General features: G+C 49.5%; 43 protein-coding genes (1 of these 43 running past the window's edge). 22 read left to right on the top strand and 21 right to left on the bottom strand.

Annotated elements, in window-relative coordinates; all coding sequences use genetic code 11:
- Nucleotides 1-550, top strand: partial view of a DUF2778 domain-containing protein gene (locus HQL65_05850; protein ID MBF0135744.1) — the 3' portion only. Its footprint begins 539 nt before the window's first position; only the last 550 of its 1,089 coding nucleotides appear in the window; the start codon falls outside the window, past its left edge; its stop codon occupies nucleotides 548-550.
- Between the two features lie 1,966 nt (nucleotides 551-2,516).
- Nucleotides 2,517-3,686, top strand: a complete 1,170-nt coding sequence (locus tag HQL65_05845; protein ID MBF0135743.1) for a hypothetical protein — start codon at nucleotides 2,517-2,519, stop codon at nucleotides 3,684-3,686.
- Between the two features lie 33 nt (nucleotides 3,687-3,719).
- On the opposite strand, the gene HQL65_05840 is transcribed toward HQL65_05845, so the two are convergent.
- Nucleotides 3,720-4,517, bottom strand: coding sequence for an alpha/beta fold hydrolase (locus HQL65_05840; protein MBF0135742.1), 798 nt, complete (start codon nucleotides 4,515-4,517; stop codon nucleotides 3,720-3,722).
- 69 nt (nucleotides 4,518-4,586) lie between these two features.
- Nucleotides 4,587-5,618, bottom strand: coding sequence for a DMT family transporter (locus tag HQL65_05835; protein MBF0135741.1), 1,032 nt, complete (start codon nucleotides 5,616-5,618; stop codon nucleotides 4,587-4,589).
- Between the two features lie 52 nt (nucleotides 5,619-5,670).
- Here HQL65_05835 and HQL65_05830 point away from each other — a divergent pair, with 52 nt between their 5' ends.
- Nucleotides 5,671-6,012 (top strand): FHA domain-containing protein, encoded by a 342-nt coding sequence (locus tag HQL65_05830; protein MBF0135740.1) that lies wholly within the window; start codon nucleotides 5,671-5,673, stop codon nucleotides 6,010-6,012.
- A 12-nt stretch (nucleotides 6,013-6,024) separates the two neighbouring features.
- Here the strand turns inward: HQL65_05830 and HQL65_05825 are convergent, their stop codons facing one another.
- Entirely contained in the window at nucleotides 6,025-8,259 is a 2,235-nt protein-coding gene (locus HQL65_05825; protein MBF0135739.1) for an SLC26A/SulP transporter family protein, read from the bottom strand.
- Nucleotides 8,260-8,634: 375 nt separating this feature from the next.
- Between HQL65_05825 and HQL65_05820 the strand changes: the two genes are divergently transcribed.
- From HQL65_05820 to HQL65_05800, 5 genes are all read left to right on the top strand, one after another.
- A complete protein-coding gene (locus tag HQL65_05820; GenBank protein ID MBF0135738.1) occupies nucleotides 8,635-9,567 on the top strand; it encodes an ABC transporter permease in 933 nt (310 codons plus the stop codon).
- Between the two features lie 5 nt (nucleotides 9,568-9,572).
- On the top strand, nucleotides 9,573-10,979 hold the full coding sequence (locus HQL65_05815) for an ABC transporter permease (protein ID MBF0135737.1): 1,407 nt from the start codon (nucleotides 9,573-9,575) through the stop codon (nucleotides 10,977-10,979).
- Nucleotides 10,976-11,977 (top strand): ABC transporter ATP-binding protein, encoded by a 1,002-nt coding sequence (locus HQL65_05810; GenBank protein MBF0135736.1) that lies wholly within the window; start codon nucleotides 10,976-10,978, stop codon nucleotides 11,975-11,977. The genes HQL65_05815 and HQL65_05810 overlap by 4 nt, the downstream gene beginning before the upstream one ends.
- Before the next feature lie 245 nt (nucleotides 11,978-12,222).
- Nucleotides 12,223-13,173, top strand: coding sequence for an ABC transporter ATP-binding protein (locus HQL65_05805; protein MBF0135735.1), 951 nt, complete (start codon nucleotides 12,223-12,225; stop codon nucleotides 13,171-13,173).
- A gap of 36 nt (nucleotides 13,174-13,209) precedes the next feature.
- Entirely contained in the window at nucleotides 13,210-14,118 is a 909-nt protein-coding gene (locus HQL65_05800; GenBank protein ID MBF0135734.1) for a radical SAM protein, read from the top strand.
- 391 nt (nucleotides 14,119-14,509) lie between these two features.
- Here the strand turns inward: HQL65_05800 and HQL65_05795 are convergent, their stop codons facing one another.
- Nucleotides 14,510-15,418 (bottom strand): hypothetical protein, encoded by a 909-nt coding sequence (locus HQL65_05795; protein MBF0135733.1) that lies wholly within the window; start codon nucleotides 15,416-15,418, stop codon nucleotides 14,510-14,512.
- Between the two features lie 649 nt (nucleotides 15,419-16,067).
- Between HQL65_05795 and HQL65_05790 the strand changes: the two genes are divergently transcribed.
- Both HQL65_05790 and HQL65_05785 read left to right on the top strand, forming a co-directional pair.
- Nucleotides 16,068-17,249 (top strand): hypothetical protein, encoded by a 1,182-nt coding sequence (locus tag HQL65_05790; protein ID MBF0135732.1) that lies wholly within the window; start codon nucleotides 16,068-16,070, stop codon nucleotides 17,247-17,249.
- A gap of 101 nt (nucleotides 17,250-17,350) precedes the next feature.
- Complete coding sequence (locus tag HQL65_05785; GenBank protein MBF0135731.1) at nucleotides 17,351-19,507, top strand: SEL1-like repeat protein; 2,157 nt, start codon at nucleotides 17,351-17,353, stop codon at nucleotides 19,505-19,507.
- 86 nt (nucleotides 19,508-19,593) lie between these two features.
- On the opposite strand, the gene HQL65_05780 is transcribed toward HQL65_05785, so the two are convergent.
- The 5 genes from HQL65_05780 to pstC form a co-directional block, all read right to left on the bottom strand.
- Entirely contained in the window at nucleotides 19,594-20,634 is a 1,041-nt protein-coding gene (locus tag HQL65_05780) for a PstS family phosphate ABC transporter substrate-binding protein (protein ID MBF0135730.1), read from the bottom strand.
- Nucleotides 20,635-20,754: 120 nt separating this feature from the next.
- Nucleotides 20,755-21,543: a phosphate signaling complex protein PhoU gene (gene phoU, locus HQL65_05775; GenBank protein ID MBF0135729.1), complete on the bottom strand. Its 789-nt coding sequence runs from the start codon at nucleotides 21,541-21,543 to the stop codon at nucleotides 20,755-20,757.
- Nucleotides 21,544-21,547: 4 nt separating this feature from the next.
- Complete coding sequence (locus tag HQL65_05770) at nucleotides 21,548-22,348, bottom strand: phosphate ABC transporter ATP-binding protein (protein ID MBF0135728.1); 801 nt, start codon at nucleotides 22,346-22,348, stop codon at nucleotides 21,548-21,550.
- An 18-nt stretch (nucleotides 22,349-22,366) separates the two neighbouring features.
- A complete protein-coding gene (gene pstA / locus HQL65_05765; GenBank protein ID MBF0135727.1) occupies nucleotides 22,367-23,644 on the bottom strand; it encodes a phosphate ABC transporter permease PstA in 1,278 nt (425 codons plus the stop codon).
- Between the two features lie 2 nt (nucleotides 23,645-23,646).
- Nucleotides 23,647-25,026 (bottom strand): phosphate ABC transporter permease subunit PstC, encoded by a 1,380-nt coding sequence (gene pstC, locus HQL65_05760; GenBank protein MBF0135726.1) that lies wholly within the window; start codon nucleotides 25,024-25,026, stop codon nucleotides 23,647-23,649.
- A 494-nt stretch (nucleotides 25,027-25,520) separates the two neighbouring features.
- Here pstC and HQL65_05755 point away from each other — a divergent pair, with 494 nt between their 5' ends.
- Nucleotides 25,521-27,062 carry a sigma 54-interacting transcriptional regulator gene (locus HQL65_05755; protein ID MBF0135725.1) on the top strand — a complete coding sequence of 514 codons (1,542 nt, stop codon included), beginning with the start codon at nucleotides 25,521-25,523 and terminating at the stop codon, nucleotides 27,060-27,062.
- A 78-nt stretch (nucleotides 27,063-27,140) separates the two neighbouring features.
- Here the strand turns inward: HQL65_05755 and HQL65_05750 are convergent, their stop codons facing one another.
- The 3 genes from HQL65_05750 to HQL65_05740 form a co-directional block, all read right to left on the bottom strand.
- Nucleotides 27,141-27,965, bottom strand: a complete 825-nt coding sequence (locus tag HQL65_05750; GenBank protein MBF0135724.1) for a cyclic nucleotide-binding domain-containing protein — start codon at nucleotides 27,963-27,965, stop codon at nucleotides 27,141-27,143.
- A 152-nt stretch (nucleotides 27,966-28,117) separates the two neighbouring features.
- Nucleotides 28,118-29,752 carry an acetolactate synthase large subunit gene (locus tag HQL65_05745; protein MBF0135723.1) on the bottom strand — a complete coding sequence of 545 codons (1,635 nt, stop codon included), beginning with the start codon at nucleotides 29,750-29,752 and terminating at the stop codon, nucleotides 28,118-28,120.
- A gap of 145 nt (nucleotides 29,753-29,897) precedes the next feature.
- The gene (locus HQL65_05740) at nucleotides 29,898-30,347 is read right to left on the bottom strand and encodes a hypothetical protein (protein MBF0135722.1); all 450 of its coding nucleotides are present in this window, start codon (nucleotides 30,345-30,347) and stop codon (nucleotides 29,898-29,900) included.
- Between the two features lie 714 nt (nucleotides 30,348-31,061).
- On the opposite strand from HQL65_05740, the gene HQL65_05735 reads away from it, so the two are divergent.
- Nucleotides 31,062-33,029, top strand: a complete 1,968-nt coding sequence (locus tag HQL65_05735; GenBank protein MBF0135721.1) for an NAD-binding protein — start codon at nucleotides 31,062-31,064, stop codon at nucleotides 33,027-33,029.
- A gap of 511 nt (nucleotides 33,030-33,540) precedes the next feature.
- Here the strand turns inward: HQL65_05735 and HQL65_05730 are convergent.
- A complete protein-coding gene (locus HQL65_05730) occupies nucleotides 33,541-39,333 on the bottom strand; it encodes a DUF4062 domain-containing protein (GenBank protein ID MBF0135720.1) in 5,793 nt (1,930 codons plus the stop codon).
- A 360-nt stretch (nucleotides 39,334-39,693) separates the two neighbouring features.
- On the opposite strand from HQL65_05730, the gene HQL65_05725 reads away from it, so the two are divergent.
- The 6 genes from HQL65_05725 to HQL65_05700 all read left to right on the top strand — a co-directional run bounded on the left by HQL65_05725 (nucleotide 39,694) and on the right by HQL65_05700 (nucleotide 44,696).
- Nucleotides 39,694-41,604 carry a tetratricopeptide repeat protein gene (locus tag HQL65_05725; GenBank protein MBF0135719.1) on the top strand — a complete coding sequence of 637 codons (1,911 nt, stop codon included), beginning with the start codon at nucleotides 39,694-39,696 and terminating at the stop codon, nucleotides 41,602-41,604.
- Between the two features lie 426 nt (nucleotides 41,605-42,030).
- Entirely contained in the window at nucleotides 42,031-42,594 is a 564-nt protein-coding gene (locus HQL65_05720; GenBank protein ID MBF0135718.1) for a hypothetical protein, read from the top strand.
- A gap of 103 nt (nucleotides 42,595-42,697) precedes the next feature.
- Nucleotides 42,698-43,345, top strand: a complete 648-nt coding sequence (locus tag HQL65_05715; GenBank protein MBF0135717.1) for a hypothetical protein — start codon at nucleotides 42,698-42,700, stop codon at nucleotides 43,343-43,345.
- Nucleotides 43,346-43,588: 243 nt separating this feature from the next.
- Nucleotides 43,589-43,918 carry a type II toxin-antitoxin system RelE/ParE family toxin gene (locus HQL65_05710; GenBank protein MBF0135716.1) on the top strand — a complete coding sequence of 110 codons (330 nt, stop codon included), beginning with the start codon at nucleotides 43,589-43,591 and terminating at the stop codon, nucleotides 43,916-43,918.
- Nucleotides 43,919-43,955: 37 nt separating this feature from the next.
- Nucleotides 43,956-44,225 (top strand): helix-turn-helix transcriptional regulator, encoded by a 270-nt coding sequence (locus tag HQL65_05705; GenBank protein ID MBF0135715.1) that lies wholly within the window; start codon nucleotides 43,956-43,958, stop codon nucleotides 44,223-44,225.
- Nucleotides 44,226-44,345: 120 nt separating this feature from the next.
- Nucleotides 44,346-44,696: a HigA family addiction module antidote protein gene (locus HQL65_05700; protein ID MBF0135714.1), complete on the top strand. Its 351-nt coding sequence runs from the start codon at nucleotides 44,346-44,348 to the stop codon at nucleotides 44,694-44,696.
- 81 nt (nucleotides 44,697-44,777) lie between these two features.
- Here the strand turns inward: HQL65_05700 and HQL65_05695 are convergent, their stop codons facing one another.
- From HQL65_05695 to HQL65_05685, 3 genes are all read right to left on the bottom strand, one after another.
- The gene (locus tag HQL65_05695; GenBank protein ID MBF0135713.1) at nucleotides 44,778-46,295 is read right to left on the bottom strand and encodes a hypothetical protein; all 1,518 of its coding nucleotides are present in this window, start codon (nucleotides 46,293-46,295) and stop codon (nucleotides 44,778-44,780) included.
- Nucleotides 46,296-46,369: 74 nt separating this feature from the next.
- Complete coding sequence (locus HQL65_05690; protein MBF0135712.1) at nucleotides 46,370-46,762, bottom strand: type II toxin-antitoxin system VapC family toxin; 393 nt, start codon at nucleotides 46,760-46,762, stop codon at nucleotides 46,370-46,372.
- Nucleotides 46,762-47,007 (bottom strand): type II toxin-antitoxin system prevent-host-death family antitoxin, encoded by a 246-nt coding sequence (locus tag HQL65_05685; protein MBF0135711.1) that lies wholly within the window; start codon nucleotides 47,005-47,007, stop codon nucleotides 46,762-46,764. The genes HQL65_05690 and HQL65_05685 overlap by 1 nt, the downstream gene beginning before the upstream one ends.
- Before the next feature lie 123 nt (nucleotides 47,008-47,130).
- Between HQL65_05685 and HQL65_05680 the strand changes: the two genes are divergently transcribed.
- Complete coding sequence (locus HQL65_05680) at nucleotides 47,131-49,398, top strand: M1 family peptidase (protein MBF0135710.1); 2,268 nt, start codon at nucleotides 47,131-47,133, stop codon at nucleotides 49,396-49,398.
- A 210-nt stretch (nucleotides 49,399-49,608) separates the two neighbouring features.
- Here HQL65_05680 and HQL65_05675 read toward each other — a convergent pair whose 3' ends face one another.
- From HQL65_05675 to rfbA, 4 genes are all read right to left on the bottom strand, one after another.
- Complete coding sequence (locus HQL65_05675; GenBank protein ID MBF0135709.1) at nucleotides 49,609-50,481, bottom strand: chemotaxis protein CheR; 873 nt, start codon at nucleotides 50,479-50,481, stop codon at nucleotides 49,609-49,611.
- A 25-nt stretch (nucleotides 50,482-50,506) separates the two neighbouring features.
- Nucleotides 50,507-50,935, bottom strand: coding sequence for a DUF420 domain-containing protein (locus HQL65_05670; GenBank protein ID MBF0135708.1), 429 nt, complete (start codon nucleotides 50,933-50,935; stop codon nucleotides 50,507-50,509).
- Nucleotides 50,936-50,947: 12 nt separating this feature from the next.
- Nucleotides 50,948-51,901 (bottom strand): flippase-like domain-containing protein, encoded by a 954-nt coding sequence (locus tag HQL65_05665; GenBank protein MBF0135707.1) that lies wholly within the window; start codon nucleotides 51,899-51,901, stop codon nucleotides 50,948-50,950.
- 72 nt (nucleotides 51,902-51,973) lie between these two features.
- A complete protein-coding gene (gene rfbA, locus HQL65_05660; protein ID MBF0135706.1) occupies nucleotides 51,974-52,870 on the bottom strand; it encodes a glucose-1-phosphate thymidylyltransferase RfbA in 897 nt (298 codons plus the stop codon).
- 127 nt (nucleotides 52,871-52,997) lie between these two features.
- Between rfbA and HQL65_05655 the strand changes: the two genes are divergently transcribed.
- The 3 genes from HQL65_05655 (at nucleotide 52,998) to HQL65_05645 (ending at nucleotide 56,754) form a co-directional block, all read left to right on the top strand.
- On the top strand, nucleotides 52,998-54,284 hold the full coding sequence (locus HQL65_05655) for a M48 family metallopeptidase (protein ID MBF0135705.1): 1,287 nt from the start codon (nucleotides 52,998-53,000) through the stop codon (nucleotides 54,282-54,284).
- Nucleotides 54,277-56,013: an EAL domain-containing protein gene (locus tag HQL65_05650; protein MBF0135704.1), complete on the top strand. Its 1,737-nt coding sequence runs from the start codon at nucleotides 54,277-54,279 to the stop codon at nucleotides 56,011-56,013. The genes HQL65_05655 and HQL65_05650 overlap by 8 nt, the downstream gene beginning before the upstream one ends.
- Nucleotides 56,014-56,130: 117 nt before the next feature.
- On the top strand, nucleotides 56,131-56,754 hold the full coding sequence (locus HQL65_05645) for a 3'-5' exonuclease domain-containing protein 2 (GenBank protein ID MBF0135703.1): 624 nt from the start codon (nucleotides 56,131-56,133) through the stop codon (nucleotides 56,752-56,754).
- Nucleotides 56,755-56,797: 43 nt separating this feature from the next.
- Here HQL65_05645 and HQL65_05640 read toward each other — a convergent pair whose 3' ends face one another.
- Nucleotides 56,798-57,496, bottom strand: coding sequence for a hypothetical protein (locus HQL65_05640; GenBank protein MBF0135702.1), 699 nt, complete (start codon nucleotides 57,494-57,496; stop codon nucleotides 56,798-56,800).
- Nucleotides 57,497-57,671 lie beyond the last annotated feature (175 nt).

Below are 57,671 nucleotides of genomic sequence, written 5' to 3'. Positions count from 1 at the left end.
TCCAGCCTGGATGTCAAATGCTTCTGGGTCGATCCAACCGACTTATGTGGTGGATGATGGAGATCGGATCTTGGAACATACTATTGTTCCACCTGAGCCAGGTCTCAGGAGTTTTATGACGTATAACGGAAATGAACTTGCTCATTGGGAAGATGGTAAGAAAGTCAAGTCCTGGAAAGGAGTTTCAGGGGCAGGAGAGTTTCAAAATCCGATGTATCAGAATCAACCGGGGGCTGGACCAATTCCAGAGGGTAAATGGAATGTTAATCAGGAGAATTATCAATCGTATGACGATCTTTCATTAACCCAGAAAGCTTTGTCATTGATCGATAAAGGGACTTGGCCGGGAGGTACCGGACCCTGGGGTCGTCGTCGTGTTTGGTTGAAACCTGCACCAGGTGTGGAAACCTATAATCGTTCGGGATTTACGATTCATGGGGGAAGCACTCCAGGGTCAGCCGGTTGTATCGATCTGACGGACCAAATGGATGACTTTGCTGATTGGTTCAAAAAGCACGGTCAAGATGTTCCTTTGTTTGTCAGGTACTGAATGTAAACCGAAGATCACGTAGGATTTTATAAGTCTCTTGAATAAATTCTTTTTCAGAAGATATTCAAGAGACTTTTTTGAAAGATAATGATATGTTATATGAAATGTTTATATCGATAAGCAATATTAAATTATTAAAATATTTCTCAAGATCTGTTTTAGTGATGCTTGACTTTCTTTTGATATGGTTTGTTTTATTATTCTCAATAGATTTTACCTATAAATTTGGATTTGGTCATTATTATTTAAAATTTGATCTTTGTGTTTATAATAATTATCCTTGTGTATTTATGGTGGTTTCGACATTGTTTTTTATCGGTATCACGCTGTTTGGTTGTCTAAAAAGACAAATTTTAATTAGAATTCCTTGTATAATATGTGGATTTACTATTTATTTAATTATTTACTACTATTTTATTAGGCCAATAGCTGAGTTATTAAGTAAAATTCATTAGATTTTCTAGCTATTAAATATTAATAATCGTTTGTAGTTTCTGATTTATGAAGGGTGGACTCCTGGTTCGGTAGGATGTATTGATCTGATAGGAGAGATGGATGACTTTGCCGACTGGTTCAAAAAGCACGGTCAAGATGTTCCTTTGTTCGTCAGGTACTGAATGTAAATCGAAGATCATGTAGACTTCACAAGTCTCTTGGATAAATTCATTATTGGAAGATGTTCAAGAGACTTGTTTGATAGATGGTTAAAGTTTGTGAAGGATATTTTATCATGAAGGTTAATTATGGATATTATTCTTTAAAATTAATGAAATTATTAAAATCAGTGGCTTGGTATATATTGATTATTACGGATCGAATTTCATTGCTGGTTATTATTTTGATATTTTTAATATTTATTTATAGTGTCTATATAGCATATTTAAGGCCTGATATATTAAATGCAACCGAAGGAAAATATGATTTTTGCAGTAATAAACATTATATTTGTCAGTTTTATTCTACAGTAAATGCAATAATTTCAGGTGCGGTGATATATACATGTATATCAAGGAAGATAAAATATCGGCATCTATGTGTGATTTGTGGTGTTATATTATTTTTTATCATTGTACATTACGTGGTGTCGCCGATGTCTTATTATATTGGTGAGATGTCATTTTAAGATGTTATTGGTATGCTTTTAACAGGGTGAATATTCATTATCTTTATTGGTTTACGACGCATTAAGGGTGGACTCCCGGTTCAGCAGGGTGCATTGATCTAACAGACAAAATGGACGACTTTGTTGATTAATTTAAGAAGCATGGTTAGGATTTTGCTTTGTATGTCAAGTATAACATGGATAGAAAGTAATAAATTTAAGAATGTAGGCCTCTTGGATTGGTCCATGTTTTATATGAAAGGCATGGCATGATGTGTAAGCCGAATAAATTTAATGGTGCAAAATTATTAAAATATTTTATAATTTTTTTAGATATTTTTGCGATGTGTTTGATAGTATTGTTAGAAATATATCTCATGTATTATTATTTTGGAGATGATATCAGCAGAGGTAAATTTGATATTTGTAAAAGTTCAAATTTTAGTTGCCAATTTATTTCAGTATCATCTTTATTTTTCGGTGCTTATGTATTATTTTATTGTATGAAAAGGCGGATTTTTATGAGAGTTATATGTAATTTTTGCGGGTTTATAATTATATGCTTGATGTATGTTTTTGTGTTTATTCCTGTAGCATATTTTGTAAATACAGGCATCGTTAGGGTGTTATGATATTATGCAAAGTTAGAATAAACATATTTGATTATTATTTTTGCCAATATAGTGTTTTTTTTCGAAGATTTTATAGTCAATTGGATCAGAGTCTTGAGCAACTCTGGAAAAATGGATGACTTTACCGACTGGTTCAAGAAGCATGGAAAGGATATCCCTTTGTATGTCAAGTACTGAAAAAGGATATCCGGGAAAGATTGAATCGCGAACGCAAGAACAGGAGTGAGTAGGTATGACCAATCATCAGGCATGCAAATTGATCGGGATGGTTGCCCTGGGATCTTGTCTGTCTTTGTCAGCAGGGTGTGCCACAATCTCCCCAGGAATGCGGTTAATTGGACAAAACATGTGGGAGATCACAGCCGTCGTCCCGGCTCGGCTGCCAAATGAAAAATTGAATATCGAATTCGTTTCCATGGCCAATCAGGAATGCCTGAATTATACAATTATTTCAAAACATGTTTCTGAAATAAACAGCGCGGTGGATTTTGGTGATCGCAAAGCAAAAAAACAGACGGGTCGCATCCAATGCATGTACGGAAAAGGATTGTTCAAACCCGCCAATGGAAAAATCAAGGAAGAAGTGTCAGCCAGCAGCAGAATAAATGGAAAAGGGATTTACGAGTTTGAAAATGGGAATGTTTATGAAGGGGAAATCGTTGACGGCAGATTGCATGGCAAGGGAATTTTTAAATTTATCAATAAAGATGTCTACGAAGGGGATTTTATTGACGATACGATGGCAGGGAAAGGAATCTACAAGTTTGCCAATAAAGATGTCTATGAAGGAGATTTTGTAGACAATCAAATGACAGGCAAAGGGATCTACAAATTTTCCAATGGAAATATTTATGCGGGAGATGTGGTTAAAGGTAAACTGACGGGCATTGGGGTCTTCAAATTTGTCAACGGAAGAACCTATGAAGGATATTTTGTCGATGGACAGGTGACGACCGTCACCGGTCCCAAAAATCTTGAACTCTGGAAAGCCGTCGGGGCCTTGGCAGAATTTGTGGTGGAAACCGGTAAACAGGTTAAAACTCAGAAGGAACTGAGCCGGACCAGGCAACTTGAAGAAGAAGAAGCCAGGAAGAAGGAACGGAAAAAAAAGCGTCCAAAGTGGGTTGTGGGTACACCACAACGGGCTCCGGACGGAACCTGGGTCGGAGGGACACCGCAGCAAGCTCCAGATGGAACTTGGATCGGGGAGGGTAAACCAGAACTGGCTCCAGATGGAACCTGGGTTGGAGGAAAACCGGTACAGGCTCCAGATGGTACCTGGACAGGAAGTGGAAAGCCCAGGACAACTCCTGACGGAAGGGAAATCAAGGAACATCCGACAAGAACTCCTCCCGATATTCGGGATTTGGATGATGAAATAAAACTTCCGCAAATGAAATAAACCAGGCGACAAACATGGGAGAGTGGAGAAAAGCTACTTTTCCAATTTTTCCAGCCAGCCATGAATGGCATTGGCGGCGTGTTGCCAGCGGGGTTCCAGCATGATGGCGTGGGCGGTATCGGGCAGAATGACGGCTTGCGTTCCGTACCATGCGGCACTCAGATGCACTTCGGAGACGGGAACGAACCGGTCATTGGCCGCGCCTATGACCAGGACATGGGGCAGTGAATTGGGCAGGGGAGCAAAAGGCCGCCAACCCATGAGTTCCATCCCCACCACCCAGGATTCGTTGCCCGCTTCCTGGACGAAGTGACGAAAATCCTGATCCGGAAAGCCGGGGGAAAAAAGCCCCTCACGCACGGTGCGTTGGTGAACCCGACGCGCTCCGGCAAACATCAACACGGCCAGTTCCCACCACAAGGCCGGATTTTCAAAAAACATGCGCCACACCGCCGGGGTCAACCCATAAGGGGGAACCGAAGCCATCAAAACCATCCCGGCGGCCTTGCCCCCGGAGCGGCGCATGTATTCCTGAACCACGGCCCCCCCCAGCGAGTGTCCCACCAGTATGGTCGGTCCGTCCAATTCCCGCAGGGCGGTTTCAATGTCACTGGCATAATCCGCCAGGCAATACCAGCCAATCCGCTCCGCCCCGGGACTGCGGCCATGACCCCGCAGGCTGAGGGCATGGGCGGCATATCCCCAATCCGCAAAACAGGGCAGAAAATGCGGCGACCAAACCCATGCCCCCACACACATGCCATGCACAAAAAGCAGGTTGAAAGGACGCTTGGGGCCTGTGGGTTGGGCAGAGAGAATTTCCAGTTTCATCGGTCGAGATCAAATCCGCAGAGGGGAGAGGATGTGGGAAAATCCGGCATGGGGCAGAAAAACCTCCCCCTAGGATGGGCCATTTTTGGGCAAAATGGCAATGTTTTGGTCGGAATTTTTTTTCCGGGTCGTGTATCGGATCATCCAAAGGTTGCTCACGATGATGATGAGACCACCCAATATGGTTTGCAAATCGGGTACCTCATGAAAATACCAGTAACCGATCAAACCGGCGATCAAAATCCGCGCATAGTCGAAAGGGGCGACAATGGTGGCCTCACCCAGGGCGTAGGCCTGCACCAGGGCCGACTGCGCCACGGTGGCAATGCCACTCATCAGGAGCAACAGCCACAAAATTCGCGGCTCAGGCCATTGCCAGAAGATCCAGGCCGGTGGCAAAGAGAGGAGGGTGGAGGCGACAGCATAACGGCCCAGGATGGTCATGGTTTTTTCCGTGGCCGTCATTTTTTTGATGACGGTGGTGACGATGGCAATCAAAAATGGGCTGATCACGCCAATCAAAATCAGCGGATCGAAACCATGGACACCCGGGCGCACCATGACCAGGATGCCGCCAAAGCCGATCAGGGTGGCCAGCCAGCGCCGGGGATCATGGGGTTCGCCCAGAAAGAGCAGCGCCAGGGGTATCATGAACAACGGCGTGGTAAATGAAAGAGCGGTGACATCCGCCAAGGGCAGGACCGCATAGGCATAAAAAGTGGCGATCATGGCGCAGGTCCCCACCAGGGCGCGGATCAGATGCATGCCCTGGTGGCTCGAACGCAAAATCTCCCCGCCCTGCCGCCATATGAACGGGGCAAGCCAGCATAAGCCAAAGAGGCAGCGAAAAAAGACGATTTGCAACGGATGCAAATCCCGACCAATCACCTTGACCAGGGCACCCACCACGGAAAAAGTGGCCCCGGAGAGCAGAATCCAGACAATACCATGGAGATTGGGTGGCATACCGGTCCAATATCGCCGAATCAGGCCCAGCCTTGCCGGCAGCCATTCGGATTTGTCCAGGTGTCTGTTCAACAATGGAGTCTTTGTTGCATGGGTTCCGGAGCCATCGACTTTGGAATCATGGATACTGATCACAATAGAATATCATACGGCGCGGGAAAGAGGGACGCCGACAGGGAAGAGTTCCATGGATCGACAATATACCTTGATTGTCCAATACAGGGCACGTCGTTACGGTGTGGGGGCACCACGGCCTCAGCTCACCATTGGCCGTCAGGCGGATCGGGATCTGGTGATACCAGAGGTCCTGGTCTCCAAGCACCATGCAACCATCATTCTCGATCAGGGACATTTCTATTTGGCAGACAGGAGCCGGAATGGCACCTATCTGTTGGGAAAAGACCGCAACATCATTTTTGTCAACAATAACAAACACCGCCTGGAAACCAGTGGGCTTATCGCTCTGGGTGCCCGGCCCGGCAAAGCCATGGCCCTGGAAATCCAATATTGGACTGAAATGACGGATTGATGGGTTCCGCTGTCAACCTTCCCGCAGGGCCAGAAGTTCGGCATTCGTATAGCGCAGACGAATGGCCAGGGCACGCGCCAGACGGGCAAACACTTTTTGGCCAAGAATCGGATATTTGAGAACCAGATTGTCGAAGTGCTGGCGGGAGATGAGAAATATATCACAGGCGGTTTCGGCCACGGCATCGGTAGACCGTTTGCCCCGATCCAGAAAAGCCATGTCACCAAAGAAATTGCCTCGTCCGAAGAAGGCCAGGGTCAGGCTCTTGTTGTCTTCCAGGGTGATGAGAATGCGTACCGTTCCCTGCCGGATGAGACAGATTTCATCACCCGCATCCCCCCGACGAAAAATGGTCTCTCCAGGGGCATAAGAACGCTCGATGACGGTTTGTTTCAGAAGTTCCAGGAGATCGCCTTCATCCTTGAAGCCTTGCATCAGGTCGATCTCTCTCAATTTGAGAGGACGGGTTTGCTCTTCCGGAAGGGTCTGGATTTGCTTGTTGATGAGCCTGTCTTCCGCCCACTCCAGGGCCTGATCCAGGGTGGAGAAAATTTTCAGATTTCCGGAGGAACTGACCAATCCCGTCTGGGCAAAATAGGTGGCCAGGTCGCGACCTGTATGGGAACTGCCGGGCAGATCACTGAATACCAGGGTGGCACCGCGTTCCTGCAACATGCCCTGAATGTGTTCCAGCATGTGGATGGCGGTAAAATCGACGGAGCGGACGTTGCGCAGATCCAGGATGAGACAGTCGCAATGGGTCAGGTCCGGTTCCAGACGGGTGTAGAGCTGATCCGTGGTCCCGAAGAACAGGTTTCCCTGGAGTTCGCAAAGGGTGATGGAGTGTCCGTGGCTGGAGAGGATTTCTTTCTCTTCCGGGAGCCGGTTGCGTTTGGAGGAGATTTGCAATCCGGTGAGACGGCGGCGGACCACGGAACTCTTGACCTGTTCGCGCAAAAACAGAATGATGGCCAGGGCGACACCGGCACCGGAGGCGGCAATGAGGTTGAAGCGCACGGCCACCACGATGACGGCAGCAATGACGAAAAAGTCGAGCAGGGTGGAGCGTTGGCGCAGAAGCTGGAAACTGCGCCAGTCGAACATTTTGAAGGCCACGACCATCAGAATGCCGGCCAGGGCCGGGACAGGAACCCAGCCGATCAGGGTACTGAAGAGCAGGAGTACGGCCAGCGAAAACGCCCCTTCAAGGATGCCGGAGAGACGGGTGCGACCGCCGCTGTTGATGTTGACGAGGGTGGCTCCCATGGTGCCGGCCCCGGGCATGCCACCCAGGAGATTGGTGACCAGGTTGCCAATGCCCTGGGCCACGAGTTCCCGGTTGGATTGGTGACGGGAGCGGGTCATGGCATCGACCACGACGCAGGTCTTGAGGGTGTCGATGGAGAGAAGAACCGCCAGGGTCAGAGCCGGGATCAGCAGAGCCGCGATATCGGCAAACTGAAAATGGCCGATGGCAGCCCAACGACTCTGAAGACCGGACTGCATGGTGCCGATTTCGAAATTGATGGGACCGATCAACAGGGTGTTGCCTGCCAATTGGCGCAAGGCGGGATTGAACAGAGCCAGTGCAAAATAGGCGAGCATTCCGGCCATAAGCCCGAGAATGGGGGCGGGAAGTGCCCTGGTCAAACGGGGTCCCAGGGCCATGCCCAGGATGGTGACCAGGCCCACCAGAATACCGGTCCATTGCCACAGGTTGGGATCGAGGATTCCCAGCCAGGGGTCGGTCCCTTTGGGAAAGCCCATCAGCTTGGGAATCTGACTCAAGAAGATGATGATGCCCACGCCGCTCAAATATCCCGACACAACGGGAAAGGGGATGTATTTGATGATGCGTCCGCCGCCCATGGCTCCAAACAAAAATTGCAGAATGGCCGCCAAAAGCCCGACCATGGTGATCAACAGGAGGACCCGTTCGGGTGGAAAGGGGCCGGCAATGGCGATTTCGCCGGCCAGGAGGCGGGTTGTCAGGGCGGCCAGGACCGCTGCCGCCGGGGCACAGGGGGCAGTGATCAGACGGGGCGCACCTCCCAGACCGGGGGCGATCAAACCCAGAATCACCGTGCCGAGCAGTCCGCTCATGGCACCAAAGGCCACATAATCCCGTCCCAGATCGGCATAGGCGGCCACCCCGTAGGCAATGGCCGACGGCAAGGCCACAAGCATGGCGGCCATGCCTCCCCATAAATCACCGAGGGCATTTTGAGAGCGGGAAGCTGTGTGCATGGGGGTTGGATTTCCCTGGTCAGAGTTTGTTTGCCGAATCATGTCACCAATCATGCCAGTTGCCAATATTTATTATAGGATCACCGTGGCAACAAGGCGTGTCATCCGCCAATAATCTCAATCTGGCATTGCCGATGGTCCGGGGAGAGTGGGTATCCAACGGACTGGTGAGGGTTCACAGAAAATTCCGGTGGCATGGTGCTGGCCGGTCTCCGGCTGGCCGATGTGGGTTCATGGGGAACCTGGACGTTGCGGTTGTGCCAATGGCATGCTGTCAATCCTGCCTTCAGACTCCAGCCTCCAGGCTGGTCCTGGGTGGTGGTCAGGGAATGTTGGGTCCTTTGGTTTGAATTGAACGGGATTTCTGGTGTTCGCATGGTGCGTTTCATCGGTCGCCGGATCGTATCGGGATTGGTGACCATCTGGTTCATTGCCACGGCCACGTTTGCGGCCATGCATGCCGTTCCGGGTGATCCCCTGCTGAATGACAAGGTGGTCTCCCCGGCCATCCGCGCCAATCTTGCCCGGCAGTATGGCCTTGACCAGCCCTTGTATCGGCAATATGTCCTCTATCTGGGCAACATGCTGCGCGGGGACTTTGGCATCTCTTTTACCCAGAAAAATCGCCGGGTCAACGACATCATCCGGGAACATTTTCCCGTGTCGGCCATTCTGGGGGTGGTGGCTCTGGTCTTTGCCGTGGCCGGGGCGCTTCTCTGGGGGGGGATCACCGCACGTTATCACAACCGCCTGCCCGATTGGATCATCATGTTTCTGGTGATCCTCGGCATTTCGGTGCCAGGTTTTGTCTTTGCGGCCTGGGGACAACTGTTGCTGATCCGGATCAATCAATGGTTCGGGAGTACCATTTTTCCCGTGGCCGGCTGGGGGACGCCGCAACATGTCGTGGTTCCGGCCCTGGTCCTGGGTCTGGGAACCATGGCTTATCTGACCCGTTTGTTGCGTTCCTCCATGCTGGAGACCCGAGGAGCCGATTTTTTGCGCACGGCACGGGCCAAAGGGTTGAGTGACAGCCGGATTTTTTTGCGGCATCACCTGCGCAATGCCATCCTGCCCATGGTCACGGTCCTGGGACCGGCCGTTGCTACGATCACCACGGGCGGTTTTGTCGTCGAACTGGTCTTTGCCATTCCCGGTCTGGGTCGCTATTTTGTGCAGGCTGTCCAGCAGTTGGATTATACGGTCATCATGGGCACCACGGTTTTTTATGGGGCATTCCTGGTGGCCATGGTCATTGCCGTGGATATTCTCTACGGTTGGGTCGATCCGCGTATTCGCCCGGGTTGAGCGTCATGTCGAATATCCCAGCATTCAGCCCTGGAGCAGGCGATTTTCAACCGGAACCGGTGCGTTCTGTCGTACCGGTTCTGGCCCGTCCCTCCCGTTCTTTCTGGGGGGATGTCTGGCACCACTTGCGGGCCAATCGCCAGGCCACGGTCTCCCTGTGGATCATCATCGGATTGCTTCTGTTTACCGTGGCGGGTCCCTGGCTGTGGCGCATGGATCCCGACTTGCAGGATCTGGATCGCATTTCCCGCTCGCCCGGCTGGCCGGAGAGTGCCCTGGTGATCCCCCCTTTGGAATCCTTGTGGTTCGGGGAGGTGATCGCCGGACATCCGGAGCGGGGCAATCAGCCGGCCAACGATCTGGCTGCCCCACAAAATCTGGCACTCGCCGCTCCGCCGACCACCCAGGAGGTCCGGTTGACCTGGACGCCGGTTCCGGGCAGTTCGGGGTACTTGATTTATCGCAATTCGTTTCCACCAAGTGATGCGACGGATCTGGGAACGCCACTCGGTGAAATTTCGACCGGCAATCGGGTTGGATTTGCCGACCGTTTGCGCCTTGAACCGGTGACCTATCACTATTCGGTGGTGGCCACCGATGGGGTGGATGGGGCGACCCGGTTTGCCACGTTGGTCGTGCGTCCGGTGACGGCCATCACCCTGCCCCAGGCCATCCGTATCCAGCCGGATGTCCAGGTCGGGGTGCAGATGACCCTTCCGTTTCACCCTTTGGGTCAGGATTATCTGGGGCGGGACCTGCTGGCCCGTCTCATGCGTGGTGCCCAGACCTCCCTGTTTATCGGCATTTTTGCCCCCTTGTGCAGTATTTTTCTGGGGGCGCTGTATGGCGGGATTGCCGGTTATGCCGGGGGATGGCTCGATGAATGGCTGATGCGGATTGCCGATTTTGTCGTTGCCCTGCCGTTTTTGCTTTTCATGATTTTATTGCGCATCGCCTTCGGCATCGAATCCGGTGAGAGTGGCATTCTGCCTTTGTTGGTGGCCATGATTTTACTGGGATGGCCCGGCGCGGCCCGCCTGGTCCGGGGGCAGGTGATGCAGATCCGGGAACAGGGGTTTGTCCAGGCGGCCCGTCTGCTGGGTGGCGGGCGGGGATATATTCTCCTGCATCACCTGTTGCCCAATGTCCTGGGGGTGATCCTGGTGACGCTGACCTTTGCCGTGCCTTCCGCCATCTTTACTGAGGCGTTTTTGTCGTTCATCGGTATGGGGGTGGTGCCGCCGACCCCGTCCTGGGGTTCTCTTTGTCAGCAGGGGGTGAAAACCATGCTCAACCATCCCCATGAATTGCTGTTTCCGGCCATGTTCATCAGCATGACGGTCCTGGCCTTCAACCTGTTTGGGGACGGTTTGCGGGATGCCCTGGATACCCGCAGCGAGCGGCAGTCATGACCCCGCTCTTGAAAATCACCGGCCTGGAGGTGGGGTTTGCCTTGCGGGGCGGAGTGGTTCATGCGGTGCGGGGGGTTGATTTGCAGGTTGCGGCGGGGACGACGCTGGCGGTTGTGGGGGAGTCGGGTTGTGGCAAATCGGCCTCCATGCTGGCGGTCATGGGTTTGATTCCGCAGCCACCGGGGCGGGTTGTGGCTCATGCCCTGGAACTGGATGGTCGTGATATTCTGCGTCTGTCGCCCGATGCCCGGCGGCGCTTGCGGGGTGTCGAGATGGCCATGATTTTTCAGGATCCCATGAGCGCCCTCAATCCCACCATGCCGATTGGCTGGCAGATTGCCGAACCCTTGCAGGTTCACTTGCGGATGAGTCGGCGGGCTGCCTGGCAACGGGCTGCGGAACTCCTGGCCATGACCGGGATCGGCGAGGTTGACCGGCGTCTGCGCCAATATCCCTTCGAATTTTCCGGCGGCATGTTGCAACGGGCCATGATTGCCATGAGTCTGGCCTGTCAGCCGCGGGTGTTGATTGCCGATGAACCCACCACGGCCCTGGATGTGACCATTCAGGCCCAGATTCTGGATTTATTGGCCGCGTTGCAACGGGACCGGGGGATGGCCCTGGTGTTGATCACCCATGACCTGGGTGTTGTGGCGCGCATGGCCGATCAGGTGGCGGTCCTCTATGCCGGGCAGGTGGTGGAGCAGGGTCCGGTGGCAGATATCTTTATTCGGGCGGCCCATCCCTATACGGTGGGCCTGCGTCGGGCCATTCCCGATCCCGATCCGGCCTGCAAACATCCGCCGCAACCCATCGAGGGGACCCCGCCTGACCTGATGCATCCGCCGCCGGGGTGTGGATTTTATCCACGTTGTCCGCAGGCGATGCGTCTTTGCCGGGAACATCGACCCGGACTGTTTCAGGTGGGCGAGGGGCATTCGGCACGTTGCTGGTTGTACCATCCGGTGGCACCACGTATCCATGGACTCAGAGGCTGACTAATAACTTGTTAATTTCAAAAAAAACGAATGAAAAACTGGGAAGGAGGTCCAGGAGGAAGGGCTGTGCCCTTCCTCTTGGCGGGGTTTGGGGCGGAGCCCCAATAAAATCTTTCTTCCCCACTTTTTTTATCCGAAAGTTAATGGGTAGCCTCTCGTACAAGTCGTTATCAACAGGGAATATGTCATTTCCCCAGCCTTCATCCTCCAGCCTCAATTGTGCAATCAGCGGATAATGTACCGTGATCCTGGAAATCAACCATGTCAGCAAACAGTTTCGTCTGGGACGCCAACGCATCCTGCATGCCGTGGATCGGGTTTCCCTGGCCATTCGACCCCATGAAGTGATGGGTCTTGTCGGCGAAAGCGGTTCGGGCAAGTCCACCCTGGCCCGGGTCGTGGTGGGTCTGCTGGAGAAAACCTCGGGTGAGATTTTGTTTGAAGGGAATAGATTGCCGGACCGTTTGACGACGGCGGATTTCCAACGCCTGGGTCGGCGCATGCAGATGATTTTCCAGGACCCGTTCTCTTCCCTGAATCCGCGTATGACGGTCCTGGATCTGGTTGGCGAGGGGTTGCGCTTGCAGGGTTTGGTGCGGGGCGAGGCTGCCGTGCGGGAGCGGGTGGCATTCTGGCTGGAGCGGGTGGGTTTGCATCCAGATCATCTGTCGCGGTATCCACACGAGTTTTCCGGTGGCCAACGCCAGCGCCTTGGTATTGCCCGTGCCCTGGCCGTGGAGCCGCGTTTTCTGGTGTGTGACGAACCGGTATCGGCCCTGGATGTCTCCGTGCAGGCCCAGATTGTCCGTCTGTTGGATGAATTGAAAGCCTCCCTCGGTTTGGCCATGCTGTTCATTGCCCACGATCTTTCCATGGTGCGGCATGTGTCCGACCGCATGGCCGTCATGTATCTGGGCGGCATTGTGGAGTGCGGCCCGGCGGATCGCATATTTTTTGAACCGATGCACCCCTATACCCGTTTGTTGGTGGCGGCCAATCCGGTACCCGATCCGGGAGTTGAGCGACAACGTCTCCGGCCCCTTGTGCAGGGAGAAATTCCCTCTCCAGTCAATTTGGGACCTGGATGTCGTTTTGCGGCCAGATGCCCGGATGTGACGTCCCGGTGCAGAGAGGAGATTCCCAAACCAGCCGCGCTTGCGGATGGGCGGACTGTGGTTTGCCATCTCTTTCAATAGGTATCAGAGCAACAATCTAAAAATGAAAGTCATGCCATGTCAGAACCGGAAATCAGTTCGGAAAACCCCGCTCCTGCCCCGGCGGATCTGGGCCTGAGTGCCAAAATCAATGTCCAGATCGAGACCATCAACTTTTGTAACCGCCGTTGTCAATACTGTTTCTATGGTCACTGGGATGCTTTTCCCTCCCGGATCATGGCCATGGATGCATACACCCATATTCTCGACCAGGTTTTGGCCCTGCCGGTCAAAATCAATCTGATCACCCACTCTTCCTATGCCGAACCCACCATCGATCCTCATTTTATCGAGCGTCTTGAGCAGATCAAGGCCAGGCGCTTGCGCTACTGGAACATTACCAACGGCACCAACCTGACCCCGGCCATTCTTGATTATTTGTTTGACAATCTGCCGCTTTTTTCGAGTTATTTTCTCATCGATGTACCGACGGTCGAGCCGGATATGTATCGGCGGATGACGGGTGGTTCCTCCGGACAGGCGGAAAAATTGCGGGACAATCTGCACCGTTTGGGATCGCATATAAAACCGAAAAATCTGACGGCCATTCTCATGGTTCTGGGGCAGCAGGATGCCGACCACCGGGCACGTCACGCGGAGTTGGCGACGGAGTTTGCCCATTATGGCTACCAGGTCACCCTGTTTCCGCTGTCGGATCGGGGCGGGGAGTTGCGTCCCTTCATTGATAATAAAATTGAATTGTCCTGCGTCAAGGGGTGTATTGACAAACGACTGGATGGCAATCTTCATTTTGGTGTGGGTGGCAATATGTATGTTTGTTGCCATGATTTCATGCAAAGATTCAGTTATGGCAATGTGGCCCGGACACCCCTGGAGGAGTTGTTGCGCTCTCCCGGACGCCAACGCATGATCGACGCTACCTTGGCGCAAATGTGTCGGCGTTGTTTGTCGGCGATCAAGTGTTGAAGAAAAAACGAACCGATCAATACGTTGTGTTTACATCGTTTCGCCGGAGAGAGTCTGAACAATCCTGCACGTTTGACTGTCGCGAATGCTTTTGCCCGCTCCTCATGCCGACTTGAAAAACACTTTAAAGGAGCATTCTGGGATTCATCCACCAGTTCGTTCAGAAGAATCAGACGGATGGCACCGCAAGCGGCAACCGTTCGAGAGCAAGGGTTCCGATGGCACGTACTCACCGTCCAGGCAGATGACACAAGCCACGCGGAAATAGCGCATCTGGTTACGGATTGTCCAGTATTGCACCCTTGTAGTTCATCAAAATCCGTAAGGAGGTTCTATAAAAATACCCAGAATCTGGCCAGACGAGTCAAAAGTGTTCACGGTTGCCCCGCGTTTATGTCGTTCCACCATCCGTCTTGTCGTCAAAAATGTCCTGCAGTGAGCATGCATCTATTGCTCGATCTGTCCATATGCGTAGTGCGTCGAGATCGGAGATAGACACTTTAGACTCGACCCAAGTCGGCAAATCAGGAAAACGGTGATGGAGGATTTGGAGCAAAATGGTGGCTCCACCTTCCTGGCGGCCTTCCTGAAGCTTCAACTCCAAGTGATGCCCAAATTTTGGCAAAGAAAAAAGTTCCTCATCAGGTGTCATCTCCACCATCGATTCGAACCATTCTTTCCCAAGTTGGGCAACGTCCTCGGGGGTGATACCCTCTATTTCTGGAATGTCCAATGCACCTTTCATCAGCAACCTCCACAGGCCGACCATGATTCGTTCAAATGCAACAGAGAGCCTGAACAACCCTGCACGTTTGACTGTCTCGAACGCTTTTTTCCGCTCTTCCATGCGGCTGGAAAAACACTTTAAAGGAGCGTTCCGGGCTTCATCCGCCAGTTCGTTCAGCAAAATCAGACGAACGGCACCACCCCATCGTGGCTTGCTTTCATAAACGCCTCTTGGTCCAACAGGTTCAAAGGCAAACTGCTCAAGAAAATCCTTATGAGGAGTCGTGGAACTGATGATGACGCTCCGCAACTGCTGCCGCTCCAGACCGGCGGTTTTCAGGTACAAGGTGTCATAGACCGTGATCTGGGACAGAACACCTTCATGCAGGTTTTCGGTGACCTTCATTTCGATCAGAATATGGTCTGCATCGAGATCCCGCAATCCGTCAGCCAGGAACAGACGCTGTTCTTCTGTCCACCCACCTGTATGGCGCTGGATCAGGATCAGGTCTGCCTTGGGCGGGAGAGAGACAACCTGGACTTCTGAACGCACATCGATGCCGACGGGTTCCAACAGCATTTTCAGCGTTGCGCCGACCAGACAGTGCCAGCAGGTTTTTGTTGCGAGAGCATTCAAGAACGCTTGTTCCTCCCTGTTCCAACCTACAGAAAGGAAATTGTAATTTACCGACTTGCAGTTTTCAAGGAGCCGTGCGGGCGATGAGGTTCCAATGGCACGTTTTCACTCTCCGATGCGATGGTGCCAAGCCAGGCGGAAACATCGCCTCTGGTTGCAGATTGTCCGGCATTTCACTTATTCCGTCTACCAAAATCTGCAAAAAAAACAGGCATAGCATACGAAGATGTGCCGGCATAGCCTGTCGGTGATCAAGGGCTGATTATTTTGGAATCGATCATTTATTTTTCTTGATGGGGGGCTCAAAACCGGTGTATCCTTGCCACGACTATCGGGAACTGTTTCTTGTTGTCTGGCAGGTGCCGTCTGTTTGTATTTGATTCAACCCCTCGGGAAACTGTGGGGTTTTTTGTTTTCTGGGCAGGAATTTGCTGAAGCTTCGTGAAATAAAATGCGAGGCAAGGGTCTGTTTTGTCAGACAGTAATATTTAAGATGTTTCAGTGTGGCTTCACTCCGACCTCCGGTAGTGGATTGAAGTCTTCATCCCTTGCCGGGTAAAATGTGTTGCAACCAGGGAGACGGAAAGTGTACAAGTTTGACGACGGCATCAAAAATCAGGTTTCCAACATTCTGAATGGGAGCAGGAAAGGAATCACCGAGGCCAAAACCGAATACGATCAATATCTGGCAGCCAACCGGGCGAGGCAACAGGTGCAACGTGTTACCGGACTGAATCCAACCCCGGAGTTTTTGGTGGCTCATATGACCGGAGATCCCCAGCATATGGAGTATCTGCGGCAGGATTTGGGGACAGCCATGTCACAGAAAGATCCAACGACATTGAACCGCATGGAGAGCAATCTGAATGATGCCCATACCTTCTCCAGAAGTTTCTTGGGGTTGAAGGCTCCGGCACGAAAAGATGATCCCTCATACTGGGATACAGGAAAATCTGTCAACAAAACGTTGGGTGAGTTGAACGGCTTTCTTGGTCACTCCAATCAGTCCAGGACAGGACAAACCCTGTATTCTGGGCAACAAGCCCCGGATGCCGTGGCCAAATTCAGGCCCAGCAAGTCACCACTTGGCACATCCTCTTATTCGGCATCGAACGGGTTGTTGTCCATAAATCCCGGCTTGGCCAGGATCATGGCTTCTCGTGCCGATGATCCGTATGATGTTGACGGAACCAATGCCTACCTGAATGCGTATGAGAACTCCGGCCAGGATTCCAACAAGTTCGGGTATGCGGGTGATCAGGGTGAGACTGCTATTCAACAAAATGAAGGCCAGTCGGTTGAATCACACGACAATGGCGGGCTAATGATCCTGGCACAAAATACTCCAGGCTCTTCTCCAACGGGAAAAGAGGCAACCAAGGAAGTAATCAGAAAGGGGCTGAAGTATGGTGTATTAGGGATCTTGTCTGCGGGTGGGGTTAACAAGGTCTATAAAAAGATGACCAAAGGAGCAGTTAATAATGCTTGGTCCAACAATCAGGCAGTTGCGAATGGAGAAGTGACACCATCGGAGGTTCTTGGTGTATATACTCTTCCAACGGTTCCTGATGACCAGAAGGATGACTATCTGGAGCAGGTTTTTAACAGGTCTGCTCTGGAAATATGCAGCAAAAAGGGTCAAGGAACAGATTTAGAGTGTCTGAACACCGAATTCAACAAACTAAAATCAAAATGGCGTCCAAAACCTTCGACGCCTTCAACCTCTCCAGGATCGCCTGTGTCCCCAAAAATAAAAGAGGGTGAGTAAAGGTATCTCGCAGGTAAATCCATAGACTCATTTCCGGGTTGTTTAATAAACCAATATTAAAAACCCGGAAATGTTTTCCATGATATAATGGAGGCTAATAAATGAATTTATCAATTATATATAGTGCTATTATTGCTAAATTGTTTATCTGCTCATTCTTTTTTCATGCTAATACAGCCTTGGGAGAACAGCGTGAATTTTTGAAGATGAATGGTCAATACATTTTATTCACGGAGGGAGTGCGCTTGGCTGAGTCTGGGAATGCGGAGGCACAATATCAGTTGGGTAAATCTCTGTACCTGGAATTGGATGGCCGGGGAGATATGAGTACATGTCGGTATTGGTTGCGCAAGGCGGCACAACAGGGACATCTTATGGCCATGGATTATCTTGGATTTACATACATTCGGCCAATCTTGGATGCTGATCTGGTTGCTGATGGATTGCCATGGATCCAGGAGGCTGTTTCCCGTGGGTCCTGGCGCAGCATGATTCATTTGGCAATCCTGTATCGAATGGGTTGGGGAGTTGAACAAAATATTGAAAAATCACAACAAATGGAAAATCAGGCATTATTGGTTGGCAAGGAAAGTGCGGCATATATACTGGGAAGTGAATATTATTATGGACATTCCTTGCCAACAGACAAGGAGCAAGGTATGAGCCTCATTCGCCAAGCCGCTGAAGGAGAGGATGCGGATGCACAATATTTTATGGGACTGCATGATACTGGAGATAATGTATTGCCTTTTGATATAAGGAAAAGCTTAGTCTGGATGGAAAAGGCTGCCAGAAATGGTCATGCAGCCGCAGCTGAAAAAATAGGCAAAAAATATTTACAAGGTTTTGATTTACCAAGAAATATGGTCAAGGCTAAAGCGTGGTATGAATATGCATTACAAAAAGGATCATTGAGTTCATGTCGATTATTAGCCAGATTAAATTGGCGGGGAATATCTGGCAAACATTTGAATCATGACATAGTTTTGCAAAAGACATTGCAGTGTCTGTTGGAAAAGCCGAGTTATGACAATCTGGAATTAGAGATCGGAACTTTATATTATCATGGCCATTTTAAGGTGCCGTCCAATCCTGTGCGAGCTTTTTATTGGTTCAATAAAAGTCGTGAGAAAGGGTATCCAGCAGGGCATGTTATGGCGGATGGACTCAGTTTGTATGGACAAGGTACTGTGCAAGAAACTGCGAATGCTTTGTTTCGGTTGCGTACAGCGGCTGAATCCGGCCATGCTCAAGCAGCAACCATCCTTGGTTGGGCTTATTCAGATGGCGTTGTGGGGGTGGAGAAAGATACCAGAGAAGCCAAAAAGTGGTTGACCAAGGCTGTTGACATGAAGGATGGTGTTTCTGCTTTCCGTCTGGCATATTTGGAAATGGCGCAAGTCGAAAAACCTGTTGATTGGAAAAATGTATCCAGATTGGTCCGACTGGGTGTCAGATTTGGCGATGAAGAGAGTCTTTGCCTCCATGGCATCTTGCGCCTTGCAGGAATTCAATCCCGACCCAATACCGGTCTGGCCATGCATTTCATGCGCAAAGGTGCCGATGCCGGGTCCAAAACCTGTGCCTTGATTCTGGGCGATCTCTATCGCCTGGGAAAACATGGCGTGCGGACCAACCCGGTCAAGGCCAGACAATGGCTGGAGGTGGCAGCCTATCGCCTGGAGGCGGCAGCCGGGATTCGTCTGAGTTTACTGCATCTGGGCATCGGTTCCGGTGCAGAGGAATCCACTCGACCTGTTGCAGCCTATCGCTGGTTGCGACGTTTTGCGGCCAGGAACAGTCCCGAAGCCGCCTATCTCACCGGCCTGCTCCTGGCCGGAGGAATCGGGACCCGACAAAATTTGGAAAAAGCCAGATTGTTTTTGGAAACTGCCCGGCAGGGAGGCATCCAGTCGGCTGAGAACGTGTTGAAGCTTGTGGCAACCAATCCGGCATCCTTGAATGTGCGACAGGAATTGACGACCTTTGCGGCAACGGTGCCAGATCATGTTCCACCGGAAAACCGAACTGAAAATAAACTAAATCCGGAAAAAAACAGGGAAAACGGGTCTGAGGATAAAATAAATAATAATGAAAACAATGAATTGTCTGATGAAGGGTCTGCTGAAGATGAATTGGACGAATATGAGGAACATGCTGATTTTTTGGATTTTTTGCGCCAGCCGGCTTTTCAGGATTTTTTCTCCGGTCAGGTCATCAAAAGGCTCACCAATCCGTATCGCGACCGGGACTGGTGAGCCATGCATGATATATTTGGGAGTGAATGCCGACTGTTGCAGGCTCCCGCTGCGGAAGGGTCCGTCATGCAGTGACGGATGACCGGTTATTTCATCTCCAGCTTTTTCATACTGATGGCATCCTGCCGGTATTTGGATCTTTCACTGGCGGGGAGGGGAATCAGGCCCTTGTCGGTCAGATAGCCTTCTTCGCCCCAGGCCCGATCACTTGTGAATTCATCGACGAATTCCTTGATGCCCGGCACCGTTCCGACATGGGCGTTCTTGATGTAGACGAACAGGGAGCGGGAGATGGGGTATTTGCCACTGGAAATGTTTTCCAGGGTTGGTTCCTGACCGCCGACGATACTGCCCTGGATGTTGTCGAGGTTTTGTTCCAGAAAACTGTAGCCGAAAACACCTATGGAAGAGATGTCGGCAGAGAGTTTTTGTACGATCAGGTTGTCGTTTTCACCGGCTTCGACATAAGCGCCATCTTCGCGCAGAGTTTGACAGACGGCTTTGAACTGTTTTTCATCCTTGATGGCGGCGATTTCCGGAAAGGTTTTACAGCCTCCCTCCATGGCCAGTTCGACAAAAGCATCGCGGGTCCCAGAGGTGGGGGGCGGTCCCAGGACGCGAATCTGGGTGGCAGGCAGTTCCGGATTGACCTCTTTCCAGGTCTTGTGGGGATTGGCGGTCAGTTTGCCGTTGACCGGAACCTCTTTGGCCAGGGCCAGGAAAATGTCCCGCAGGTTCAGTTTAATGCGGGGGGACTTTTTGCTGTTGGCGATGGCGATGCCGTCAAAGCCGATTTTGACTTCGGTGATGGCGGTGATGCCATTGCCGGCACAGGTTTTGACCTCGCTCTCCTTGATCCGGCGCGAGGCATTGGCTATGTCGGGATGCGTCTCGCCAACCCCGCCGCAAAAAAGCTTGATGCCACCACCCGTACCGGTCGATTCAACGACAGGGGTCTTGAATTTTGTGGTTTTGCCGAACTGTTCGGCCACGCGGGTGGAAAACGGGAAAACAGTGGAAGAGCCGACAATGCGAATCTGTTCCCGGGCCAACGCTTCTGAAGCAAGTGTCAGGGTGGCAACCAGACAGGTCGAAGCCAAAAAAACGTGTTTCGATAACAAACTCATACAATCTCCTTGGTTTTGATCGGGGGTCTCCCCGTAAACAGGTATGCCATGATCTTCTTTATTATTTCAAGAGATAGGTTTTCAGGTGACAAGAATATTATTGTTCAATCCGGGCGGACTTTATTTGGCAGGTGGCTCACTGGAAGCAGGGTTGGGCGATGCCGTGGTTTGGGAGTTGGGCAATGTCGCGTTTTGGGGAATGAGCGTGCTGTAGTGGGCATCGGTTTTGGGACGGACGCTGTCAAGTTTGCGACCGGTTTCAAGATAATACAGGGCCTCGGCTATGTTGGTGACATGATCGCCGATTCTTTCCAGATTTTTGGCGATGAACAACAGATGGGTGCTGGGGGTAATGTTCTGTGGTGTATAGATCATTGAAAAAAGGAGATTTTTAAAGGTGACGTCAAAATGGGTATCCACATCGGCATCGCCGGTCCAGGTTTCGAGGGCCAGGGTGGAGTTTTTTTCGGCCCAGGCCTGGCGGAGTTTGGCCAGGGAATCCAGAATCAGGCGGGCCATGGGCACGATGCCCTCGATGCCTTCGATGGGGACAAAGTGGGCCAGGATGGCCACCCGTTTGGCAATGTTTTTGGCCATGTCGCCCATGCGTTCGAGATCGGAGGATGACTCCAGGGCGGCAATGACCCAGCGCAGATCAACGGCCTTGGGTTCACGCAAGGCCAGTATGCGCACGGCCTGGTTTTCCACGCGAATTTCGAGTTCGTCAATGGCCCGGTCGCGTTTGACCACGGCAGAGGCCAGTTCCTGATCGACCTCGGTCATGGCCTTGATGGCATCCTGGAGCAGGGCGATGACCTGATCGAACATCTCCAGCAGCATGGTGTCCAGACGCCGCAAATCCTCGTCGAAGGAGTGGTGGGTATGCTGTTCGGCGGTAATTTTTTTCATGGCTTTATCCAAAACGACCGGTGACATAACCTTTGGTGCGTTCATGTTCGGGATTGGTGAAGATGGTTTCCGTCTGGTCGAACTCCACCAGCTCGCCCATGTGGAAAAAACCGGTATAATGCGAAACCCGGGCGGCCTGCTGCATGGAGTGGGTGACGATGACGATGGCATAATTGGCACTGAGTTCGTCGATCAGTTCTTCGATGCGGGCCGTAGCGATGGGATCCAGGGCCGAACAGGGTTCATCCATCAGCACCACTTCAGGATTGACGGCGATGGCACGGGCAATGCAGAGACGTTGTTGCTGGCCGCCGGAGAGACTGGTACCCGGTTCCTTGAGGCGGTCCCTGACCTCTTCCAGGAGTCCGGCTTTTTCCAGGCTGGTCAGGACAATTTCTTCCAACTCATCCCGGTGACTGAAAATGCCATGAATGCGCGGTCCATAGGCGACATTTTCAAAAATGGATTTGGGAAAGGGATTGGGTTTTTGAAACACCATGCCCACCCGGGCGCGCAATTGCACGACATCCACCTTGGGATCATAGATGTCCTGGCCATCCATCAGGATGGACCCCGTGATGCGGCACCCCTCGATGGTGTCGTTCATGCGGTTCAGGCAGCGCAAGACCGTGCTTTTTCCACAGCCGGAGGGGCCGATCAGGGCCGTCACCTGGCAATCGTAAATGGGCATGCTGACCGTGCTGACGGCCTGCTTTTCCCCATAGAAGACATCAACATTTTCGGTCTTCATTTTCAGCGGGGATGCCGGAATGGTGTTGTTTTGCGGATTGTATGAATCGATCATGTCGGTCACGGTTCAATCCTACCACCTTTTTTCGAAACGGTTGCGCAAATAGACGGCCAGGGCATTCATGGTGATCAGAAAACACAACAGGACCAGAGTGGCTCCGGCGGTTTTTTCCAGGAATCCCCGTTCCGGACTGTCGGCCCAGAGAAAGATTTGTACCGGCATGACGGCAGAAGGATCCAGGACGGAGTTGGGTACTTCCATGATAAACGCCACCATGCCGATCATCAGGAGCGGGGCGGTTTCACCCAGGGATTGGGCCATGGCGATGATGGTACCGGTCAGCATGCCTGGCAGGGCCAGGGGCAGCACATGATGCATGACCACCTGGAGCGGGCTGGCTCCCAGGGCACGGGCCGCATCCCGCAGTGGCTGGGGAACACTGCGCAAGGCCGACCGGGTGGCAATGACCATCGTCGGCAGGGTCATCATGGCCAGGGTCAATCCCCCCACCAGGGGCACGGAGCGGGGCAGATGCATGGTGTTGAGGTAGAGAGCCAACCCCAGCAGGCCAAAGACGATTGAAGGGACAGCGGCCAGATTGTTGATGTTGACTTCGATAAAGTCGGCCCAACGTCCCTTGCGGGCAAACTCTTCGAGATAGACAGCCGTCGCCACCCCCAGAGGAAAAGAGATGATGAAGGTGACCAGGATGGTCAATAGTGACCCCTGAATGGCACCCCGGATGCCGGCGAGTTCCGGTTCCCGGGAATCCCCGTGGGTGAAAAACTGGTCATTGAATTTGATTTGCAGACGGCTCCGGGCCACGAGAAAATCGATCCAGGCCACTTCCTTGTCTTTGATATGGCGCTCACTTTCGGGGAGATTGTGGGGTACCTTGTTTTTGAGCCACATGTCCACTTTGTCGGTGACTGGTACCCAGATATCGAGGGTTTTTCCCAGCAGGGTGGGATCTTGCTGGAGCATCTCCTGAAGTTTGAAAGCTGCCCCGACACTGACCAGATCCTTGAGACGCCGTATATCGGCCCGGACCGTGACATCCGGAAAGAGATTCTTGAGAGCCTGTCGCACCAGGGCATCATAGTTGCCCTTGGCGAGTGAGGCCGGGGCGTGGTTGCCTTCCGGATCGACCTGGGCCGGGTCAAAGTGAACGGTCAACAGGACTCTGGCCTGGCGCAAGGCAGAGATGCCATTAAAGACCATGGCCCCCAGCAGGAATACCAGGGCAGAGAGGGCCAGGGTGAGTCCGGCCAGGCCATACCAGCGGAAGCGGCGGTTGGCGGCATGGCGGCGTTGCAGACGTTTCTGGACGATGGGGTCTTTCAGGTCCATGTTCAATGCTCTTCTTCGTGATATTTTCTGACCACGGCCAGGGCGACGACATTCAGGGTCAAAGTGATGAAAAACAGGGTCAAGCCCAGGGCAAAGGCGGCGAGGGTTTTCGGACTGTCGAACTCCTGATCGCCCACCAGCAGGGTGACGATCTGCACCGTTACGGTGGTCATGGAGTTCAATGGATTGCCCGTCAGATTGGCGGCCAGACCGGCGGACATCACGACAATCATGGTTTCGCCCACTGCCCGGGAAACCGCCAGCAGCAAGGCACCAACGATGCCGGGCAAGGCGGCGGGCAGGACGACGCGCAGGACGGTTTCGGCATGCGTGGCACCCAGGGCCAGGGAGCCGTCGCGCAGAGCCTGGGGGACGGCACTGATGACATCGTCGGTCAGGGAGGAGACAAAGGGAATGATCATGATTCCCATGACAAGTCCGGCGGCCAGGGCGCTCTCCGAAGCCACATTCAATCCCAGCCAGCCACCCATACGGGCAATGGCCGGGGCCACGATCAGGGCCGCGAAAAATCCGTAAACCACCGTGGGGATGCCGGCCAGAATTTCCAGGGCCGGTTTGGCCAGGGCGCGCACACGAGGCCGGGCAAACTCCGCCAGATAGACCGCCGCCGCCAAACCAACCGGGGCGGCCATGGAGAGGGCGATCAGCATGATCATGAAGGTGCCGGCGAAGAGCGGAATGGCCCCGAATTCACCACTGCCGCCCACTTGATCGGTACGAATCGCGGTTTGCGGACTCCAGTGCAAGCCAAGAAAAAAGTCGCCAAAAGGGACCTTTTGAAAAAAGCGCAAGGCCTCGAACAGGAGGGAGAGGACAATTCCCAGGGTGATCAAAAACGACAGGGCAGAGCCGATGCCCAGAATCACCAGGACGGTCTTTTCCACAAAGTGCCGGGCCGGCAATTCAGGGGAGATTTTCCGCCAACTCCGGTGCAGACCCCAGGCCGAGAGGGCAGTTACCAGGATGGTCAAGAGCAGCCCGCTGTATTGCGCCGTCCGGTGATATTCAGCGGCAACAGTCAGCAGGTCTGCCTGCGACTCCATGGCCATCCCCCCGCCGGCAATCCGCCGGATTCTGGCCATCCAGAGCTGGGTCTCTTCCGGGGACAGATTGCCGATCTGGTCCGCCATGGAGGCCAGAAACAGGCGATCCAGCAGTGTTCCCTGCAAAACGTGCCACAGGACAAACAGGATCATGCCCGGCAACAGGGTCCAGAAGAGGCAGTACCAACCATGATAGGGAGGTCTGGAGCCGACCGCTTTCGAATTCTCCGTGACCAGGGCATTGGCCTTGACATATCCCAGAAAAAAAGCGGCCAGAGAGAGGAGAAACAAAGGATACAAGGCTGTTTGGGAGGACATGGGCAAACCGTTTGCAGGAACCTGCCAACCGACATGATGGCTGGACACTGCTCCATTTTTTTCGTTATTTTCATTTTGTATATCCAACTGCATAAACATAAAGCAAAATAAATGCCATTACCATGAAAAAACGCCATGGCCCGGTATTTCCGGGCAGGGAATTCCGGAGAATATTGACATTATATGTATTGAATACAATATGTTGCGATAATTTATATGATCCTGATACCCAAACGAAAGATTTCCATGCAAAATGAACATTTGTCTCTGTTGGGCAAAAATGGGCAAGAGATTTTGCATTTAGCACAAGAATCCTTCAGCAACCGCTCTTCAGGGCCAGGCCATGAAGAATTCTCCAGCAACCGGTCTTCAGGTCATGCCATGGCTTGGAGTGGATGTGGTCGTTCTGTGGGCTGGTCAGATCATGAATCCGGTAACCAGCGGGTCGTGGGACAAATCATGAATTCGATATCCGTCAGGGAGTGGGGCAAACCATGAATCCGGTATCCATTGTCTTTTCTTGGATTGGGGAGGCAGATCTGGAAGCGCTTCAGAAAGGCAAGAGTACGGAGCCGGGACCTCTGGCGCGGGTATTGCGCGAACGGGAATTTCACGAGGTTCATCTGCTGGCCGGCCAGAGGGAAGATGCGGCGCGGGACTTTTCAGCCTGGCTGGGCGAACGCACGGCTGCCGTGGTGACCCTGCATTGGATGCCCCTTGTGGATCCGGGGGATTATGGGGAGATTTGTCGGGCGGCCTTGCGGGCCGTGGAACCGGTGGCCAATCGGATGGGTGGCCCGGACCAACTCTGTTTTTATCTGGGAACCGGCACCGGGGCCATGGCGGCCATCTGGGTTTTGCTGGCCAAGGCCGGCTTTCCCAATGCGCGGCTGTTGGAAATGACGCCTGCCTGGGAAATCCGGGATGTCAGTATTCCATTTGCCATCAGTACCGACATGGTACCGGATTTGTTGCGGACCCAGGATCAACAGTTGATTCGCCTGGCCCAGGAGGGGTTCCAGCATGCCCATCCGGAATTCAAGTCCATTGCCTTCCAATGCGATGCCATGCGGCGGGTGGTGGAAAAGGCTACCCTGGTGGCTGCCCGGCAGATCCCGGTTTTGATCCAGGGTGAGTCCGGGACTGGCAAGGAGCTTTTGGCCCGGGCCATTCACAGTACGAGTGCGTTGCGGGCGGGACCCTTTGTGGCCATCAATTGCGGGGCCATTCCGGACAATCTGGTGGAATCTGAGTTGTTTGGCCATGAAAAAGGGGCCTTTACCGGTGCCTTGACCACCCGCAAAGGGTATTTTGCCCAGGCCGATGGAGGAACGGTCTTTCTCGACGAAATTGGCGAGTTGCCTCTTTCCATTCAGGTCAAATTATTGCGTGTATTGCAGGAACAGGAAATCACGCCGGTTGGTTCCTGCGCACCGCAACCTGTCACCTTTCGCCTGATTGCGGCCACCAATAAAAATCTCCTCGAAGAGATGGTCGCCGGGCGTTTTCGTGAGGATCTTTTTCATCGCATTGCCGTGGCCCTGCTGCTTCTGCCACCGTTGCGGGCCAGGGGACGGGACATTGAACTCCTCACCGACCGGATTCTGGAACAGATCAATCAGGAGTGTCGTGACCAGCCGGGATTTCGCCGCAAGTCCCTGACCGAAAATGCCCGCAAACTTCTCCAGGAACAGCGTTGGCCCGGAAACATTCGTGAATTGCAGAATACCTTGAATCGTGCCGCAGTTTGGACCCCGGGAGAGATCATTCGTGGTCGTGATATACGGGATGCCATGTTGCCGGAGTATGTGAGTGGTGGGAGCAACGAACAAATCCTCAACCGCCCTCTGGGTGCCGGGTTTCGGTTGACGGATCTATTGACCGAGGTGGCCGACCACTATCTGCACCGTGCCCTGGCCGAAAGCCACAACAACAAGGCCCAGGCCACCCGCATGGTTGGGCTGCCCAATGCCACCACGTTTGCCAACTGGCTGAAAAAATATCCCTGGGACCCGGGACGAGGCAAAAAAGAGTAAGAGGGGGATATGGAGCAGAGAGTCCCGGCAAGATCGACCTGGGAGGGCATCAGGGAACAACCGGACTCAAACCGGGGATCAGCCCAGAGCCGAGGGGAGTCCGTCCTTGCTCAGATAATCCTGGATTTCCCGTTCCACCTTCAAGGCTTTACTGTCCTCGGCGACCAAAGTACGTTTCCAGGCGCTTGCAGCGGATCTGGGGATGAGAAAATCCTTGCCAAACATGTAATCTTCCGGAAGTTTTCCCTGTTTTTTCAGTATATTGACAAACTTTCCGGGAATGTTGTCGGTCAGGGGAACCAGGGGGACTTCAGTGGATTTGCCCTCTTTTTCGATGCGGGCCATCCGGCGTCCCAGATAAAAAATCTTGTATCCATCATCGTCCTCGAAAATGAGATCGTTTTTAACATCCCCTTCGCCCATTTTTTTGGCTTCTTCGAACGGATTTTTATGCTCGATGATGACGGGAGCCTTGTATTTTTCGATGGTTTCGCGCAGGGATTCGAGGTTTTGCACCAGGACCAGGATCATTTGATCCTTGAACCGGTCACGACAGCTTGGGGTCAGGTTGAGGAGAAATTTATTGTTGAAACGCAAGAGGATGCATTCATCTTCGGCCACCACGCTCGTGACACGCACACGCGGAGTCAAAAACGACACCTCACCGAAGACCTGCCCGGGTTTGAGAAAGGCCAGGGGGTTGGAGAAAGGCCTTTTGTAGACGTTGGCAGCACCACGCAAAAGGATGAAACAGGTATCTCCCAGATCGCCCTCGTTCAGGATGGATTGGTTGGCAGGTACCTTCAGGAGTTCCGCTTGGCTGTGTTCGACGATCTCGTCCTTGTGTTCATCCGAGAAATCCTTGAAAAAAGGAATTCTTTCCAAAAGCTTTCTTTGGAGCATTCCAGAATCTCCCATGGAACAGGTGGTGAATTGCCAAGATGCTGCGTTGAAGATTAAGGCGGCGTCATTCTGGCATAACGAAACATTCAGGTCCAGGGATCTGAAATCACGGAATTCATGAAGAATTTATACAAATTTTATACGAAACCCATTCAGATCGGGCAGACGAGATGCCCCAGTTTTTCGGTCAGTTTGATGTTTTCAGCGTAATCGACCGGGCAGTCGATGATGGTCACGGTTTTTTCGGCCAGGGCTTGTTTAAGGATGGGGAGCAAGTCCTGGGCGGCTTCCACCCGGTACCCTTTGGCACCGAAGCTTTCGGCATATTTGACAAAGTCGGGATTGGTGAAGGCGATGTGGCTTTCGCGACCAAAATGGTTCATCTGTTTCCATTGAATCAGGCCGTACCTGGCGTCATTCCAGATCAGGATGACGATAGGCAGGCCACAGCGCATGGCGGTTTCGATTTCCTGGGAGTTCATGAGGAAACCGGCGTCGCCGGTGACGGCCACGGCAGCGCGGTCGGGTCGGACGAGCTTGGCGGCCATGGCCCCGGGAACCGCAATGCCCATGGCGGCAAAACCATTGGAAATAATGCAGGTATTGGGGCGTTCGGCCTTGAACATGCGAGCCATCCACATTTTGTGGGCACCCACGTCGGAGACCACGACATCTTCCGGGTCGAGAGCCTGGCGTAAATCCCAGATGATTTTTTGGGGTTTGACGGGGAAACCGGTATCCTGGGCATATTGGCCGATTTCGGAGACGATGGTTTGGCGCAGGGTATCGGCGAGTCGTTGCCGACGGCTTTTGGCCTCGGCGGCGATGCCCTTCAATGCGGCCCCGATATCCCCGACAACGCCCACTTCCACGACATAATTTTCGTCCACTTCCGCCGGACTGGCGTCAATGTGGATGATTTTCCGGTTGCGTTCCTTGTGCCACAGGTAGGGATGATATTCGACGATATCATAACCGACACAGATGATCACATCGGCCCGGTCGAAACCGCAGGAGACATAATCCGTGGCTTGCAGACCCACAGCCCCCAGGCAGAGGTCATGGGAAAAGGGGATCACGCCTTTGGCCATGAAGGTGGTGGCGACCGGAATATTCAATTTTTCGGCAAAATCGACCAGTTGGTCCGCTGCCCGACCGCGGATCACCCCGTTGCCAGCCATGATGATGGGATAGTGGGCATCCGAAATGATCCGGGCGGCCTGGGATATCTTTTCCTGGGGCGGGACGGGCTGGCGGTGTTGTTGTGCCTTGAGCGGGGCCTTGCCGGCGATCTCCATTTCGGCAATGTTTTCGGGAAAGTCGATGAAGGCACAGCCGGGTTTTTCGGTCTGGGAGACCTTGAAGGCCTTGCGCACCACCTCGGGGATGACGCCCGGATCCAGGATTTGGGTCGTGTATTTGGAGATGGGACGAAACAGATTGACCAGATCCAAAACCTGGTGACTCTCCTTGTGGAGGCGGGTGGTGGCGGCCTGGCCGGCAATGGCCACCAATGGGGCGTGGTCCATGTTGGCGTCGGCAACCCCGGTGATCAGGTTGGTGGCTCCGGGTCCCAGGGTGGCCAGGCACACCCCGGCCCGTCCGGTCAACCGCCCGTATACATCCGCCATGAAGGCGGCACCTTGTTCGTGCCGGGTCGTCATGAAGCGGATCGGACTCTCCAACAGGGCATCCATGATGTCGAGATTTTCTTCCCCCGGAATGCCAAACATGACGGTAACGCCTTCATTTTCAAGACATTTTACAAAAAGTTCAGCGGCTTTCATGGGGATCTCCGGAATCTGGAAAAGCAGGAATCATGCGGCAGTTTTGCCCGCGATGGCAGCCCAGAATGATCCCTCGCGGGTGATCAAGTCAATGCGTTTGTTGCCAATGCCCATATCAATTATGTCGGCCATCCAACGCATGGATTTAGTACATTTCAGTCAACATTGACGCATCATATTCTTTAAATTCTGGATAAAATTTAAGTATTCTAATAATATTATCCCTATTCCAAATTTTTGCATTTCTCAAAGAGAGTTTCATATCTTCCGTGCCAGAAAAAACCTCAAATGGCATAAGGAGAAAGTGTGTATCATCATAATAAAATATTACATAAGTATCATCAAGAATGCAACCACTGGATGATTTTTCATTTGCTTTCTCCATTACTTCCGAAACCTTTTCGCGATTGAGAGCTAAATAATTTAAATAACTTTTATATGATGTTAAGCCTTGGTAATAGTATTTAGATAGAATAATAAATTCGCCCTTTCTTATCTGAATTTTTATCAAGCACCTTTCTTTTTCGCGATCTATACCATTATTTTTGTCATTACCAGATCCAGCCATTCTTTTCAACAAACTAAAAATACCCATATCAACACCTCAGGCTAAAACCTCTGAAAGCAGATTATGAGACAATGGGTTGCTGACGGCATCCCCTCTCTTAACCGAACACTAGTGTCTAATCAGAACTTTTTGACGAACTTTGCATTTTGGACACACAAAACCCGTTGAAAATACACTTCCGGTCGTTTGAGCGCTTGTGAATGTTGTGCCTTTTGTGGAGCCACTCACATAACCACAACTCTCACATTTTTCTTGATACACGACGGTTGATTTACCGTCATCTTTATAGATGACTGCACCGCTTAAAGCTGACACAGGCATTTTACACCTCCTGAACAGGATGCCCCTTAGGAAAAAGCTCCTTCACCCTCAAGAAAACCCTTCGGGAAAATTGGAACTGGTCCCTCATTCGAGACAAAATTTGCCATATTCCTCGGTCTTGTGTCAATGGCCAGCAATTCTCAATGCAGGGCAATCGCAGGCCGAGGCCCTCGCTGCGAATTTTCAGAGCGGCAGCCACCTTGCTGATGGGAGACTTGAGATTCTCCATCGGGGTACCATGGGACTCGGAGAAGTGTGTTGAGCATGGCAATGGGGCCAAATTTGGGGCGGATAGGGTTTTTGCTGGGGACAGGCAAAATGTCGGCATCGGTCAGTACCGGAACTCTTGTCCCATACCGCATAATGGGGTACCTTTGGCCGAGTCGATGATCAAGGCCGTCTTATCGAGAGGAGGGGAAAATGAAAAAGAGCCCTTTTAAAATTAATCAGTATTTTAAGAAACTGAATGTATTTTTCAATGAAAACGATTGGAGCTTTGGCCTTTTTCTCTTGATGGTGGTAGCATTTGTCTGCGATATCGTTGGATTTAAAATGATGTTTGAAGAAAATTCTCTCCACGGCAATTGGCATGATTATGTTTATCACTCAATAAGAGTTTTCGGATTTGAACTTCAGACACCGAACATTGATACACGTATACCATGGGTGCTGGAATTAGGTCGCTGGTTATCAGCTATAGCGACATTTTGGGCCGTCATGCTGGCTGTTGCTCATATATTTATCGATAAAATCAATCTTTTCAGAAAAGGGAAAGATCATATTGTAATTATTGGGGCCGGCAGTAAAGGCAAAGCTCTGGGACTGGACTGGATGAAAAGAGCGGAAGATTTTTCACATCCCGATCATGGAAAACTGTTTGTGTTTATTGAGACTAATAAAAACAACTCAAATGTGGATTTATTGAAAAGTAAAAAGGCGATAATTATTTTTGGCGATGCGACAAATGAAGAAATTCTCGGAAAAGCAAAGACGCAAAGCGCTAAATATGTGATAATTTTAACAAGTAATGATTCAACCAATATGGAGATCGTTTCCACCCTGACAGCTTTTCAAGCAAAGATAGAAAATAAAATTCTCTGTTACGTTCATTTGATCCATAATGAGTTCTATGATTTTTTTATGGCAAGGGATTTTCAAGAGAGTCATAAACTGGATGTAAAAATATTCAGTGTTAATGCGAATTCCGCTCGGATATTATTTGGTGACAGGCAGAATCTGTTAGGAAGCAATATTTTTACTGATTCTCAGAAGATAAAGGATTCTAAAATAAATGTGAAAATCGCAATTTTCGGTTTTGGTAAGCTTGGTGAGAGTATTTTAGTGCATGCTTTGCATTTGGGGCACTTTTATAACGAAAATCCCATAAAAGTTACTGTCGTATATGATACTGATAAAGATGAGAATGCTAATATTCTTGATGAATTTATCAAGCAATACAATATAGGAATCGATAAAAATCAAAGAAAAAATACATCATTTAATGAATATTGGGATATTGAGTTCATAGATGATGGTGACTTTGTGCAAAAGGATATTGGTGAATATCAGCAAATCATTATTGCTTACGAGAATGAATTTGAGTCGCTTTCAAACTTAATGAAGATCCTGAAAAAATATAATGATGAAATACTATCAAATGATATTGATATCGCGATATATTCAAATAGCTTTGCAAACACCGCAAGGGTAATTCAAAATGATAAGAAGCTTGATAAACACACAGTCTTTAAAAAGGTGAGAACGTTTGGCGAAATCGATCATACTTGTAGTTACCAGATCGTCATTAATGAAGAGTTGGATAAAAAAGCTAAACTAAATAATAGTCAATACAATCAACTTCATGGATATAACAAGGAAAACAAAACGGTAGAAGAACAATGGAATGATCTTGATGTTTTTTTGAAAGATTCAAATCGATATTTGATGGAACATAATGAGGTGAAAAAATATCTGATCAACAAGCTTATTGCGGAATCAAAAATAAATAATGACTATAATGCGCTAAAAAAATCAGTATCGGATAAGTTTTTCAATTATCCGAAAATGGCCATTAACTGGGATGCAATGGGATTAAGAGATCATGATTATGCTCTCAAGCTTTCAGAAGAAGAAATAGTCCAGCTAGGAAAAGTTGAACATAAACGTTGGAATGCTTTCCATATTCTCAATGGCTGGAAAAAGCTGGGTATCCCGGAGGGCGCGACGAATAAAATCGTCAAGGATAAAATTAGAAAGCTCCATCCATGTCTTGTTGGTTGGGACGAACTAGACATTGTTTCAAAAAATCATCAGCATGATTATAAATCTGATGATATAGAAACCATTATGAGAATTCCAAGTCTAGACAAGTTCATAGGCGGTAATTAATAAATAGAAGGATTGCTGCAAATGGCGGCCTTGAGAGGCTGTCTAATAACTTGTTAATTTCAAAAAAAACGAATGAAAAACTGGGATGGAGGTCCAGGAGGAAGGGCTGTGCCCTTCCTCTTGGCGGGGTTTGGGGCGGAGCCCCAATAAAATCTTTCTTTCCAATTTTTTTATCCGAGGGTTAATGGACAGCCTCTGAGCCATGACCGAGTCAGCCACGAAAAGAGGATTCAGGGGAAGCCAAAATCGCCGTTGGGATCGCGACGATGTCTCTGCCAGCTTGGTTTCCTCGAAAGGTTCGCGCTAATAGAAGTGGACCCCATCGTCAAGTCAATTTCCAGGTACGGATAAGCTCTAGTGGACCAACCGCGCTGATTTGAATTGCCGAAATTTTCCGGTGCATCAGGGGTGGTCATGTCGGCGAAAGTGGACGTTTCAAATCAGGTCGGTTGGCCCACCAGTCCCTGTTGGTCGTTACTCATTGGATGGATTCCACCAGATTGCGTCCCGGTTATCCAAAAATCCACAGGCCACGAAGGTCGCGCAATTTAATTTTGTGCTTGACTACCTCTAAAAATTTAATTTTATTTCCATCAAATATAGCAATAAAATTATTTATTTTTGCAAGAATTTCAGGTGTGTATTTTGAGTACCACTTCAAATTATTTTCCATATTCAAAATTAGACAATTGTTATTCACATATACTGCATGACCATCGTAACTGATTGCTACATGGCTACCGTAACCGATATGATACCATTTTGCTTTTTCATAATATTCTGGGTGCTTTTTCCAACTGTCCGTATCATCTTTATCAAAACACGCAATTTCCTCACCATTAAATGTCCAAAGCCTAATTGTTTTATCATCAGACCACGATAAAATTACGTTGCCATCTAGTTCTGCCGCACCACGAACCGCTTGATTATGACCTTCTAAAGTCACTAATTCATCGCCCTCAGTCGTCCATATCTTAAGAGAATTATCAAATGAATATGATAAAATATTCCCATTTGATAACTCAATTGCTCCAAGAATCTGAAAGGTATGACCTTTCATTTCTGAGATCTCTTTCCCGTGAATATCCCATAACTTTAATGTGGCATCTACTGAATATGATAGTACGTTCCCATTTGCCAATTTGATCAAACCCTCAATACCAGCAACATGATCCCCTATTATTTTTTTGGATGTCATCTTTTCAATATCCAACTCGCGTAAACCATATGAAGAAAAATATAATAATTTTCCGTTTTCTAGTTCTAAAATACTTTTTACAGCTTCGCCATTTTCTTCTAATTTTTTCTGCTGAACTCCATGATTATCCCTAACAATCATAACCCCGCTACTATCATAGGATATAATTAATTCATTAATTTTATTTATTCCTTGTACAAAATTATTATGTTCATCATAAATTTTGAGTACATTTCCTGATTTATCCCATAATATTAATGTGCCAACCGAGGTCTTTGAACACGATAAAATCCCATCATCTGTTTCTATTGCAGCAGCAACACTTCCTTCATGTCCTTTAAAAACAGCTAACTCTCTCCCTTCTAAATTCCACAATCTTAGTGTACTATCCTGAGACCAGGACAATATATTTCCATCTCTAAGCTCTAAAGCACCCGTGATGGCAGCGTCATGTCCTTCAAATTTTAAAATCTGATCCCCTTCATTGTTCCAAAGAATCAGCGTATTGTCTCCTGCCCATGATAAGATTGATTTATTCCTTAATTCTAAGGCCCCATTAATACCATCACCATGTCCTTCAAAAACAGCTAATTCTCTACCTTCACTATTCCAAGTCCTTAATGTTTTATCATAAGACCATGACAATATAGTTTCATCACTTAATTCAATTGCACCAAAAACGACATGTTCATGCCCTTCAAAAACAGCCAGTTCATCACCATCTTTATTCCACAACCTTAATGTATTATCTGATGATGATGAGATTAAATTACCATTACTCAATTCAATTACATCACGTAGACGATGATTATGCCCTTTGGCCACAAATTGAATTTCACCATTTCTTGTATAGCAGTATACATACTTACTACGATCAAAAATGCAAACAATATTACCGTTCTTTAAAGCGATGGCTTTTTTTAATTCTCCGCCTTCAAGGCCAAAAAAATTTGTTGAAATATTCTGTTTAGCATCCCAAATAAATGCATTATGATCAGACCAAGCGATCATTTTATTTGGTGAATATTCTAAAACGCCTTTTACATTTTCATAAAGCCCATCTAATATAGATAATTGCACTCCATTAAAATCCCATTCTCTTAATGTGTAATCTTCAGCATAAGATATTACTGTGTCAAACGTGGTTTTAACAACACCAACTACAGACTTTTTATGCCCTAGAAATGCATTGCTATCACTATTATGTTGATTCCAGCGATAAAAGCTTCCTTCGTGAATGGAAAATATCTCGTTACCTTGAACTATAATTCCTTCTTTCTCTATCGGAATACGTTTTTTATCGCTTTTAGCATATTTTAAATTAGCTATATTCCAAACCTTTATCTCACTATCTCTACCGCTAGAGACCAACACATTACTTTCTAACTCAATTAAATAATCGATATAGTTTTCATGAGCCTCTAATACAGCCAATTCCGATCCATCCTGCCCCCATATTCTAATCGTATTGTCGTAAGAATATGATGCGATATCACCATTATGAAGTAACAAGACTCCAGCAATACCATCATGATGACCTTTAAGACAGGCAAGTTCTTCACCATTTAGATTCCAAATTCTTATTGTCTTATCTCTCGAATAAGAAAGCAACCTATCATCACCTAACTCTACAACATTTTCAACGAGATCTTTATGCTCAAAAAATGATGCAATTAAATCTCCATCTTGATTAAGAACTTTTATAAGATTAACTAAACAGACTACTATGCTCGTATTTTTAAGTTGCTTCACCAACGTGATTGAGTTATCAAACTTAATTTTTGCCACAATCTCTTTGTCTAAATTCCATATTAAAAGTTGCTTTTCTGAAAAAGACACAATATTATTATTGCTCAGCCCTATTGCACCTCTTACTCCTGTCTTGTGTTCACTAAATACGACCTTTTCTTTCAGATTATTATCCCAAATTCTCAACGGCCCATCTTCTGACCATGATAAATTATCTCCATTGCGCAACTCTAAAACACCACCGATTTCATCATTGTGCTTTTTAAAAGTCTTCAATGTATTTTCATAAGGATCTAGTAAATGAAGCAAATGAAAACGTCTATCTTCAGATGATCCGAGGGATTTTATTAAAATATTGTCATTATTTTTCTCTATAACACCGACTACTTTTATCTTATCTAGCTTATAAACTCCTTCACCATCTAGATTCCACATTCTTACAGTTTCATCTTGCTCGCTCCAGGATAGCAAATACCCACTACCCAACTCAATCACTCCATCTATGGAACCCTCATGACCATTTAATACTGCCATTTCATGAGCATCATCACTCCAAATTATAATTTTTTCATCCCTGGAATACGATAAAAATCCTCCATTTTTTAATTTAACCAAACCTTCAACTCTATCATTATGAGATTTTAAAATATCTTTTAATGGAGAGATGTAAATCCCCTCATCTCTATTAATATTTCTAAGATAATTAAAAGCAATCTTTCCCTGTTTCTCATACTCTTCAGCATCAATAGTAAGTTGAGAATTATTTGCATGTTCAATTGAAAGTTGAAAGAATATCTTTGAACTATCCCAATCATTATCACCTTGCTCTAATAGGTGTTTGTTTGAGATTAAGAAGTTATCATAGATGTAAAATTTTTCATTTAGATTATTTTGTGTTGTCTCCTGATTTATACCCATTGCTTTTGCTAACGCATAATTTTCCAGCACATCCCCGGTTTTATTAAGCTTGAATTTTTTCATCAAAAACTCAAAGTCCGTTAAAAGGGTAAGGGACTTTTCATTTTGTTTGGACATAATCAGTTGGTAAGGGAGTTCGGTTAGGGCCGACTCTTCAGAAGTATCCACGTTGAGTGTTTTGTTATAAACTGCTTCATAGAAGTTGACCAGATTAGCATGTGCAACTTCTCTGTTTTCAAGCAGCTTATAGGCACCTTCATTAAATTTTCTATGAAAGAAGCTAATCTTATCGAGTCCATCAACTTTTTTGACAGTAAGATATTGCGATACTTGAGAAAAAAGCCTTGCCCAGACGGCGGTAGGAAGTCGCTCTGGTCGTGGGTAGAATTCATTGGAGACATCATCCATGATGGCCTTATTCTGAGATAGAATATCAAACAGCTCTGGCTCAGGCAGTCCACCCTTTGAACAGGCGATATAAGCAAAAGCAAATTTAATTAATGGATGGGAATGGTAAGAGTTGGTGTGTAGACGTTCAAATAATCGTGCAATTAAATCATCCAGTTCTTTGGGATAGGTTTCACTTCCCACACTTGTATAGCTTTTCCACTCACTGACTTCTTCAAGCAGGATTTTCAGGTAAAGTGGTGAGCCGCTCTGGCTAAAGGCCTTCAGCACTTTTTGTTTTTGTGTTTTATTCAGGGTTCTTTTAAATGACTTAAGGTACTCATCAATCATGTGGCTTGCTTCATCTGCAGCAAACTTTTCCAGAAACAAAAAGCTTTCCTCACGATTCGCATATCTTTGTTTGAGTCTTGGCAGGTACTTAATTCCTTGATAAGTATCAGGCAATGTTGAGATAATGATTTTAGCATTGCTTGGCAGTATTCTGGGCAGCCAGTCAAGAGGATCATTAATCACGAATTGATCCAGTGCATCAATAAAGAGTATCAGCTTTTGATCTTCAGGGAAATTTTCAATCAAATAAGCCAACATTTTGCTTAATTCTTTAAGATCAATTAACACATGATCTGGCTTCAGTTCATTTTCATCTATATAAGTAACGCACAACTCTCTTAAGGCTTCGTTTGTTACAAGCTCGGCACACAATGAATTGTGAAGATTGATAGGGCTGTTTGATAGTTCACTAATTCCTACAAATCGATAGGCGATAGTTGTTCCATCATTCAAAGAGCTTTCTATTGTATTTTTAACAACCTTTGCCATTAAAGCTGATTTTCCTGATCCAGAGTCCGCATAAATTATCAGTGGCGCATTGGACTCTTCACTGCCAATATAGTCATCTATTTGTTGCAACAATTTCTCGCGTCCGACAAATATCTTGGCCTTTTCAATTAAGAAGTTTTGCTGTTCATTAAGTTCTCTGGTTTGAATATCGACTTCCTGATAAGCATCTATCTCTTTTTTTATTGATGCAAGGATATTCTTGTAAAAATCATCTGAAAATTTTTGCAGATAGCCTTCAGTTACACTATCCTGGGTTCGCGCTAATCCAACGTCCAATTTTATATTATATATTTTTACGTTTTGTTCTGGCAGATCGGATATAATTTTATTAGTCAGTTCGTGATGGCACGGCCTAATTTTGTCATCCAGTTTATTTTCTTTATTCTTGAAGTCACTGAAGTGTTTGACGGTTATCTCATAGGCTGCTTTCTTTTTATCTGGATTTGTTGCGTTATAATTTTCTACCTCTTTTCTATAGGCTCTGTCTTTTTCTTCAAGTATAGCAATTTCTCCTTCACTTAAACTGTCTATATTCTCAAAATTTCTTTTGTAAAAGAAAATATTTTCTTTGGCTATATTTTCATTATTAAAAAGCCCCTCGATTATTTCTTGCTCGGTAGCAGACTTTGTATATTTAAATTTTTGTTCATCGCTTAGTTTATCTTTCAGTTCTTTGTTGACGATGGAGCTAAATGCTTCTCTCAGAGTGCTTTCCACGTCACCCCAATAATCCCAATTCTGGTGTTCTAACTCTATCCTTGGTTGCAGTTTGTACTCTGCAGGAATGGCATTTTCATCTTTTTTGTACCAAAGCTCTATATACGATTTCTCTTTTGAATCGCCTGGATATTTAGCCAATACGGCCTTTTTGACCAGATCAAACTCTTCAGCTTCCACTTCAGCCGGAAGCGGTATCCAGCCATATCTCTCACCCAGCATGATGGCAAAATGAGGATTTAGCGCATTTTTGCATCGTTTTACTTCATCAATACAGATCTGCATGGTTTTTTGATCATTACCCGCTTCACTGCTTACTCCCCATCTAAGATCAATTGGCTGAAAACTAAACCCTCTATCCTCACAATACTTTCTAAGCTTGGGAAACACCTCCACCTGGAGTTTATCTCTTTCAGCCCGAAGATCATTGAAGGTTGAACTAAGAAACAATCTGAACGTTTTTGATCTTGACATTGATATATCCGTTTTCAATTTTTACTTATGTGGATGAACTGCCGGGAACCGAATTTTGGCTACGGCCATCTTCACCACCGTCCCAACCACCCTCCTGGAGAAGTATACCACATTCCCTGGTCCTGCACAAGCCGTCTGTTCGGTCCGTCCAAAAAGCACACACCCCCCTGGCACCACGAACACGCATCTGGAACCCACGCAGTGTACTGATCCTTAAATTGGATAGCTGACATATGCTATACTTCAGGGCATGAACACGACCGATACCGATGGGTGCAAACTGAACCGTGAAACGCTGGAAGAGATTCGTGTCCGAGCCGTTATTTTGTCGGATTCCGGCTTTATAATAAAAGGAAAAATATGACATCCCATGATTCATCCGGCGACGGTCTGCCAGCGGCACAATTGCCGGATCTGCTGGTGCAGGAGGGATTGCGGCATCATCATGCGGGTGATCTGGCCCTGGCAGAGAGTTGCTATCGGCAGGTATTGCAGGGCCATCCCGACCATCCGGATGCCTTGCACCTGCTTGGCTTGATTGATCATCAACGGGGGGATCAGGTGCAGGCCATGCAGTGGATAGCCAGGGCCATTGCCGCCTGGCCGGGGCATCCCATCTATTATGCCAACCTGGGCCTGGTTTTGGCCAGGATGGGGGAACTGGAGGGGGCGGTGACCTGTTATCGTCAGGCCCTGGCTGTCAAGCCGGATTATGCGGAGGCCTGCAACAATCTTGGTCTGGCCCTGATGGAGTTGAATGATCTGAGCGAGGCCAGGAGTCAGTTGCAGAGGGCAATTATCCTGCAACCGGATTATCCCGAGGCCCACAACAATCTGGGCCTGGTCTTGTGCAGAATGGGGGAGGGGATTGGGGCCAAGCAAGCCTTTCAGGAGGCGTTGCGGCTGCGACCGGAGTGGCCGGAAGCGTTGCTCAATCTGGGATCTCTCCTGCGCCAGCAAGGTGATTTACCGGGTGCGATCCAATGCTGTCGGCAAATTCTCGCCAAACGACCGGATGATCCGGATGCCTGGTTCAATCTGGGCAATGCCTTGCGCGACCAGGGCAACCAGGCCGAGGCCACTGATTGCTATGAGCGGGTTTTGGCTCTGGTTCCGGATTATTTCAGAGCCTGCAACAATCTGGGCTGTTTATTCCAGGATCAGGGGGATCTTGAAGGGGCCAGGCGGGCTTTTCTGCGGACCCTGGCCATGGCCCCGGATTATCCGGAAGCGCACAACAATCTGGGCACGCTTCTGCAATTGCTGGGAAGACCCGAAGAGGCCCTGGCCTGTTTTCAGAGAGCCTTGGAACTGGATCCAGAGTATGCCGATGCCCATGTCAACCGGGCGATGGCCTGGCTGGCAGCCGGGCAGTTTCTGGCCGGTTGGCAGGAATATGCCTGGCGTTGGTATCAGGCCGGCGCACGCCCCCCTGGCGACCAATTCAGCCAACCGCTCTGGCAGGGAGAGAGTTTGCTGGGGAAGCGGATTTTGTTGCATGCCGAGCAGGGGTTGGGGGACACCTTGCAATTCATTCGTTATGCCCCACTGGTCAAAAAACGGGGTGGGGAGGTTCTGGTTCAGTGTCAGCCGCCTTTGACCCGACTTCTGTCAGCGCAGGAGGGAATCGATCTTGTACTTTCACAAGGAGATTCCTTGCCGGAGTTTGACTGCCAGGTGCCTTTGCTCTCTTTGCCTGGCATATTCGGTACGGACATGGAGACCATTCCGGCCCAGTTGCCCTATATTGTCCCGGAGGCTGCTCTGGTCGAGTCCTGGCAGAAGCGCATGCCAAGCGGATATTCCAGACAGATTGGTCTGGTTTGGCGTGGATCGAAGAGTTACCGGCATGATCGTTACCGTTCGTTGCCGGCTCAGGCCATGGCAGGCCTGTTGGCGGTGCCGGAGGTGGCTTTTTATGGATTGGTCAAGGAACCCCGGATCGATGAGATCGATTGCCTTGCCCGACTTGGCAATTTCTTCGATTTTGGACCGGAATTGAAGAATTTTTCCGACACGGCGGCCATCGTCGCCAATCTCGATTTGATCATCACGGTCGATACGGCGGTGGCGCATCTGGCCGGGGCCATGGGCAAACCCGTTTGGGTCCTGCTCCCCTTTTCCCCTGATTGGCGTTGGTTGCGAGAGGGGGAGGCATCACCCTGGTATCCCGGCATGCGGCTCGTTCGCCAATCCCGGCAGGGTGACTGGTCGGCGGTTCTGGACAGGGTATTGCAGAGCCTGTGGTCAATTAACAATAATAAATATTAAGTTTATGATGATTATACAATTTTAATTTTTTGAAAATCATGCAAATCAAAATATTTTTTTATATTATAATATATAAATTGCTAGAATATCATTAAATATGATTCATATTGCCTGGTTTACGGGCCATTTTTCAGTTTTTTCTTGCAATAATTTGTAATAAATAAATTTAATTTGGTGTGGAAAATGTTTCATCTGCATGGAGTGAATTTTATTAAATATATTTATTTACAATGCGTTAACTCTCTCTCTCTCTCTCTCTCTCTCTCGGCAACAAGTGAAAGATTTAAATTGAGTAATAAATAATTGTTATTGTGATTCGTTGCAGGTTGATGTATATAAATGTATATCTGTGATGATTAATGTTTTTTAACATGGCTGTAGATCTGTTCAGAAACCGTACCACTTTAAAGTTAATGGATATGTGATATGATTAACTATGAATGTAAAGATAAAAAATTGCACGTTATTACGCTATCAGAAAAATCTAATTTTATAGAATGCAATGAAGTTTTAAATTTAATTGAAAAAACAAACAAAGATGGATATAAATATATAATAGATTTATCTAAATTACAATCAATTGATAGCAAATTAATTGGTATACTTCTATATTATATGAATAATTCTAAGGAAAGAAAATACAAAATATCAATGAGAAATGCGAGAAATGGGACCTATAGAACTTTGGTCAATTTAGGTCTTTTGCACAAACTAAATATTACTAGCTGTTTTTGTGATATACCGGAAAGAGTTTGCAGGATTTGTAATGGAGAAACAGTTAGAATAGATCCTTTTGCCTATAGAAAAGCAAACAATCTAGTCTGTAATAATAAAAATTTAAGCGTTATTGGAGATAAGTCAACATTCGACTTGATTGTCAAAGATCAAAATAAAGAAAAAAAAGTTATTCTAAATCATGGGTATCATGAAGATTTATTAGTTTCTCAAATTGGTATTTGTGAGTATAATTTAGAATTTTTTCCTCCGTGATTATTTAAAGATAATCATGGTGCTTGTGTTTATATATATGTTTACAGTAGATGCCTGCTCATGTTTAGCGTAGATTTTAGAAATATACCAAGGAAGAGAATAAATGGGAATAGCTTATAATGATGACGATGTATATCTCGGAATAGATGGATCATTTATTTGCGATAAAATATATGAGGCCGACATTATTTATGAGGGAGCTTACAAAACAGTTGGATATCTTAGAGAAATTACATCAAGCACTTGTTTGTTTGAGATTGACAATATGTTTCCAGTTGGTACAAAATGTTTTGTTAAAATAAATTTTAATAGTGTTGTTATATATTCGCGAGGTAAGGTTTTTAAAAATATTGCTTCTGGATCACATATTAAACTAGAAAATTTTGTTAGTATTTTTAATGAGATCACCCAAGAAATAAAATTGAGCAACAAAAGCACATTAGAAAAATTAGTTATTTCTAAAAAAATAAATCATGTTATGCGGAAATCAGGCTGTATCAATGTAAATAATAAAAAAAATTGCTGGGAGTATAACGCATGCGGAAAAGAAGATAGATGTCCTGCTGGGATATCATGCGAACATGACGGAGTTTTTGGTGGAAAAAATGGTGGGAGATTTTGTGCGTTTATTGATGGAACTTTGTCGAAAGATGATCTAAATATTGAATTTGATGATAAATTCACCAACCATTGTTCGCGATGCTGCTTTTTTGAAGAAATCAAGAAAGATATTGGAGATATAGATGTGTAACCAGTTGGTAAACTGATATAAAGATTTCTGCGCATCGCTCGACTTTGCCGCAGCAAGAAAAAATGGGCCCAGATCATCCTTTCGGCCAGCATGGTCAGGAAAATTGGGGAAATCGTTAAATTAAATAACATTTTCAATATTTTTCTCACATTCTGGTTCAGGCTCGAACGCGGGGTGGCCGAGGGGCGGATGTCAAGGAAAATTTGTTGACGTGCGTTAACATATTTGGTAAATCGTTTCCCTATGAAATGGGATCTTGAGTTTTTCAGTGGTGAAGTGAGGCAGGAAATCTACGCATGGCCCCGAGGTGTCCGTGCTGTGTTTATCCGCATTGCGCAAAGGATGCAATCTAACGGGCCAAATCTGGGGATGCCATTCACTCGTGCGATTGGTAATGGGTTATTTGAGATCCGCGCCAAGGGACGAGAGGGTATCGGAAGAGCCTTCTTCTGTTTTCTCGTTAGACGAAAGATTATCATTCTGCACGGGTTTATCAAAAAAACGGACAAGACACCACCAACTGAACTGGCAACTGCCGTTCGGAGGATGAAAGAGGTGAAACATGGGCAATGAGCAATACGAACCGGTCGCGTTCGATGTGGACGCAACGATGGCTGAATGGATGATTGACCCAGAGTTCAAGACGGCACACGACGCCTTGGATGACGAGTTCCGATTGTTTGACGAATTGTTTGCGGCGCGAAAGAATGCCGGAATGACACAGGCCCAAGTGGCGGAAAAGATGGGGAGCAAGATTCCATCCGTATCACGATTGGAAGCGGGAGGTGGCAAGGCCAAACATTCTCCGTCTATTGCCACTCTGCGCCGATATGCAGACGCCGTTGGCTGCCGCTTGGAGATCAAGCTCGTGCCGAGGTGAAAGGCGACAGTGTTCTACTGAATCTATCTTTTTCGAAGAAGGTTTCAGGGACTCCGGGTACGCACGGTGCCATTCGATGTACTCGAGCGGGCACGCGGTAAATTGTGGGAGGCAGGAATCATGACGATTCGGCGCGAGGATTTGGACCGTATTGATTTTTCCGATGTGGTCGATACGCTGGCGGCAACAGTCCCACTCACGCATCCCGGTGAAATTTTATTGGAAGATTTCATGAGACCGTTGGCCATCACGCAGTACCGTCTTGCCAAGACCATGGGCGTGCCAGCCTTGCGCATCAGCCAGATTATTCGCGGCAAACGTGCCATCACTGCCGATTCGGCCTTACGACTGGCCAGGGTTTTGGGTACCACCCCTGAATTCTGGCTCGCTCTCCAAAACCGCTACGATCTTGCCGTTGCAAAAAATGCGCTTCCGGGTCTGGAGAATATCGTTCCGCTCTGTGCCGCTTGATGCGCCCAGGTAAACCGAAACAAGAATTTCTACGCCGCGCTCGACCTGCCGTGGCAAGCAATTAATGATCACCCCAGCCTGCTATCCCGGAATCGGCACCCCGGCCAGCCGCAAGGCACGAATGAGAACCTCGGTGGCCTGTTCCATGGAGGTAACGCTCTGCGCAAACTGGCCAGCCGCCGCCTCGGCTTCGGCCTGCTGCCGCAAGCGGGCGGACTCCGGAAGCAGGGACTCGACGCTTTTGGCCACTGCCGGGGGCTTGTTGGCCATGAGCAGGCGCGTCAACATCAGGTAGGAGTCGTTGCGGTCCACCTCATAGTGATATTCCTCTTCCTTGCTGGCAAAATGCAGGGAACGCACCAGGGTCTCGCCCTGCCGAAGATGTTCCACGGCATCCCGCATCTGGACATAAGCCTGGTCAAGCAGCATGCGGCCCCGAGCCGTTTCTCCCTGTTCGGCAAGCCTGGTTGCCGCAGCCATCTCCTTTTGCACCTGATCCTGGATGGCCTGTTCGGCGGCCTGCAGGTTTTTTTCCTGACTGATGCGTTGATGCGCGGCGGTCAGGGCACGCAAGGACGCCATCTTTTTTTGGAAGTCTGCCTGGGCCTTGGGGGAATTTTCATCTCCCCAGATGGCCTTTTCGACGGTCGGAGAGTCTCCCTTGCGTAGATGGATCAAGGACTGCTTGATTTCCAGGTAGGCACTGTCGAGGGTCAGCATGGCTTGGTTGATGTGACCCTCTGAAGCGGAAGTGGCAGCCTGTTCCAGCACGGTTCGCACCCGCTTGGCCAGGGTTTCGGCATCCTCGTTCTGGCCCTTGGCGCGGGCAATTTCCGTATAAGTGGCCAGAAGAGCCTCCATGCTGCGTACCCGTTTGGCATAATCCTGCCGGTTTTTTTCGGTATCCTCAGCCGGCAGGGGCAAGGGCGCGTGTTTTTCGCCCGTTCCCGACCGCAAGGCATGGACCGCACTCCGGGTCAGGACATAAGCCTGATTCAGCACGTTCCTGGCCTCGACAAAACGCTCCTTTTTGGCCAGGGAAAGGGCTTCCTGATCCCAGGTTTGCACCTGTTTGTTGTCTGCCCAGGCGCGTGGATCAACCCCTTTTTCCCGACTGATCCGTTGCCGGGCCTCCTGCAAGGCCTGAAAACTGCTGCGCAGGCGGGTATACTCACGCTCAGCCACAATTTTTTCCGAGGCACCGGCATCCTTGTTGTCCGCAGCCAGGGGGCTTTTTGCGGTTTGCAGGCTTTTGATGGCCGTGCGAATTTTTATATAGGTCTCCTCCAGGGTGGCATGTCCCTCGGCCAGTTTGTCATGGGCCACCTGGGCTTTGGCTTTTTCCAGAAGAGACCGGATCTCCTGCTCGGAAACATCCGCTTTCTGACCCCGGACACCCAGCAAACGGTGATAGGATTCCAGCAGGGCCGCAACCGTGCGTTCCCGCTTTTGAAAATCAGCCAGGGTGGTCCCGGATGCGAGCTGATCCGGTATGGCGGCTTCTTCAGCCGTCAGCGGTAACGGGTTTGCCAGCATGCCGCCCAGCACGATCCAGAGTCCAAGCCAGCCCATTTTGTAACCACCTTTGCGCTGCATCATCGTCGTCAATTCTCCTATCTTGATCGGCATCCAGCCGGATGGATCGGGCTGCTCCGCCCCTGCCTGCGTATCGATTATGATGACCAAAGCCGTGTGACACCATAGGAATCAAAAGTGCCATCAGCGGATAAAATCGGCATCTCTTCCACCAGGGATTGGGCAATGAGCAACCGGTCAAATGGATCCCGGTGATGCAACGGCAAAGTGGCAACCCTGGTGACATGCTGGAGTTTGATGTCCAGATGATGGAATTGATTGCCTGTCACTTCACAGGATACAAACTGGTCGAGAGGTTCAGAAAAATGGAGTTTTCCAAGCCTGATCTTGATTGCCAATTCCCAGACACTGACCAGACTGAGGATAAAGCTGTTTTGCGGATTGGACAGCAAATCCCTGGCATGGCCTGACAAGTGGTTGGGACTGTTGATCCACCACAAAAACACATGGGTATCCAGCAGAATCTGCATTACATATAATCCTTGAAATCCTCCAATGGTGCATCAAAATCAGGGGCTATATAGAGAATTTTTCCTATTGCGCTGCCGGGTTTTCTGGGTTGCCTTGCCAGGGCGGGATCCAGGACCGGTTCCATGACGACCAGTTTGACGCACGGTTGGCCATCCTCGGTCAGAATCACCTCTTCACCTTTGACAGCTTTCTTGACCAACTCGGTGAGTTGGCCGTTGGCTTCGCGCACATCGATCAGTTGCATGTCGGATCTCCCAGGATTTTTTTTGTATGCCGGATTCTCACGCCATTCTATCATGATTTTTCCGTATCCATGATATGCTTTCGTTTGGTCGTGATTTCCAACTCCAGAGAGCAGGACATTCCCATGGTCCGGATGATGATATTTTTTCTGTTTTTTTTCAGTATGTTAAATATTGATTTATCCCGGGCCGAGCCGGTCACGGGCCTGTTGCATCATCAGGTTGAGGTGGCGTTGGATCCGGCCCGCCATTTTTTGGAAGGACGCGATACCGTGCGGATTCCGGATGTTGCGGCGCTGGAACAAATCGGTTTTTGGCTGCATGCCAATCTGGAAATCATTGCCGCCGAACCACCCGTGCATCCAGTTGCGAATGTGGGGGCCGATCCTTCCCATTTGCGTCGTTACACGATTGATCTTCCCGGCGACAACCGAGGACCCCTGATGTTGACCCTGCACTATCAGGGCACAATCCATCATCCATTGACTGCACAGGCAAAATCCTATCGCGGTGGGCATGAGACCACGCCGGGCCATATCAGCGATAAAGGGGTGTTTTTGGCGGATGGTTCTGGTTGGGTGCCTGAATTTGCAGAGTCCCTGGTTACCTATGATCTCAGTGTGTCAGTGCCGCCGGGCTGGCAGGTTGTCTCCCAGGGATCCAGAGAGAGGGTTCCGGGAGTCACCCCGGAGAGCCAATTCCTGACGCGCTGGCACGTCGCCCAACCCACGGATGAACTCCACCTCATCGCCGCACCCTGGATTGAATATGCCAGCCAGGCCGATGGCGTTGAACTCATGGTCTTTCTGCGGGAAGCGGATCCGGCCCTGGCCGAACGTTTTCTGGCCCTGGCCCGGCACTATCTGCGTCGCTATGCTGCCCTGCTCGGGCCTTATCCCTACCCCAAGTTTGCCGTCGTGGAAAATTTTTGGGAGAGCGGCTACGGGATGCCCTCTTTTACCCTGCTGGGCAGCCGGGTGTTGCGCCTGCCCTTCATTCTTGAAACTTCCTATCCCCATGAAATTCTTCATAACTGGTGGGGGAATGGGGTCTTTGTCAACCTTCAGGAAGGCAACTGGAGTGAAGGGTTGACGGCCTATCTGGCGGATCATCATGGACGGGAGGAAAAAGGCAAAGCCTGGCTCTTTCGGCGGCAGGCCCTGGGAAAATTGACCAGCTTTGTCCAGGATGACAACGATTTTCCCCTGAATCGCTTTCTGGGACGCCACGACAACGTTTCCCAGGCCGTTGGTTATGACAAGGCGATGATGTTTTTTCACATGTTGCGGCAGGAGATGGGCGACAAGCTTTTTTTGGCGGGATTGCAGCGTTTTTTCCGGGACAATCGTTTCCGCAAAGCCTCTTATACCGACCTGCGTCAGGCATTCGACGCTGTAACGGGCCGTCATTTTGAAGATTTTTTTCAGCAATGGCTCACCCGGACCGGGATACCGACTCTTTCTCTGGTGCAGGCCAAAGTGACCCGGACGGCCAACCAACGCCAGCAATTGACATTAACCCTTGCCCAGACACCACCAGCCCTGCAATGGACCGTACCGGTTGCCATAACCCTGGCAGGTGTCGATGCCATCCGGATGGAAAAAATTCGTTTTACGGAGCTGGAACAAAATTTTGTTTGGGAGTTTGCGCAAACTCCCCTGCGGCTGGATGTGGATCCCCGGTTCGACCTGTTGCGACGCCTGCATGCGGCGGAACAACCCCCCACTCTTTCCCGGGCATTTGCGGCCAGAAACAGCTTGATTTTGCATGAAGGGGACGAAGACCAGTCCCTGTTGCCGGTCATCCAGGAGGTGGGAAAACAGTGGGGAGTATCGGTTTCCATCACCTCGGGGCAGATTTTGGAATCCGGGAAGAGGGAGCCGCCTTTGACAGCCGAGAAGAGGGAACCGGTTTTGGAATCCGGGAAGGGGGAACCGGTTTTGGTTTCCGAGAAAGGTGAACAGATTTCCTTACCGAGTGAGGGGGTGGTCTGGTTGACTGGCACGAGCAGTCGTTTCGATCCACTCCTGACAAAAACCCTGGACCAACTCGGCGTTATTCTGGAGGCCGACAAGGTGCGTATTGCTGGTCAAAGTTATTCCCGCCACGATCACAGCCTTGTGCTGGTTTTGACCCATCCGGGGCAACCCGAACTAACCCTGGTACGGGTATTGACAGGTACACCGGAAACCTGGATGACCTTGGCCCGTAAAATACCTCATTATGGTCCTTACGGATATTTGGTATTTCGAGGAGCGGAAGTGACCAATCTGGTCAAAGGAGAGTGGCCTTCCTTGCACTTTCCTTTGAGTCGGGCTTTTACGGTTGCGGGAGAGGCGTTGCCTGTGTCCACGCCGCTCACTTTGCCGGATGCTCCAGCATTGCACGAATGAGGATTGGCCTGGAATAGCGCCGCAGTTGCGGTGCTTTCATTTATTATTAATTTTGTATCTATTCAGAACCCTTGCAAAAAAAAGGATTTGATATAAAAGACCTTGTTGGGGTTCCGCCCCAAACCCTGCCAGGGGGAAGGGCACAGCCCTTCCCCCTGGACCCCCATCCCAGTTTTTCAAACGTTTTAAATGGAGATGCTGAATAGTTACTTAATTTTTTGGTAGCTGATAGATGGTGGGTGCGACCTGGACTACGGGTACTTTCAAGTTGTTCAGGGTTTCTGAATGGCCGACAAAGAGGTATCCCCCCGGTATCAGATAGCGGCAGAATTTATTGATGATGGCCTGGGTGGTGGGGCGATCAAAATAGATGATGGCGTTACGACAGAAAATGACATCGATGCGTTCTTTGAGGCCATAATCATTGTCCATGAAATTCAGTTGCTGAAACCGGATCATGGAGCGCAAATCCTGGCCCATTTTGACCATGGGTTTGTGGGGGTTTTTGTTTTTCAACATATACTTTTTTTTCAAGTGCATGGGTACGGGGGCCACCTTTTCCATTTCATAAACGCCCATGGCGGCTTTTTTAAGAACCTTGGTGGAGAGATCGGTGGCCAGAATGTTGGCGTTGAAATTTTTTCCTGTTGTTTCGCCGAACTCTTTGATCACCATGGCCAAGGTATAGGGTTCTTCTCCCGTGGAGCAGGCCGCGCTCCAGACCATGAGTCGGCGTTGCAGGCCAGCCCCCGTGGTTTGCAGCAGTTCCGGCAGCACGGTTCCTTTCAGATAGTCAAAATGGTTGGGTTCCCGGAAAAAGTCTGTTTTGTTGGTTGTGACGGCATCGATGAAGTTGATCAGTTCCTCTCCCTTGTGGCGGGGATCGAGGACCATTTCCACATATTCCGGGAAAGAGTGCATGCCCAGGGTGCGCAGGCGCTTTTGGATTCGGGCAGTGAGCATGGTCTTCTTGGACATCGGCATCAGAATACCGGCCTGTTGATAGATGAAATCGCTCAGTCGCTTGAAATCCTTGTCGGAGAGTCCAGAGGAAGCGCCAGAAGAGTTGTCGAATGCGTTCATGGGCAGGTATCCAGATATGCAATATTCAAGAATGGGGCAGATGGTGGGTCATCAGATAGACCACAAGGCCGGTCGATGTGACATAGAACCAGATGGGCAGGGTCCGATGAGCCAGCCGGTGATGTTCCGGCCATCGTTGGTGCAAAGCGTGGCGCAAGGTCAAAAAAAGCAGTGGCAGAAGGGAGATGGCAGCGCCAACGTGCGTGATCAGGATGGTGAAAAAAGTCGGACGCAACCAGCCGGTTCCTGGAAAGGGTCGCATGCCGGTCATGGCATGATCCGTCAAGTAGAGAACCAGAAAAACGACGGAAAGCACGGAGGCTCCAAGCATACATTTTTTGTGCAGGGCAACCTGTTGGGTGCGGATGGCGATAAAGCCGACCAGCAGGACCACCAAGGTCACACCGACGACCACAGCCTCCAGATGGGGCAACAAGGCAAGAAGGGGATACACGCCGTTTTGACCTCACGATTGTCTGGGTTTAATCCGCAAAAGTTCATTCCGATCCAGTTTGGTGGCAAACAAAATAGCCAGACTGCCGATGATGACCGGCAACATCTGAAGCAGATGCATGGCCAGACCGACCACCAGGGCCGTCTCCTTGGCCACGCCAAACCATCCCAGGGAAAGAACGATAGCCGCTTCATAAACGCCCAGGCCCCCGGGCGATGAGGGCAGGGATACTCCTATGGAAGACATGACAAATACCGCAGCAACCTGGGCAACGGTCAGATTCAGTCCGGCAATCCAGAGCAGGAAAATGAAGACCATCACAGAGTATGCCATCCATGCAAGCAGGGTATACCAGCCCAATACCCATAAAAATTTCCATTCGAAACGTTCCTGAAGGTGATCCAGTATGGCAGCGACAAAATTTTTCAAGATTGGCAGGGGAATCAGACGCAACAATAAACGTGAAATATTTGGAAAATAATTATTCAAGACCAGAAAGACCCAAAAAATTCCAACCACCATGGTCAGGGGAACCAGCAGGAGGGATTTATCCAGGAGGTAGGCGGTGATAACCCCAAAGAGCAGGACGGCATTCAAATCAAAAAAACGTTCCCAAAAAACGATTCCCAGGCCATGACTCATGGGAATATCGGCTTTTTGGCGGAGGAAGGAAACCTTGGCCAACTCACCCAGTTTGGCCGGAAAAATATTGTTCAGACCGAGACAGAGAACAACGGCCTGCATGGAGAGAGGAAACTTGATGCGATGTCTGGTCAGAAACATCAGACGCAGGGTTGGGACCAGCAGGGTTGCCAGAACGACCAACTCCATCATCGCCATGCGCCAGGGATCGAATGTGCGAAACGTGGCCATCATTTGCTCCATGTCCAGTTCCCACAACAGAAAGACCAGACACACACCAACCAAGGCGACCCGGATGGCGAGGGAGAATATTTTTTTTACCATGACGATTATGAGTCCCAGACTATTATGGCAAAGGAGTTGAACCCGAAATTGTGTGAGTGCGTGACCTGGATGTCAATCGGATGAACGTGGCACGGATTGAGAGTTTTGGGCAAGATCGAGCAGATACTGGCCGTACCCCGAAGAGGGGATGCGGCGTCCACATGCGATCAAATCCTGGGTGGAGATCCACCCCTTGCGCCAGGCGACCTCTTCGATACAGCCGATGCGCAATCCCTGCCGTCCCTCGATGGCAGCAACAAAATTGGCGGCTTCCAACATGGATTGTTCGGTTCCGGCATCCAGCCAGGCGTGGCCGCGTCCCAACATTTCGACCTGCAATTGACCCTGTTGCAGATAGGTTTTGTTGACATCGGTGATTTCCAGTTCACCGCGAGGAGATGGGAGTATTTTATTGGCTATGTCAACAACTTGATTATCATAGAAGTACAGACCGGTGACGGCCAGATTGGAACGGGGACGGGCGGGTTTTTCTTCCAGGGTGAGGGCCACGCCTTTGTCATTCACTTCGACCACGCCATACCGGGTAGGATCCTTGACCGGATAGGCAAAGATGGTTGCACCCGAGTTGCGGCTGGAGCAGCTTTGGAGCTTGTGTTGCAGGGCGTGACCAAAAAAAATGTTGTCTCCCAGGATCAGACTGACTGCATCGTCGCCAATAAATTCCCGACCAATGATGAAAGCCTGAGCAAGACCTCCCGGATGGGCCTGCTCGGCATACTCCAGTTGCAACCCGAGAGATGGGCCATCGCCCAGCAATTGCCGAAAGCGGGGCAGGTCCTTGGGGGTGGAAATGATCAGGATATGGCGCACATCCGCCAGCATGAGTACCGACAGGCCATAATAAATCATCGGCTTGTCGTAGATCGGCAGAAGCTGTTTGGAAATGGGCAGGGTGGCAGGGTGCAGGCGGGAACCGCTACCGCCAGCCAAAATAATTCCTTTTTTCAATGTCGTTCCTCGAAGTGGCTGGTGATGATGGCGTAATTATGCTTTAAATGGCTCAAAAAATCAGCGTTTCTTTTTGGTTTGGCGTAAATTGCCGGCCAGGGTGTGGTGACCAGGGGGTGGAGACATAATGAATCTGCATGGTTGGATGATCCTGACGGCGTTGGGGGTTGGACTGGTCATTGATCTGGTCGCACAGGGACTCAACCTGCGATCCCTGCGCCAGGGCATTCCAGAAGAGTTTGCCAAGGACATCGACGGCAAACAATACCTTCGTCACCAGACCTACATACGGGCACAGACCCATCTGCATATGGTGCAGGCCGTTTTTGATCTGGCGATTTTGGCAGGGTTTTGGTTCGGTCACGGCTTTTCCTGGTTGGATGCAACCGTGCGCACGCTGCAATGGAGCCCCCTGGCATCGGGTCTGTTTTATATCGGTACCCTGCTCTTGGCAAGCCGATTCCTTTCTCTTCCTTTCACCATTTATGCCACCTTTGTTCTGGAGGCCCGGTTTGGTTTCAACCGTACCTCTATCGGAACCTTCATCCTGGATTCCGTCAAGGGACTGTTTCTCATGCTGGTGTTGGGTGGGCCTCTGCTGGCTGGAATTCTTCTGCTTTTTGAACGTTTCGGACCGGGGGCCTGGCTGGCAGGATGGGGGGTGATGGCCGGATTTGCCCTGCTCATGCAAATCATTGTGCCCATCTGGTTGATGCCCCTGTTCAACCGGTTTTCTCCCCTGCCGGAGGGGGAGTTGAAGGAGACCCTGTTGACCTATACCCGTTCGGTCGGATTTCCCGTGGCCGATATTGTGGTGATGGATGGTTCACGGCGTTCCACCAAGGCCAATGCTTTTTTTACCGGTTTCGGTCGGTTTCGTCGTATAGTCTTGTTTGATACCCTGATCCAGGGGTATACATCATCAGAGCTGAAGGCAATCCTGGCTCATGAGGTGGGCCATTGGCGTCAGCGCCATCTCCATGAATCCCTGCTCCTTGGTATCTTGAATCTGGGTATGATGCTCTACCTCCTGTCACTGTGTCTGACGGTGCCCGATCTTTACAAGGCCTTCCATGTGACTGTTCCTTCCGTGCATGCAGGACTGATTTTTTTTGCCTTGCTGATGACACCCGTGGAATTGTTGTTGACCCCGCTGTTAAAATGGCGTTCGCGGCAACACGAATATGCCGCCGACCGGTTTGCGGCCCGGACCTGCGGTGATGGCGAATCACTTGTTGACGCGCTGAAAAAATTGGCAAAAGATCATCTGTCGCATATGACTCCGCATCCGTTTTATGTCTTCATGAATCATTCCCATCCCCCGCTGGCAGAGCGGGTTGGCAGGATTCGCATGGCCATGGAGGAGATGATCCGCGCCGACCGACACATTTCCGGAGGGGACCGGGATGCATGACACCTTGAAAATCAAATCGGGTTTTTTCAATACCCGCCTGCTGGAAGTGATCCTCAGCGACACGCAGGATGGGGTCCTGGTGGTGGATTCGTTGGGCAACATTCGTCGGGTGAATCAGGCACTTTGTCGTTTGTTGGGATACGGTCCCGCCGATCTGGAAGGTCGCAATATTCTGCGTTTTTTGCGCCAATGGGGCGAGGATGCCGACTTTTTTGACGACATGCTCGAAGAGATCTGGTTCAGCGGCTTCTGGCAGGGGGATCTCAGGCCGCATGACAAGGATGGCACCATCCTGCGGGCACGTTTGCGGGTCAATGCGTTGTTGCCGGCCAAAGGCCAGGACAGGGTGCGGTTCTATGTCGGGCAACTGACCCGCCTGGTCGATTTCCTGCCAGTCAAAAGCCAGGAACAAACCAACAATTCGGGTCTGGATCCTCTGACCGGGTTGGCCAATCGGCTGCTTTTCGAAGACCGGTTGCAGCAGTCCCTGACCCAGGCCAAGCGCCGGAATCGCAGTGTGGGGACCATGTTCCTGGACCTGGACCGCTTCAAGTTGATCAACGACTCTCTTGGTCCGGCTTTCGGGGACCGTCTGCTCGTCGAAGTTTCAAAAAGATTGATCCATTGCCTGCGAACCAGCGACAGCGTGGCACGAATCGGTGCCGATGAGTTTGCCTTGCTGCTCACTGAAATTGACGATGGCTCCGGCGCGGTGCGCAATGCCGGGGTCGTGGCACGCAAGGTTTATGAAGGACTCTCCCTGCCGTTACGTCTGGATGGCCAGGAAGTCGAAATTTCTGCCGCCATGGGCATCACACTTTTTCCCCAGGATGGGGTTGAAGCCCAGGAAGTCGTGAAAAACACCTTCACGGCCCTGGCCCATGCCAAGAAAAAAGGCCGCAACAGCTATCAGTTTTTCTCCGCCGAAATGACGGAAACCGCCCGACGCCGGTTCGATCTGGAAAATCGTTTGCGCCATGCCGTGGAACGGGGGGAGATGCGTCTTTACTATCAGCCCCAGGTGGATCTCAAGACCGGCAAGGTGATCGGTGCCGAAGCCCTGGTGCGCTGGTTCAAGGATGGCAATCTGATTCCCCCGGGTGATTTTATTCCGGTGGCCGAAGAGTCCGGGTTGATTGTGCCCATCGGTGAGTGGGTCCTGCAAACCGCCTGTAAACAAATCGCTGCCTGGCGGGAAATGGGTCTGCCTCTGATCCGGGTGGGTGTCAACCTTTCGGCTGTCCAATTCAGAAAGCAGGACCTGGCCGCCATCGTGGAAAACCTGCTGACGCAATATCAAATCGATCCTTCGCAGCTCGATCTGGAAATCACCGAAAGCGCCATCATGGAGGATGTGCAGCGGGCGGTAAAAATTTTGAACAGAATCAGTCAATTGGGAGTGAAACTCTCCATTGATGATTTTGGCACCGGATATTCGTCTCTGAGCCAGTTGCGGCAGTTTCCCTTCAAAACCCTGAAAATAGACCGATCCTTTGTCCGTGACATCAGCAACAATCCGGGTGATGCCGCCATCGTCAGTGCCATCATTGCCATGGCCCACAGCCTGGACCAGACAGTGGTCGTGGAAGGCCTGGAAACGGAAGACCAATTGGCCATCCTGCGGGATTTGCGCTGCAATGAAATGCAAGGATTCTTGTTCAGTGCCGCTGTTCCTGCCGATGATCTGACCGCCATGCTGAAAGAAGGACGCCAACTCCAAACCGCATGATACCAATTGGGTGCCCGTTTCTCTTTTTCCTGGCCTGAGTTGACTCCCGGAATTGCCTCGGACACCCTTTTGTGATACCAACAAGTCACGGGTTCACCCTTGGCGAAAGGATGGTTCATGAGTGCCACCGGCATACCCGAGCAGTATGCCCGCAAATTGACCAGAGAGGAGATCAACCGCCTGCCCATCAAACGATGGAACGGGCCGGTGCGTCTTGTCCATTCGGCTGAAGAGATCGATGCGGCGCTTGTCACCCTGGGTCAGGAGCGGGTGTTGGGGTTCGATACCGAAACCCGACCGGCTTTTCGCAAGGGAGTTTCCCACCAGCCCTCGTTGATTCAGCTCGCCGGTGCCAACGAAGTCATCCTCTTCCAGTTGCATCGCATCGAGGATTTCATTCCGCTTGCGCGTATTCTGAACCACGAAGGCATTCTCAAGGTGGGCGTGGGACTGGATCAGGATATTCGCCAGTTGCAGGCACTCTTTGCCTTCGAGCCGCGGGGTTTCATGGATCTGGGGGTCGTGGCCGAACGGGCCGGCATGGAAAGCCGTGGCTTGCGCAGCATGGCCGCCACCCTGTTTGGTTTCCGAATCTCCAAACGGGCACAATGCTCCAATTGGGAAACCCCAGACCTGCAACCCTACCAGGTCGAATACGCCGCCACCGATGCCTGGATCAGCCGGGAAATTTTTCTGGTGATGGAGCGACTGGGGATTGTAGATTCTCCATCTCGTGAATAAAGTTTATAGTGAACAGAGGCTTTTTTGGTTTTCGCTTGAATGTTCATTGTAAATTTTTTAAAACATGTGGCAAATCACTTCCAAAAATTTTTTTACCATGGCGTTTCACAGCTTGCCTTATGTGGTGAAGGATTATTTTCTTGACCATGGGATTCCGTGGGAATTTATTCAGGTAAATATTCTTGACTCTTTCAATATCAGAAGCAATCGCGATGCGGATGTATTTATCCAAAGGTATGTCGTCAATCCGATAAATTTCCCCGTTTTTTAATGGTATCAACACATAATTCTCCCCATTTTTATAATCTTCTTCTGATGCTTGCGGCTCAAGATTGAACAGCCTGAATATTTCAAATTCGATACTTTTCGGCAAATTCTTGACAGAAATAGTATCGTTGTTCATGCTGTATTTTGCGACTTTTTCAGTGTATTTTGGATCTTTTTCAATCATGTCAAGAACGTCTCTTACATGCATCAGCTCATGCTTTATCGTGATTTCCTTGTTAAGGAGTTTTTTGATATTTTCTTGATATGTTGTGCAAAACATGACAACAGGTAAATAGTAACTTTCTTTGTCATATTCTGGTATAATATTCCTGATGTCAAGAATAAAACCAATCATGACTCCCTGGAATTTTTCTTCAGTGTCGATGTCACACTCTATGTATTTGAAACCATCTGAACTGCATATTTTCATGTCCAGAAATTTATATCCGATAGACGTGCATGCCTCTTGGATCAAAGGATACAATATATCCTGATTTTCTTCGCAAACGAGTCGATGGTAAATCTCTCTGTGAGTCATGTCAGATATGCATATATTTTGATATTTTTCCAAGGATGAGTCTGAATATCATACCTGGTCTGCGAATATCTCTTCCAGTGACTGGGCGTCCACAAACCGCAGACTCCAATTT

Source organism: Magnetococcales bacterium (genome assembly GCA_015228935.1).
Classification (GTDB): Bacteria; Pseudomonadota; Magnetococcia; order Magnetococcales; family DC0425bin3; genus HA3dbin3.
This window is presented reverse-complemented; position numbering and strand designations above follow the sequence as displayed.

Excerpts from the sequence above, each read along its gene's own strand:
- HQL65_05810 (MBF0135736.1), top strand. The coding sequence starts at position 10,976 with ATGACCCCGCTCTTGAAAATCACCGGCCTGGAGGTGGGGTTTGCCTTG.
- HQL65_05720 (MBF0135718.1), top strand. The coding sequence starts at position 42,031 with ATGATTAACTATGAATGTAAAGATAAAAAATTGCACGTTATTACGCTA.
- HQL65_05655 (MBF0135705.1), top strand. The coding sequence starts at position 52,998 with ATGAATCTGCATGGTTGGATGATCCTGACGGCGTTGGGGGTTGGACTG.
- HQL65_05830 (MBF0135740.1), top strand. The coding sequence starts at position 5,671 with ATGGATCGACAATATACCTTGATTGTCCAATACAGGGCACGTCGTTAC.
- HQL65_05755 (MBF0135725.1), top strand. The coding sequence starts at position 25,521 with ATGAATCCGGTATCCATTGTCTTTTCTTGGATTGGGGAGGCAGATCTG.
- HQL65_05665 (MBF0135707.1), bottom strand. The coding sequence starts at position 51,901 with ATGGTAAAAAAAATATTCTCCCTCGCCATCCGGGTCGCCTTGGTTGGT.
- HQL65_05750 (MBF0135724.1), bottom strand. The coding sequence starts at position 27,965 with ATGCTCCAAAGAAAGCTTTTGGAAAGAATTCCTTTTTTCAAGGATTTC.
- pstA (MBF0135727.1), bottom strand. The coding sequence starts at position 23,644 with ATGGACCTGAAAGACCCCATCGTCCAGAAACGTCTGCAACGCCGCCAT.
- HQL65_05685 (MBF0135711.1), bottom strand. The coding sequence starts at position 47,007 with ATGCAACTGATCGATGTGCGCGAAGCCAACGGCCAACTCACCGAGTTG.
- HQL65_05845 (MBF0135743.1), top strand. The coding sequence starts at position 2,517 with ATGACCAATCATCAGGCATGCAAATTGATCGGGATGGTTGCCCTGGGA.
- HQL65_05735 (MBF0135721.1), top strand. The coding sequence starts at position 31,062 with ATGAAAAAGAGCCCTTTTAAAATTAATCAGTATTTTAAGAAACTGAAT.
- HQL65_05725 (MBF0135719.1), top strand. The coding sequence starts at position 39,694 with ATGACATCCCATGATTCATCCGGCGACGGTCTGCCAGCGGCACAATTG.
- HQL65_05785 (MBF0135731.1), top strand. The coding sequence starts at position 17,351 with ATGAATTTATCAATTATATATAGTGCTATTATTGCTAAATTGTTTATC.
- HQL65_05710 (MBF0135716.1), top strand. The coding sequence starts at position 43,589 with ATGAAATGGGATCTTGAGTTTTTCAGTGGTGAAGTGAGGCAGGAAATC.
- HQL65_05815 (MBF0135737.1), top strand. The coding sequence starts at position 9,573 with ATGTCGAATATCCCAGCATTCAGCCCTGGAGCAGGCGATTTTCAACCG.
- HQL65_05820 (MBF0135738.1), top strand. The coding sequence starts at position 8,635 with ATGGTGCGTTTCATCGGTCGCCGGATCGTATCGGGATTGGTGACCATC.
- HQL65_05745 (MBF0135723.1), bottom strand. The coding sequence starts at position 29,752 with ATGAAAGCCGCTGAACTTTTTGTAAAATGTCTTGAAAATGAAGGCGTT.
- HQL65_05730 (MBF0135720.1), bottom strand. The coding sequence starts at position 39,333 with ATGTCAAGATCAAAAACGTTCAGATTGTTTCTTAGTTCAACCTTCAAT.
- HQL65_05740 (MBF0135722.1), bottom strand. The coding sequence starts at position 30,347 with ATGGGTATTTTTAGTTTGTTGAAAAGAATGGCTGGATCTGGTAATGAC.
- HQL65_05780 (MBF0135730.1), bottom strand. The coding sequence starts at position 20,634 with ATGAGTTTGTTATCGAAACACGTTTTTTTGGCTTCGACCTGTCTGGTT.
- HQL65_05840 (MBF0135742.1), bottom strand. The coding sequence starts at position 4,517 with ATGAAACTGGAAATTCTCTCTGCCCAACCCACAGGCCCCAAGCGTCCT.
- HQL65_05770 (MBF0135728.1), bottom strand. The coding sequence starts at position 22,348 with ATGATCGATTCATACAATCCGCAAAACAACACCATTCCGGCATCCCCG.
- HQL65_05650 (MBF0135704.1), top strand. The coding sequence starts at position 54,277 with ATGCATGACACCTTGAAAATCAAATCGGGTTTTTTCAATACCCGCCTG.
- HQL65_05700 (MBF0135714.1), top strand. The coding sequence starts at position 44,346 with ATGACGATTCGGCGCGAGGATTTGGACCGTATTGATTTTTCCGATGTG.
- HQL65_05680 (MBF0135710.1), top strand. The coding sequence starts at position 47,131 with ATGGTCCGGATGATGATATTTTTTCTGTTTTTTTTCAGTATGTTAAAT.
- HQL65_05715 (MBF0135717.1), top strand. The coding sequence starts at position 42,698 with ATGGGAATAGCTTATAATGATGACGATGTATATCTCGGAATAGATGGA.
- HQL65_05705 (MBF0135715.1), top strand. The coding sequence starts at position 43,956 with ATGGCTGAATGGATGATTGACCCAGAGTTCAAGACGGCACACGACGCC.
- HQL65_05695 (MBF0135713.1), bottom strand. The coding sequence starts at position 46,295 with ATGATGCAGCGCAAAGGTGGTTACAAAATGGGCTGGCTTGGACTCTGG.
- HQL65_05675 (MBF0135709.1), bottom strand. The coding sequence starts at position 50,481 with ATGAACGCATTCGACAACTCTTCTGGCGCTTCCTCTGGACTCTCCGAC.
- pstC (MBF0135726.1), bottom strand. The coding sequence starts at position 25,026 with ATGTCCTCCCAAACAGCCTTGTATCCTTTGTTTCTCCTCTCTCTGGCC.
- phoU (MBF0135729.1), bottom strand. The coding sequence starts at position 21,543 with ATGAAAAAAATTACCGCCGAACAGCATACCCACCACTCCTTCGACGAG.
- HQL65_05690 (MBF0135712.1), bottom strand. The coding sequence starts at position 46,762 with ATGCAGATTCTGCTGGATACCCATGTGTTTTTGTGGTGGATCAACAGT.
- HQL65_05825 (MBF0135739.1), bottom strand. The coding sequence starts at position 8,259 with ATGCACACAGCTTCCCGCTCTCAAAATGCCCTCGGTGATTTATGGGGA.
- HQL65_05645 (MBF0135703.1), top strand. The coding sequence starts at position 56,131 with ATGAGTGCCACCGGCATACCCGAGCAGTATGCCCGCAAATTGACCAGA.
- HQL65_05800 (MBF0135734.1), top strand. The coding sequence starts at position 13,210 with ATGTCAGAACCGGAAATCAGTTCGGAAAACCCCGCTCCTGCCCCGGCG.